Origin of the sequence: uncultured Roseobacter sp. (assembly GCF_947491795.1) — a bacterium.
GTDB lineage: Bacteria > Pseudomonadota > Alphaproteobacteria > Rhodobacterales > Rhodobacteraceae > Roseobacter.
Genome location: NZ_CANLKW010000012.1, coordinates 1 through 44,769 on the forward strand (window position 1 = coordinate 1; position 44,769 = coordinate 44,769).

The 44,769-nt window shown below is 60.0% G+C and carries 35 protein-coding genes and 7 pseudogenes; 26 read left to right on the top strand and 16 right to left on the bottom strand.

The features are described 5' to 3' along the window. The 3 genes and pseudogenes from Q1A34_RS21135 to Q1A34_RS21145 form a co-directional block, all read left to right on the top strand. Nucleotides 1–863 (top strand): annotated as a pseudogene (locus tag Q1A34_RS21135) (endonuclease); the annotation flags it as partial. A gap of 195 nt (nt 864–1,058) precedes the next feature. Next, on the top strand, nt 1,059–1,313 hold the full coding sequence (locus Q1A34_RS21140; RefSeq protein WP_300039422.1) for a transposase: 255 nt from the start codon (nt 1,059–1,061) through the stop codon (nt 1,311–1,313). After that, a complete protein-coding gene (locus Q1A34_RS21145; RefSeq protein ID WP_300039334.1) occupies nt 1,310–1,519 on the top strand; it encodes a transposase domain-containing protein in 210 nt (69 codons plus the stop codon). The genes Q1A34_RS21140 and Q1A34_RS21145 overlap by 4 nt, the downstream gene beginning before the upstream one ends. A 229-nt stretch (nt 1,520–1,748) precedes the next feature. Here Q1A34_RS21145 and Q1A34_RS22075 read toward each other — a convergent pair whose 3' ends face one another. Continuing rightward, the gene (locus tag Q1A34_RS22075) at nt 1,749–2,021 is read right to left on the bottom strand and encodes a GNAT family N-acetyltransferase (protein WP_366942876.1); all 273 of its coding nucleotides are present in this window, start codon (nt 2,019–2,021) and stop codon (nt 1,749–1,751) included. A gap of 294 nt (nt 2,022–2,315) precedes the next feature. Here Q1A34_RS22075 and Q1A34_RS21150 point away from each other — a divergent pair. Beyond that, a pseudogene (locus tag Q1A34_RS21150) lies at nt 2,316–3,037 on the top strand (IS630 family transposase). After that, nucleotides 3,001–3,090, top strand: a pseudogene (locus tag Q1A34_RS21155) (helix-turn-helix domain-containing protein); the annotation flags it as partial. The pseudogenes Q1A34_RS21150 and Q1A34_RS21155, both read left to right, overlap by 37 nt. A 68-nt stretch (nt 3,091–3,158) precedes the next feature. Here the strand turns inward: Q1A34_RS21155 and Q1A34_RS21160 are convergent. After that, a complete protein-coding gene (locus Q1A34_RS21160; protein ID WP_300039336.1) occupies nt 3,159–3,830 on the bottom strand; it encodes a VPLPA-CTERM sorting domain-containing protein in 672 nt (223 codons plus the stop codon). Between the two features lie 282 nt (nt 3,831–4,112). On the opposite strand from Q1A34_RS21160, the pseudogene Q1A34_RS21165 reads away from it, so the two are divergent. Next, nucleotides 4,113–4,867, top strand: a pseudogene (locus tag Q1A34_RS21165) (IS5 family transposase). A gap of 286 nt (nt 4,868–5,153) precedes the next feature. Here Q1A34_RS21165 and Q1A34_RS21170 read toward each other — a convergent pair. Genes Q1A34_RS21170 through Q1A34_RS21180 form a run of 3 tightly spaced genes read right to left on the bottom strand, consistent with a single transcriptional unit; the run spans nt 5,154 to nt 8,469 of the window. After that, complete coding sequence (locus tag Q1A34_RS21170; RefSeq protein WP_300039338.1) at nt 5,154–5,993, bottom strand: CpsD/CapB family tyrosine-protein kinase; 840 nt, start codon at nt 5,991–5,993, stop codon at nt 5,154–5,156. A gap of 59 nt (nt 5,994–6,052) precedes the next feature. Further along, a complete protein-coding gene (locus tag Q1A34_RS21175) occupies nt 6,053–7,573 on the bottom strand; it encodes a Wzz/FepE/Etk N-terminal domain-containing protein (RefSeq protein ID WP_300039341.1) in 1,521 nt (506 codons plus the stop codon). Beyond that, the gene (locus Q1A34_RS21180) at nt 7,570–8,469 is read right to left on the bottom strand and encodes an AAA family ATPase (RefSeq protein ID WP_300039343.1); all 900 of its coding nucleotides are present in this window, start codon (nt 8,467–8,469) and stop codon (nt 7,570–7,572) included. Before Q1A34_RS21180 ends, Q1A34_RS21175 begins: the two co-directional genes overlap by 4 nt. 517 nt (nt 8,470–8,986) lie before the next feature. Between Q1A34_RS21180 and Q1A34_RS21185 the strand changes: the two genes are divergently transcribed. From Q1A34_RS21185 to Q1A34_RS21205, 5 genes are all read left to right on the top strand, one after another. Next, nucleotides 8,987–9,673, top strand: a complete 687-nt coding sequence (locus Q1A34_RS21185) for a sugar transferase (RefSeq protein ID WP_300039345.1) — start codon at nt 8,987–8,989, stop codon at nt 9,671–9,673. 128 nt (nt 9,674–9,801) lie between these two features. Continuing rightward, nucleotides 9,802–12,246, top strand: coding sequence for a tetratricopeptide repeat protein (locus tag Q1A34_RS21190; RefSeq protein ID WP_300039347.1), 2,445 nt, complete (start codon nt 9,802–9,804; stop codon nt 12,244–12,246). A gap of 134 nt (nt 12,247–12,380) precedes the next feature. After that, nucleotides 12,381–13,001 carry a polysaccharide biosynthesis/export family protein gene (locus Q1A34_RS21195; protein WP_300039350.1) on the top strand — a complete coding sequence of 207 codons (621 nt, stop codon included), beginning with the start codon at nt 12,381–12,383 and terminating at the stop codon, nt 12,999–13,001. Between the two features lie 47 nt (nt 13,002–13,048). After that, nucleotides 13,049–14,389, top strand: coding sequence for a hypothetical protein (locus tag Q1A34_RS21200; protein ID WP_300039352.1), 1,341 nt, complete (start codon nt 13,049–13,051; stop codon nt 14,387–14,389). A 67-nt stretch (nt 14,390–14,456) separates the two neighbouring features. After that, complete coding sequence (locus Q1A34_RS21205; RefSeq protein WP_300039355.1) at nt 14,457–15,125, top strand: rhomboid family intramembrane serine protease; 669 nt, start codon at nt 14,457–14,459, stop codon at nt 15,123–15,125. 28 nt (nt 15,126–15,153) lie between these two features. On the opposite strand, the gene Q1A34_RS21210 is transcribed toward Q1A34_RS21205, so the two are convergent. The 6 genes and pseudogenes from Q1A34_RS21210 to Q1A34_RS21235 all read right to left on the bottom strand — a co-directional run bounded on the left by Q1A34_RS21210 (nt 15,154) and on the right by Q1A34_RS21235 (nt 21,409). Continuing rightward, nucleotides 15,154–16,110 (bottom strand): glycosyltransferase, encoded by a 957-nt coding sequence (locus Q1A34_RS21210; RefSeq protein ID WP_300039357.1) that lies wholly within the window; start codon nt 16,108–16,110, stop codon nt 15,154–15,156. Then, a complete protein-coding gene (locus Q1A34_RS21215) occupies nt 16,107–16,952 on the bottom strand; it encodes a sulfotransferase (protein WP_300039359.1) in 846 nt (281 codons plus the stop codon). The genes Q1A34_RS21210 and Q1A34_RS21215 overlap by 4 nt, the downstream gene beginning before the upstream one ends. A gap of 1 nt (nt 16,953) precedes the next feature. Continuing rightward, nucleotides 16,954–17,925 carry a glycosyltransferase family 2 protein gene (locus Q1A34_RS21220; RefSeq protein ID WP_300039361.1) on the bottom strand — a complete coding sequence of 324 codons (972 nt, stop codon included), beginning with the start codon at nt 17,923–17,925 and terminating at the stop codon, nt 16,954–16,956. Continuing rightward, entirely contained in the window at nt 17,922–19,412 is a 1,491-nt protein-coding gene (locus Q1A34_RS21225; protein WP_300039363.1) for a hypothetical protein, read from the bottom strand. Before Q1A34_RS21225 ends, Q1A34_RS21220 begins: the two co-directional genes overlap by 4 nt. Then, entirely contained in the window at nt 19,409–20,419 is a 1,011-nt protein-coding gene (locus tag Q1A34_RS21230) for a WecB/TagA/CpsF family glycosyltransferase (protein WP_366942875.1), read from the bottom strand. The genes Q1A34_RS21225 and Q1A34_RS21230 overlap by 4 nt, the downstream gene beginning before the upstream one ends. Before the next feature lie 19 nt (nt 20,420–20,438). After that, nucleotides 20,439–21,409, bottom strand: a pseudogene (locus Q1A34_RS21235) (IS3 family transposase). A gap of 249 nt (nt 21,410–21,658) precedes the next feature. Here Q1A34_RS21235 and Q1A34_RS21240 point away from each other — a divergent pair. Next, nucleotides 21,659–22,894 (top strand): glycosyltransferase family 4 protein, encoded by a 1,236-nt coding sequence (locus Q1A34_RS21240; protein WP_366942877.1) that lies wholly within the window; start codon nt 21,659–21,661, stop codon nt 22,892–22,894. A gap of 199 nt (nt 22,895–23,093) precedes the next feature. Here the strand turns inward: Q1A34_RS21240 and Q1A34_RS21245 are convergent. Then, a pseudogene (locus Q1A34_RS21245) lies at nt 23,094–24,103 on the bottom strand (IS3 family transposase). 424 nt (nt 24,104–24,527) lie between these two features. Between Q1A34_RS21245 and Q1A34_RS21250 the strand changes: the two are divergent. The 3 genes and pseudogenes from Q1A34_RS21250 to Q1A34_RS21260 all read left to right on the top strand — a co-directional run. Further along, a complete protein-coding gene (locus tag Q1A34_RS21250) occupies nt 24,528–25,451 on the top strand; it encodes a glycosyltransferase family 4 protein (protein WP_300039366.1) in 924 nt (307 codons plus the stop codon). Beyond that, nucleotides 25,448–26,662: a glycosyltransferase gene (locus Q1A34_RS21255; RefSeq protein ID WP_300039368.1), complete on the top strand. Its 1,215-nt coding sequence runs from the start codon at nt 25,448–25,450 to the stop codon at nt 26,660–26,662. Before Q1A34_RS21250 ends, Q1A34_RS21255 begins: the two co-directional genes overlap by 4 nt. Nucleotides 26,663–26,715: 53 nt before the next feature. Then, a pseudogene (locus tag Q1A34_RS21260) lies at nt 26,716–27,215 on the top strand (transposase); the annotation flags it as partial. Between the two features lie 525 nt (nt 27,216–27,740). Here the strand turns inward: Q1A34_RS21260 and Q1A34_RS21265 are convergent. After that, nucleotides 27,741–28,655 carry a glycosyltransferase gene (locus Q1A34_RS21265; protein WP_300039370.1) on the bottom strand — a complete coding sequence of 305 codons (915 nt, stop codon included), beginning with the start codon at nt 28,653–28,655 and terminating at the stop codon, nt 27,741–27,743. Nucleotides 28,656–28,872: 217 nt separating this feature from the next. On the opposite strand from Q1A34_RS21265, the gene Q1A34_RS21270 reads away from it, so the two are divergent. From Q1A34_RS21270 to Q1A34_RS21310, 9 genes are all read left to right on the top strand, one after another. Beyond that, entirely contained in the window at nt 28,873–30,192 is a 1,320-nt protein-coding gene (locus tag Q1A34_RS21270; protein ID WP_300039372.1) for a nucleotide sugar dehydrogenase, read from the top strand. Between the two features lie 287 nt (nt 30,193–30,479). After that, nucleotides 30,480–32,084: a VPLPA-CTERM-specific exosortase XrtD gene (xrtD, locus tag Q1A34_RS21275; protein ID WP_300039396.1), complete on the top strand. Its 1,605-nt coding sequence runs from the start codon at nt 30,480–30,482 to the stop codon at nt 32,082–32,084. Between the two features lie 150 nt (nt 32,085–32,234). Then, complete coding sequence (locus Q1A34_RS21280; protein ID WP_300039398.1) at nt 32,235–33,593, top strand: oligosaccharide flippase family protein; 1,359 nt, start codon at nt 32,235–32,237, stop codon at nt 33,591–33,593. Further along, the gene (locus tag Q1A34_RS21285; protein WP_300039400.1) at nt 33,590–34,432 is read left to right on the top strand and encodes a sulfotransferase; all 843 of its coding nucleotides are present in this window, start codon (nt 33,590–33,592) and stop codon (nt 34,430–34,432) included. Before Q1A34_RS21280 ends, Q1A34_RS21285 begins: the two co-directional genes overlap by 4 nt. Then, complete coding sequence (locus Q1A34_RS21290) at nt 34,410–35,369, top strand: glycosyltransferase (protein ID WP_300039402.1); 960 nt, start codon at nt 34,410–34,412, stop codon at nt 35,367–35,369. The genes Q1A34_RS21285 and Q1A34_RS21290 overlap by 23 nt, the downstream gene beginning before the upstream one ends. Further along, nucleotides 35,369–36,307, top strand: coding sequence for a glycosyltransferase (locus Q1A34_RS21295; protein WP_300039404.1), 939 nt, complete (start codon nt 35,369–35,371; stop codon nt 36,305–36,307). Before Q1A34_RS21290 ends, Q1A34_RS21295 begins: the two co-directional genes overlap by 1 nt. Beyond that, a complete protein-coding gene (locus tag Q1A34_RS21300; RefSeq protein WP_300039406.1) occupies nt 36,307–37,245 on the top strand; it encodes a glycosyltransferase in 939 nt (312 codons plus the stop codon). The genes Q1A34_RS21295 and Q1A34_RS21300 overlap by 1 nt, the downstream gene beginning before the upstream one ends. Then, a complete protein-coding gene (locus tag Q1A34_RS21305; RefSeq protein WP_300039408.1) occupies nt 37,242–38,192 on the top strand; it encodes a glycosyltransferase in 951 nt (316 codons plus the stop codon). The genes Q1A34_RS21300 and Q1A34_RS21305 overlap by 4 nt, the downstream gene beginning before the upstream one ends. Continuing rightward, on the top strand, nt 38,185–39,096 hold the full coding sequence (locus tag Q1A34_RS21310) for a glycosyltransferase (RefSeq protein ID WP_300039410.1): 912 nt from the start codon (nt 38,185–38,187) through the stop codon (nt 39,094–39,096). Before Q1A34_RS21305 ends, Q1A34_RS21310 begins: the two co-directional genes overlap by 8 nt. Here the strand turns inward: Q1A34_RS21310 and Q1A34_RS21315 are convergent. From Q1A34_RS21315 to Q1A34_RS21325, 3 genes are all read right to left on the bottom strand, one after another. Further along, entirely contained in the window at nt 39,093–39,542 is a 450-nt protein-coding gene (locus Q1A34_RS21315; protein WP_300039412.1) for a serine O-acetyltransferase, read from the bottom strand. The two genes, Q1A34_RS21310 and Q1A34_RS21315, sit on opposite strands and share 4 nt — an antisense overlap. A gap of 8 nt (nt 39,543–39,550) precedes the next feature. After that, entirely contained in the window at nt 39,551–40,468 is a 918-nt protein-coding gene (locus tag Q1A34_RS21320; protein WP_300039414.1) for a DUF535 family protein, read from the bottom strand. 122 nt (nt 40,469–40,590) lie between these two features. Then, nucleotides 40,591–41,580, bottom strand: a complete 990-nt coding sequence (locus Q1A34_RS21325) for a replication initiator protein A (RefSeq protein ID WP_300039416.1) — start codon at nt 41,578–41,580, stop codon at nt 40,591–40,593. Nucleotides 41,581–42,062: 482 nt separating this feature from the next. Here Q1A34_RS21325 and Q1A34_RS21330 point away from each other — a divergent pair, with 482 nt between their 5' ends. Together Q1A34_RS21330 and Q1A34_RS21335 are read left to right on the top strand one after the other, a co-directional pair. Next, nucleotides 42,063–43,520 carry an AAA family ATPase gene (locus Q1A34_RS21330; RefSeq protein WP_300039418.1) on the top strand — a complete coding sequence of 486 codons (1,458 nt, stop codon included), beginning with the start codon at nt 42,063–42,065 and terminating at the stop codon, nt 43,518–43,520. Nucleotides 43,521–43,531: 11 nt separating this feature from the next. Beyond that, entirely contained in the window at nt 43,532–44,512 is a 981-nt protein-coding gene (locus Q1A34_RS21335; RefSeq protein ID WP_300039420.1) for a ParB N-terminal domain-containing protein, read from the top strand. The last annotated feature ends 257 nt before the right edge of the window (nt 44,513–44,769 follow it).

Consider the following 44,769-nt stretch of genomic DNA (forward strand, 5'->3'; position numbering starts at 1 on the left):
GCGACATTCTCAATGACGTGCACGTCGAACTTGGCACGCTGTTGGAGCGTGAGAACGTGTTGCGCCGGGATGGGGTCATTGAGGAGGCCCGCGAGCTGCGGGCGCATCTGACGGAAGACCGGATTGCGGCAACGTCCAACGAATTGCGTATCCGCACACCACCTGCCCTTCGTGAGGAAGCTGGGACTGAGACCCGCGCCGTGGAGCGGCTCGAGGACGAGCAACGCGCCTATCTGAGGGATCACCCGGAACTGATCCAAAGCCCGACTGATGTCATCCGCATGGACGAGGAAGGCCGGACGCAGATTGTCGACCGTACTCTGGCCGGCCGGATTACCCGGGAGGTTGAGGCCGCGCGCATGGCGGCGCATAGCCAGACACCGATCTCCGTAGCTGTCGCGCGGGACCTGCAGGTTCGCTACCCGGATATGCCCGGGCACCTGGCCGAGGGTCTGGGTGAGACCTACGTGCGTGTCAGTGAGGCCCGTCAGATGGAGAGGGAGGCGCGTCCTGTTGAGACACCCGAACTGGATCGTGTTCTGGCCCTTGAGCGCGCAGGGCAGCTGACCGGGCCCTTTGAGACGGAAGCTGACCGCACGGCATTCCGTGCGGAGATCGCGAGGGTGATCGATGAGAAGCAGTCAGCCCGGCTTACCTCTGGCGATGCCGACGCGCTGGAGCAGGTTCTCGAAGACCGCCTCGACCGGCTCTACGCCACCAGGGCTTATCTGCAGTCTGACGCCGCAACGGCCAACTCCGAAGCCCTGCGACAGGTAGCCGATGAACTCGCCGAAACCGAATACGAAAAACACCAAACCGCAGATGTCCACAGAGAAACTGAACGCCAGATGACACATGGGTAGGGTGCGCATTGCCGTCGGCGTGCTGATGGTAACGATGGTCGCCGCCGCCATGGGCTAAACCATCGCCTCAGCTGTGCTGACCTTCAAAGACCTTGGATTCGGCGCAGAAATCGACTTCGCCTATATCGCGCAGCGCTATCCCGGCATACGAGACCACAGGCCGCATGATTTCCAGCTGATGAGGCCATTAAGCGCATCGGGCAACTCCATGCGGTAGAGAAAGAGGCACGCGGGTCGCCGCCAGGTCGACGCGTCGATCTCAGACAAGCACAGGCAAGGCCGATCTTCGATGATCTGGAAATGTGGCTCCACGCTCAACTGCCCAGTATCTCGGGTAAATCACCACTTGCTGGCGCGATCCGCTATGCACTGACGCGTATGGCGCGACTGAGGCCATGTCTCGACCATGGCATCCTGGAATTGGATAAAATACCGCCGAAAGGGCCATGAGATCGGTAGCAATCAGGCGCAAAAACTACCTGTTTGTCGGATCGCAGACCGGTGGCCGCGCCGCCGCGATTGCCTACACTTTGCTCGAAACCGCCAAACTGAACGATATCTACCCGCAGGCTTGGTTTGCCGACACACTCGCCCGCATTCCAGACTACAAGATTAACCGCGTCGATGATCTACTGCCTTGGAAAACTAATCCATAGGGCAGTCAGGCCAGACGCTTACCGATGGGTCAAATCCTCTGCCGGTGTTTCGCATTTTAGAGCTCTATCGGTCACTCTTTGAGCAGTCTGGCAACTGCGGTTCGTGCCTTTCTTCTGCTTCCTATAAGTTGCTATTAGAGCGACTTTCTCATCAGGACGAACGGCCCTTCCGGGTATGATTGCAACTCTATAAATTCATAGCCAAGAGCCGAGTAAAACTCTCGCGCAGTTAGCGAGGAATGAACCATGACTTCTGGTATCGCTTTTTTCGCGCTTCCTCTTCAATTCTTGCAACCAGCACTTTGCCAAACCCTCGCCCTTGATACGCCGGCTCCACCAACATCGAACGCAGATAGTCACCTCTCAGCCCCACTGTTCCAACAAGGTTGGCACCTGCGAAGCACAAAAGAACAAACTCGTTTTCAATTCGTCCGGCAACTGGCTCCGGTTCAAAAACCGTGCACAGCCTGTCGATAGATTTTTGATCGTAGCCTTTGGAAATTGAAACGCGACGATTGCTTCACCGCAAATCCGCCGCATAATCAAAACAACAAGATGTGCCAGATCCTCTCTTAGCTCAGGCCACCATTTGTCCCAAAAACCCTGACGACGGATATATAAAATTTACCATAATTTACATTATCCTAACATTATGTTTGTAGCGGTACGCGCTACTTTGAAGTGCGACTCCTGTTAGAAAACAATGAGTTATCTAAAGCATCCGGCCAAAAACCTGAATCGTGAGGGATTCCCATAAGAGCTGATCTGTGATTCTCCCTGTTTGGGAGGATGGATCATGTCAGCACCTTTGCCAGACGCGCTGCGGGCGTGGTTTCAGAGATTGATTGAAGAAGGGTTAAGCGGGCGTGCTGCGGCGTTGCGTTTGAAGCTTTCACCCGCCACCGGCGCGCGTTGGGGACTTGCGATCCGGCGAACTGGGAAGGCCATAGCCGCGCCTCAAGGGCGCCCGGATCGCGTAGTCTTCATTGACGAAACCTCTGTCAAAACCAACCTGACCCGCCAGCGTGGGTGGTCACAGCGCGGCAAGCGACTGGTCATGGATGCGCCCTTTGGATCATGGGGCACACAGACCCTCATCGCAGGTCTCAGCGCCGATGCGTTGATCGCCCCATGGGTCATTAAGGGGGCGATGGATGGCGAAGCCTTTGTAGCCTATGTCGAGCAGGTGCTGGTGCCGTCGTCATCCTGGACAACCTTGCTACGCACAAGAATGCCGCTGCGGCCAAAGCCATGCGCAAAGCCGGATGCTGGTTCTTGTTCTTGCCGCCGTACAGCCCAGACCTGAACCCGATTGAAATGGCATTCTCGAAACTCAAGGCGCACCTGCGCAGGATCGGCGCTCGAACCTTCACCGATATGTTCCAAGCGCTTTCCGATATCTGTGACCTCTACTCCCAGGACGAATGCTGGAACTACTTCAAGGCTGCCGGATATGTCGCAGGATCGAAGATTGGTGGCTCGCAAAGGTCCCTGTCGCCGAAATGGCACGCGTTCTGAAGCGCCACAAATCGACGATCTTCAGAGAGATCAAACGCAACTTCTGGGCCGATGGCGTGTTCCCAAAAAAGTACGCGGGACACTTCGGCACACCCCTAAATTTCGGGGGATTACCGCCCCGTTAAAGCGTTTTTCGCTTGTGAGCAAGAACACCGAGGCCAAACATTCCTAATATCATCATGGGGAGACTTGCGGGTAGTGGGACGGGTGTGGGTTCATAATCCACATTCAGTACTGATGGATTCCCGTTGGTCGCGACGTAAAGTATTTCCAGTGAGCCTCCTGAAAAACCTGAGATATCCGTTGTGATTTCACTAGTGGGCCCTCTGGACTCTCCAAATGGTTCAGTACTTCCGTTTTGAAAAAAAGCTATCCCATCATCATGACGGACAACAAATTCTCCGGAATCGAGAGGGAAAGTAGCCGAAAACAAAAAGAAAGTCGTCGTGGCTGTAGAGTTACCGATGCTATCGGTGCTTAGCTGAAGATCGCCGATATCGAGACCAGTTACCGTGCCGCCACCTGTGCTAAGCCAGCCTGCGATAGTTGTGCTGTCATCTCCATTGAATGTTCCAAAGTTTAGTTCTCCTTCATATTGAAAGGTATCTATTGATCCAGGCGCAGCCGTTCCTGCCTCGCGTATCAGGTTTTCAAGTGTGGCTTGAGAATCTGCCGAATTCATATTTGTCGTGTGTACGACGCCAACCTCAAACAGGCCGGATAATGTCGCAGCCTGCGTTGCACCAGCGAGTGACCATATCAGTAGTATTGTGGAAAATAGCGTTTTCTTCATTGTAATAACCCTGTGACACCCCAATTGGTTGTTTCATTAAGCGCATATGCCCTCATGGGGAGTCAAATGTTATATTTGTCGCTTGCTCAGCAGAGGGGCGGTCGAAAATCTGAGTATCTGAGCTTGGTGGAATTCCAGCTTTTGACCTCGCGATGTTGACAGTATGAAGACGTGAAAACAGCACGGTGATCGAGAAGAATTACAGCGCTGCATTTTAGGGTCAGGATGCATTGATTTTCTGCGCGCTGCATGATTCACGGCTCCTCAAAACGGAGGGGTGACATGTCTGATCTTTACTGGCTGAGCGACGCGCAGATAGCGAAGCTTGAACCTTTCTTTCCCAAGTCCCACGGAAAGCCTCGGGTCGACGATAAACGTGTGTTGTCCGGTATTATCTTCATCAATCGCAACGGTTTACGGTGGCGGGATGCGCCTGCTGAATACGGGCCACCCAAGACGCTTTACAGTCGTTGGAAGCGCTGGAGCGAGAAAGGAATCTTCGCCCGGATGCTTCTGGAACTTGCGGATCAAGGTGGCGAAACGGACACGCTGATGATCGACGCCACCCATTTGAAGACGCACCGCACTGCGACCAGCATGCAGTTGAAAAGGGGGGCGTGGCCGCCTGATCGGGCGGACCAAGGGCGGGATGAACTCGAAGCTTCATGCCGTCACGGACGCTCTTGGTCGGCCTTTGCGGATGTTTCTGACCGCCGGTCAGCGCAGCGATTACATTGGTGCGAAGGCTTTGCTGAGCGACTTGCCTGAGGCCAAACACATGCTCGCGGATCGTCGCTATGATGCGGATTGGTATCGCGAAGCCCTTGAAGACAAGGGGGTCACGCCATGCATCCCGTCGCGCAAGAGCCGCAAAGTCCCAATCCCGCACGACGAAACCCGTTACAAAAGCGACACAAAATCGAGAACAGCTTTGCCCGCCTCAAGGACTGGCGGCGCGTGGCCACACGCTACGACAGATGCCCAAAATCTTCCTCTCAGCCTGCGCATTGGCCGCCGTCATTATGTTCTGGTTATGAATCCTGACCCTAGGCAGCAGCCGTCTTTGTGGTGATTGAATTAGACCAGACTACTGGGTCAGTTTGACGGCGACAGAAGGCACCCATAAAACATAACGAACGCAATCAGAAAGTCTTCTGAATAGGATGTTTTCAGCGGATTGTTAAAGGATCAGAGGCGGGTGTACTCGTGTTTGTAAAAGAGATGACCGCGTTTCCCAAAGGACTGAACTCTGGCCGTGCTTAGAGCTGCGAGGGCTGTACCAATGATTGTTTTGCGCGCTTAAATAGCTCTTCCACAAAAGTTTTATTCGTAGCCGTATCCACCATAGGACATTTCGTCGTCACCGACTGCGCCGCTGCCGTTGAGGACCACGCCCAACACGTTGGTGTGTTCGGCGATTTCGTGTTCGGCGGCGTCGAACTGGCCATAGCGGGTCTGGTTGGCCCGGGCCACGATCAGCGCGCAGTCAACGTTGTTGAGAAAGGCGCGGGTGTCATCGCTGACCAGCACAGGCGGCAGGTCAAAGATCATCAGGTCCGGTTTGTAGCGGTCCTGGATCTCGTCCAGCCTGGCCTGGGTTTCGTCGCCCAGCAGAATGGTCGTGGGGTCACTGGCCGCCTGGTTGGTCAGCGACAGGATCACATTGGAGCCGACACGCATGGCCTGCTCCTCAAAGGAGACCCCGCCCGTCAGCACATCGCTCAGATTGTGCGGGTTGTTCAGCCCCAGGGTTCGGCTGGCATGGGGCCGGCGCAGATCGAGATCAAAGAGCATGGCGCGCAGGTCTTTCTGACGCCCCAAACCAAGCGCCAGGTTACAGGCGATGGTGGTCTTGCCACTGCCCGGTGTGGCTGAGGTGATGGCCAGGCGCGTCCAGTTGTTCTGGCGCATCTGCAGCAGGATCTTGGTGCGCAGGATGTCAAAGGGCGTTGCCGCCTTGCCCGCCTTCAGCGTCACGATGCGGTTCTTTTCCAGCAGCGCCTCGGAGGGCTGGCAGAGCGGGATACTGTCCCACAGGCTGTCGGGCGCGCTGCCGCCGCCGGCCGGTTTGCGCGCGGCCGGACGGGGGGTGGCCGGTTCCTGCTCTTTGCTGCCCGCCCGTTTCTGACGGGCTTTTTCGATGGCGGTCTGTAATTTTTCCATACTTCAGTCCTGCGCTGGAATATAGGTGCGGAGCGGATGATACACGAAAGGGGTTACCATCAGGAAAAGCCCAGTTTGCCGACAATTTTGGAGGCAAGAAGCTCCAGCGGCATATACTGGCTGTCGATGATCCACAGCGCCAGGGGCACCCCGACCAGCACCGCGACAAAGGCGGTGATCAGCGCGCCGCGCCGGACCCAGCGGTGGGTCTGGGATTCCATGAAGGGGATGGTGGCCAGCGGGGTCACGCCAAAGCGGCTGACGATCTCTGCGGGGCGGCGGATGGAACGGTTCAGCAGCTCCAGCAGCACAAAGAACCCGACCGCAAGGCCCAGCCCTGCCCCGACCCCGGCTGCGATCAGCTTGGTGCGGTTCGGCCCCGAGGGCCGGTTCGGCACATTGGCCCCCTCGAGCACAGAGACACGCTGGCCCTTGGAGGTGACCTCGATCCGCTCGCCCATCTGGGCCTCGCTCAGGTTGCGCACAGCCGCGTTATAGAGCGACTGGATGTTCTGGTAGTCCCGGTTCAGCGCGCCGAGCGCGATGCTGTTGGAGGGGGTGGCCTCGATCGACAGGCGCAGCCTCTCAAGCTCGCCGCTTGTCTCGCTGATGGAGCGGGACAGGTCGGCCATTCGTGCGTCTATCTCAGCGAGATTTATGTCCAGAATCGAGGCCCCACCTGCGTCGCCGCCGCTCAGCTGTCCGGCGACAACACTTTCCAGCTGTCCGATCCGGCTCTGCAGCAGGCGCACCCGTGGGTGGGTTTCCGAATAGACCGCCAGGGCCTGGTCCAGATCGCGGCGCAGCCGGTTGAGCTGCTGGACCTCGGAGGACTGGTTGGCACCATTGTCGATCCGGCCGGTGGTCTCAAAGAGGGTGGTCATCTGCTGTCGGCGCTCAGAGAGCGAGGAGAACTCGCGTTCCAGCCGGGACAGGCGCTCCTGCAGCAGGGACTGCCGGTTCTGCCGGTAGCCGAGGTCATCCGGCAGGGCGTTCTTGTTCTGGTTCTTGAAGGAGACTATTTTTGCACTCTGCGCGTCCAGCTCGATGCCCAGACGCTCGACCTCCTGTTCAAAGAAATCCAGTGTGCCCTGGGTTCGGTCGAGGCGGAAGCGCGCGCTGGCATCCAGGATCAGGGTCACATATTCGTTGACCACGGCCGCCGCGACGCGTGGGTTTTCATTCTCAAAAGTTATGCTCATCAGCAGGGCCTGATCGCGCCCACCGGTCCGGCGAATCCGCGTGGCCGAGCGCATGCCGGCGACCACATCGTCGGGCCGCATCTGGCGGATATTCGGGAAAACGCTGAATTCATTTGCGATGTCGATGAGGTTGGCGCGGGTCAGCAGCTGCTGCTGGATCACCGAGAGCTGTTCGCGGGCCCCGGCCTGGATCGTGGAGGAGGCCATGGAATCGGGGATCTGCGGGCTTTCCACCAGCAGCCGGGCAGAGGCGGAATAGACATCCGGCAGCCGCATGGCCACCGCCGCGCCGATGCCGGCACAGATGAGAAAGAGCGCGGTCATCACCGGCAGGCGCCGGATCAGAAGTTTAAAATAGAACCAGAGATCGATGTTCATTCTGCTGCCTTACCGGGAAACTGATGGTTACCTACAAGATAGTCACGGTCCAGAAACAGCGGCGGGTTCTTGACCGGGTTAAAAAAGATGCCGTCGCGGATCAGCTCGCTGATCAGGGGGCTGCCGACACGTTCACGTTCCGCGCCCGCCGCATAGACCAGTGCCAGATCGCACAGTTTGTTCACCAGCCGCGGGACGCCGCCCGTTTCCGCGTAGATGCGGCTGAGCGCGGGCCGGGTAAACTCCTCTCCGGAGCCACCGGCGTGAACAAGCCGGTGTGTAATGTATTTTATGGTCGTGGCCCGGTCCATCGGGTCGAGGTGATAGGCCGCCGCCACCCGCTGGGCAAACTGCCGCAGCTCGGGGCGTTCGATCATATGGCGCAGCTCGGGCTGACCCACAAGGATCAGCTGCATCAGCTCGTCCTTGTTGGAATTGATGTTTGTCAGCAGCCGCAGCTCCTCGAGCGCCTCGATGCTGAGGTTCTGTGCCTCGTCGATGACGAGCACCACATGGCGCCCTTCGGCATATTCGCTGATCGCGAAATCCTGCAGCGTCTGGTGCAGGTCGACATAGTCGGCCCGGGCATCATGCGGGATGTTCAGCGCATTGAGTACCCAGCGCAGCAGATCGCCCCGCCCGCCCTGGGCATTGGAGATCAGCCCGATGACCGTGTCCGCGTCCAGCGAGCTGAGCAGTTTCTGGATCAGGGTGGTTTTGCCGGCCCCCACAGCCCCGGTGATGACCGTCAGCGGCGAGCGGGTCAGAACACCGTATTCCAGCACGGAGTAGGCACGCCTGTGCGCCGGGGACCAGAACAGAAAGTCCGGGTCCGGCAGCAGCGTGAAAGGCCGCTCTCTCATGCCGTAGTGGGTGGTATAAAGATCCATACTCATACAGTGTTCAGTTTTTTCCCTTACCAGGGGGCTGTCCGGACGTGTCGTCTGCCCGGTTTATATAGGTGTCGCAGGCGCGTTGTGCACCGTAACTGTGGCCGCGATGGGGCATGACCGTCACCTCCGGAGGACAGATGCCGGAATGCAACAGTGTTCCGGCGGGTTTGATTCGCAGTCTCATTGTGAATGCGATGGTTTTGTTGCCAGATTAAGGACAAACCATGAAAAAGAGAGGATTTTGTCGATGTGCTCCCCGGTAAACACATCTCACAGTTGAATTTTTTTGCACATGCAGAATTTTGCCAGAGACCAGGTTTCAGCGAAAACGCTTCTTTTTCGGTCAGTTATCCTGAGAAATCACAAAAAAACCTTTTTACCTCCCCAGATTCAGTTACCCAATTCATGCAAAATTATATATAAGTTTAGACAATGTTGTAACGCATGGTGCTGCTTTTATTTTTTGCGCGACGACAAAGTGAACTGTTAAAGATTGCCCGCTCGGATTGGATATTCATTCATGACATTGCATTTAACGAACCTTTCAGGGGACGCTGAGCTTGATGGACAGATCGTTCATCCTGCACGTCCCGTCAAAGGATCGGCGTACCGCAATACCTTCAAACGCCTTCTTGATACGCTCGTGATCCTGGCCGCCGCACCCGTTGTGCTGCCGGTGGTGCTGATCATCGCGATGCTGATCGCTCTGGATGGCCGTTCGCCCTTTTATGCCCAGCAGCGTATCGGCCGGGATGGCCGCGTTTTCCGGATGTGGAAACTGCGCACCATGGTGCCGGACGCGCATCAGATGCTGGAAGAATATCTTCTGAGCAACGCCGAGGCGCGCATCGAGTGGAACACCACTCAGAAGCTCAAGAAAGATCCGCGCATCACCCGGATCGGGGCGCTGCTGCGCAAAACCTCTGTCGATGAGCTGCCGCAGCTGTGGAATGTGCTCTGGGGGGACATGTCGCTTGTCGGTCCCCGCCCGATGATGGTCGAACAGCGCGACCTTTATGACGGCAAGGGCTACTTCCGGGTCCGTCCCGGCATCACCGGCCTGTGGCAGGTGTCTGACCGCAATGACTGCCATTTCGCGGACCGGGTGCATTACGACGACAGGTATGCCGCCGAACTCAGCTTTATGACCGATCTGCGCATTATGCTGCGCACGGTTGGCGTGATGCTGCGCGGCACCGGATACTGACCGGCGCGCGGCGTCTCTTCTGCCTTGAAACAGTCGTATTCTTTTGATCCTCTGTTCATTTGTAATATGGTACGGGAACATTCCATTCGGATGATCCTGTCCCGGTGCGTTATTAAATGAGGTCCCCTGTGTCCCCTGCCCTGCTTCGCCGGCCCTTTGTGGCCCTCGCTCTTGTTGCCGCTCTCGCTGCCTGCGATTCCCCCGAGGAACGTGCCGAGGAATATTATGAAAGCGCGCTTGCCCTGCTGGAGGACGGCGATACCGACCGGGCGCTGATCGAGCTGCGCAACGTTTTTGAGCTGGTCCCCGGTCACCGCGAAGCCCGCACGACCTATGCGCGCGCTGTCATGCGCGAGGGCCGCACCAATGAGGCCTACCGCCAGTATCTGCGCCTGGTGGAGCAGTATCCCGATGATCTGGAAGGCCGCCGCATCCTGACGGAAATCGCCTTCCTGCGGGCGGACTGGCAGGAAGTGGACCGGCATGGTGCCGTGGTCATCGAAAAGGCCATGGATGACCCGCGGGTCCAGGCAATTGATATCGGCCGCCGCTACCGTGATACGGTGCTGGCCGAGGATGCAGAGGCGCGCCGCGCTGTGGTGGTCGAGGCCCAGGCGCTGCTGGATCAGCTGCCCGAGAGCCAGATCCTGCGCCGGGTGCTGATCGACGGCTACCGGCTGGATGCAGAATACGGCCGGGTGCTGGAACTGATCGACTCGCTGATTGCCGAAGACCCGGATGAGCAGGACCTCTACAACCAGCGTCTCGCCATTCTGGCCAGCATGGCCGATGAGCCCGGGATCGAACGGCAGCTGCTGGAGATGGTCGAACGCTTCCCCAAAGACGACAACATCAAATCCACGCTGATCCGCTTTTATGTCTCCCGCGATGAGCGGGACAAGGCAGAGGCCTTCCTGCGCGATATTTCCGATCCGGCCGATGATGAGAGCACCCATTTCCTGTCGCTGGTGCAGTTCATTGCCCAGACCCGGGGCACGGATGCGGCCCGCGCCGAACTGCAGCGCGGCATTGAGATCAACCCCGGTTCGGTGACCTATCCGATGGTTCTGGCGGGCTATGACTTTGCCGAGGGCAACCGGGATGAGGCCGTTGCGGCCATGCGCGCGCTGATCGACGGCGCCGCGGAATCCTCTGATCAGATCCGCCAGGCCAAGATTGCCCTGGCGCGCATGCTGGTCAGCACCGGCAATGAAGTGGGCGCGCGGCGTCTGGTCGAGGAAGTCCTGGAAGAGGACGCCACCAATGTGGCCGGTCTCAAGATGCAGGCGGCCTGGCTGATCGATGCCGATGATACCGACGGCGCTGTGAACAGCCTGCGGGCAGCCCTTGATGAAGAGCCCGAGGATGCCCAGGCGATGACGCTGATGGCCCAGGCCTATACCCGTGCGGGCAGCCATGAGCTGGCGCGCGATTTCCTGGCCCTGGCGGTGGATGCCTCCGGCAATGCGCCGGCTGAATCCATCCGCTATGCCACGCAGCTCATCGAGGAAGAGCGGTTTCTGCCGGCAGAGGACATCCTGATCCCGGCCCTGCGTCTGGCGCCGGGCAATGTGGATCTGCTGTCGCTGCTGGGTCAGCTTTATCTGCGCATGGAGGACGAGCCGCGTGCCACCCAGGTGATTGGCACCCTGCGCCGTCTGGATACGGACCGCGCCCGCGGCGAGGCCAATGAGATCGAGGCGAACCTGCTCAACCAGCAGGATGGTATCGGGGCAGCTTCGCAGTTCCTGGAAAGCCTGGCCGAGGGCGAGGATGCGAATGTCGCCGCCCAGCTGGCCGTTCTGCAGGCCCGTCTGGCCAGCGGCGAGGTGGAGTCTGCGCGCAGCTATATCGACGAGCTGGTTGAGGGCGATCCGGAAAACCCGGTTCTGCGCTATGCGGCGGCCTCGACCCGTGCGGCGACGGGCGATCTGGACGCGGCCATCTCGGGCTACCGGGCGCTGCTGTCAGAGAACTCTGCCCGTCCGGTGGTCTGGCTGGAACTGGCGCGCGTGCTGCGCGCAGCCGGTCAGCCGGAGGCGGCCGCGGCGGCGGTTGACGATGGTCTGGCCTCCCAGCCGGAGTCCCCGCGTCTGCTCTGGGCCAAAGCCACCCTGCTGGAGCGCGGACAGGATATCGAGGGTGCGATCAGCATCTACGAGGGGCTGTATGAGCGTCTGTCCAATTCATCGGTTGTGGCCAACAACCTGGCCAGCCTGCTGGCGACCTACCGGGCGGATGACGAAAGCCTCGAGCGCGCCTGGCGTGTGGCCCGGCGTCTGCGCGATTCCGATCTGCCCCCTTTCCAGGATACCTATGGCTGGATTGCCTTCCGCAAGGGCGACCCCGAGGAGGCGCTGCGCTATATGGAGCCTGCCGCGCGCGGTCTGCCCGAGGATCCGATCGTACAGTACCATCTGGCACGGGTTTATCAGGAACTGGGACAGAACGCAGAGGCCCTGGCCCAGTATCAGCGCGCCATCGAGGTTGCCGGTCCGGGGGACACACGCGACCAGATCAGCGATGCCCGGGCGCGTATTCAGGCGCTCAGAGAGGCCGCATCAGACCAGTAATCCCCGAAAAAAGCCGGTGCACGCCGTTGCACCGGCACAACATTCCGCTGGTTTAGCCTCTCAGGATGCCTTTCTGCTTTCGCTGCGCGCCCTGAACGATCACTATAGCGACAGCGCAAGCATGAAGGTACAGCATGATGCATATTTTTCGGGTTTTCAGCCTGCTCGTGGCAGCACTTTTTCTGACGGTGCCTGCCGGTGCGCAGGAGAATTATCGTATCCAGCCGGGAGACACCCTGAACATTGAGGTCCTTGAGGACCCGCAGCTGAACCGTCAGGTTCTGGTGCTGCCCGACGGGCGGTTCAGTTTTCCCTATGCGGGAACCGTCCTGGCCGGTGGCCGGACACTGGGCCAGGTCGAGCGGGCCGTGACAACCGGCATCGCCTCTAACTTTGCGATCCCGCCGAACGTCTTTGTGGCTGTTCAGCGCCGCTCGCAGCAGGCAGAGGGGCTGGCCGGCAGCGAAGGTCTGCTGGAGCCGATCCAGATCTATTTCATCGGCGAGGTCAGCAGCCCCGGACGCCGCACCGTTGCCGAGGGCACCACGCTGCTCCAGGCACTGGCGCAGTCGGGCGGGTTCACACGGTTTGCCGCGCAAAAGCGCATCCAGCTGCGCCGGACAAATCCGACCACGGGGGTGCAGAGCCTCTTTCGTATCAACTATAAAGCACTGGCCAACGGGGCCGAGGCGCAGAACATCCGCCTGCAGGACGGCGATGTGATACTTGCGCCGGAACGGCGCCTCTTCGAGTAGAAAAACATAAGGGCGGGGGCCTTGGCAGTTTGAGAAACCGGGCACTGATGACGGCGCTTCTGTGCAGCTGTGCAGCGATGGCAGGCGCACAGCAGGGAGGCCTTCAGGCAACGCTTGATGTCTCGCAGTCGCTGGACTGGGACGACAATCCGGATCTTGTTGCCACCGGGGGCGAGGGCGAGCTGATTGCGCGCACCGGCCTGACCTTTGGCCTGTCCAGTGTCACGGCCCGCGACCGGCTGCGTCTGAGCCTGGGCACGCAGCTGGAGTTCGGCGACCGCGACGCGCTGGACAACAATACCGGGCTGAACGATCCCAATCTGGGGCTGTTCTATGACCGCTCGGCGCGCAATGCAGCGTTTGATTTCGGACTGACCTACCGCGAGAGCGAGGTTTCGGATTCCATCATTCAGGATGAGCTGACGGATCAGGATCTGATCATCGACAATGGCACCCGCGCCGATACCCGGCTGAATTTCGGGCTCGACCTGGGCACGGATGCACCCTTTGGGATCAGCCTGTCAGGCTTTGTGCGCAACCGCGAATTCTCCAACACCACCAACCCGGATCTGTTTGATGTGGATGATCAGGGCGCCGAGGTGACCGCCAGGTTCCGGATCGATCCGCGGATCACCGCAACCCTGGGCGCGAACTGGCGTGATTTCGACGCCGAGGGCGAGCAGACAGACCGGCTGACCACCGGGTTTGATGCCGGGCTGCAGCTGGCCGTCAACCGGCGGCTGGATGTGGGCATCACCCTGGGCAGCGACCGCGTGGAGATCGACGAATTTGTCTCAGGCGTGCCGGTGCGGCGGGTGGAAAGCGGGACCTCGCTGGGTCTGTCGGCGGATCTGGACATGACCAACGGTGCGCTCACAGCGGATCTGCAGTCAGACATTGAGGAAAACGGCCGCCGCACGACCCTGCGGTTTGGCCGCAGCATTGCGCTGCCCGGCGGGGACCTGAGCCTGTCTGCCGGTCTGGTGGAGTCAGAAAGCCAGGATCTCGCACCGCTTTTCGGGGTGAATTATTCGCATGAGCTGCCGCGCGGCTCGCTGGCCCTGGCCTTTCGTCAGGACCCGGGCACCAGCACCGACAGCGAGGAAGTCGTCAACACCCGGCTCTCTGTGAACTATTCGGAGACCATCAACAGTGTCTCCAGCTGGAACGCCGGGCTGAGCCTGCGCGATGTGAATTTCCTCAATGACGCTCTGTCCGAGGACAGCCGCCGGATTGACCTGAATGCCACCTACCGGCGCGATCTGACCCGGGACTGGGACATCGTCAGCGGTGTCCGGCATTCACGTGTTATTTCTGATGACGAAGCGGACCGCTCGTCAAATTCCCTCTTCGTCAGCATTGAGAGACGGTTCTCTTTCCGGCCATAACTGTCCGGGAGGAACCCATGCGCACAGAACCCCAACATACCCCTGCCTCCGGGGCGGCCCCGGCGCCATGACTGACGATACCGGAACCCCGGAGCCGCGCCGCTGGCGGCCCGAAGGCGCACAATGGCTGCCGGTTGTTCTGATAGTGCTGTGCTGCATCGCCGAGGCCCTGCTGCTGCTGGGGGATGCCGGGCTTGCAGGCTCAGGCCGGCTGCGCACCACCATCTACGAATACGGCGGGTTCTGGCCCGGGCTGTTGCGTGGCTGGGAGCCGAACTACGCCTGGCAGCCCTGGACGATGTTTGTCACCTACGGGTTTCTGCACGGTGGCGTAGTTCACATGGTGGTCAATATGATCACCATGTGGTCGCTGGGGCGCGGGGTGATCGACCGTGTGGGCGGGCGTGGTTTTCTGGCGGTCTACGGGGCGTCGCTGCTGGGGGGGGCGGGGTTTTACGGGCTCTTGTCCTCGTCGCTGCAGCCCATGGTCGGGGCCTCGGGCGCGCTCTTTGGTCTGGCGGGCGGTCTGCTGGCCTGGGCCTATATCGACCGGTTCTCCCAGCGGGCCGGCCTTTGGCCGGTGGCCCGGATGGTGGCGGTTCTCGTGGTGCTGAACGTAGTGATGTGGTGGGCACTGAACGGGCAGCTTGCCTGGGAAACACACCTCGGTGGATTTGTGGCCGGCTGGGTCATGGCCTCGCTAATTGATCCGCGGGCCATACCTCCATCAGAATAGACACAGTCTGAAACACTCTAATGCACTTCTACTTATACTCTATTAGCACGCGCCGCCGTCCAGTCAGTCGGCTGAACCAGTATTCCAGCACACCAAGCATCTCAGGGATTTTTGCCAGGGTCAGGAAGAATGCCCGGTGCCAGGGCATGCCGCTGCGGCGCAGTCTGAGCACCTGCGCAGGCCAGGCCAGCAGGACCGCCAGGGCTGCCGGATGCACCAGCAGCGCACCCGCGAGCGCGACCAGCGGCACCCCGGCCCCCCAGAGCAGCGCGCGCCGGGTCTGGGCCACGTTATGGCGTTCGGGCGGTGCGCCGTGCAGTGCTGCCCCCTCGGCATAGGCATGTCCGCCCCGGCGGCTGCGCGTCCACCACTGGCCAAAGCGGGTAAGGTTTGCGTCATGCAGGGTCATCTCGGCATCAATGCGCCAGATCTGCCAGCCGGCCTGACGCAGGCGCACACAGAGCTCGGGCTCCTCGCCCGCGATCAGGCCGGGGTTAAAGCCGCCCACCTGCCCCAGCGCCTCTGCGCGCATCAGCGCATCGCCGCCACAGGCGCGGGCCTGGCCGACAGGCGTGTCCCATTCTGCATCAATCAGACGGTTATAGACCGAAGCCCCGGGCGCACGTTCCCGCCGACGGCCGCAGACAACAGCGCGCTGCGGGTCTGCTTCCAGGGCGGCACGGGCGGTGGCGATCCAGCCGGGCTGCACCGTGCAGTCGCCATCGACAAACTGGACAAAGCGGGGCGGCGTCTCTGCCTCTAGCGCCCGGTCCAGCCCTGCGTTGCGTGCACGCGCCGCGGTAAAGGCCTGGTCGGTGTCGAGCAGGACAACCACAGCGCCTGCGGCTCCGGCGGCTGCGACGCTGCCATCGGTGGAGCCTGAATCCACATAAACAATCTGGTCGGTCTGATCCTGCAGCGAGGCCAGACAGGCGATCAGACGCGCGCCTTCATTGCGGCCAATGACAACAGCGGCAACGGTCATGGGGCGGCAAAGGGATAGCACAGGTCAAGGGCCGGATGGTCCGGGAAGACCTGCGCGAGTGCGGCGCGGTCCTCTTTATAGATACCCTCGAGTTTCAGGCACAGCGCGTCGGGCAGTTCGGGGCGTTTGCCGATGGTGCGCGCCTGGCGGATCCGGTCGCGCAGGCTCTGGGGGATCAGACGGCGGCGCAGAAAGATTGCAGGCGCGCTGTCAACGAGCAGCCCGTGCAGCGGAAACCGCCGGATGCGCGCGGCAGAGACATTCTGCTGTGCCTGGTCGGGCTGCCAGACCGGTGTGCCGTCAAAACCGATGAAATCAGCGATACGCGCCAGTTCGGCATCCGGATCTGCGGTCAGCTGCTCCAGCGAGGTGAGCATCAGCGCGTCACGCCCGAAGGTCTCCGCAAAGGGGGCGATCTGCATGCCATAGCGGCCATAGGCTGTCAGCGGCTCATGCTGTGCAAAGGCCTCTGTCATGTCGCCCTGCAGCACGCCGGTGCTCCATTCGTGGATGAAATGCGACACGGCCCGGGTCACCGGATTGCGGATCATATAGATCAGTTTCGGCGCCGGGATCATTGCCGACAGGCGCGGCACAGTTTCGGGCCAGGTGGGCAGTTTGGTATAATGGGTGCTGGCCTCGCCTTTGAGATCACCGGGGGCGGCATCTGCGTAGAGTGCCTCGTACCAGTCTCTGCCCCGAGCAAAGACCGGATCATCCGAGAAGAAGTTCGGCTCTTTGGGGGTGGTCATGAAGATGCCCGGCTGGGCGGCCAGCTGCACCTGCAGGGTCGAGGTGCCGCATTTCATCGCACCGATGATGATAAAATCTGCCAGGGCCATCTCAGCTCTCCCATGGGGCGTGGCGGGGGCCCAGGGGCCGGGTCGCGTTGATCCAGATGTCGCGCCCTTCGGCGATGGCCACGGGCGGTGCGCGGCGTCCCAGAAGCCGGCGGGCATTGGCGATGCCCCGGCCCAGGTACCAGGCCAGGTTGGCGGCCATCAGTCCCGCCCGGCCATGGGCCTGATAGAGAAACCGTGTGCGCGAGCTATAGAAATAGGCCGGCAGGCGTTTGCGCGCGGCCGCCAGCGCCTTGACAGGCCCGGAGCCGCCGCGGAAATGCACCGCCACCGCTTCGCCCGCCCGCAGTACTTTCCACCCGGCGCGATGGGCGCGCAGACAGTATTCGGCGTCCTCGAAATAGAGAAAGTATCCCTCATCCATTGGACCAACCTGCTGCACCATTTCATGTCGCAGCAGAATGCAGGCAAAGCTCGCCCATTCGATGGCCTGCTCGTCTGGGTCCGGGCCCAGAGAGACTTCGCGTCCTTTCAGTGCCCTGGTCACCAGACCGGTATGGGCACTGCGTATGAGCTCGCTGGCAGGGCCGGGAAAACGGAAACAGTTGGGCTGGACGACACCGTCCTCGCCCTCAAGGCGGGGCACCACAAGACCCGCGTCGCTCCGGTTCTGCACCGGGCGCAGAATCTCCTCAAAAAAGCCGGGGCGCAGTAGCGCATCCGAGTTCAGCACCAGATACCAATCGGCAGCCCGGGCCGCGATGCCCTGGTTATGCCCGCCGGAAAAGCCGCTGTTGGCAGAAGAACGAACCAGCTCTACCGGAACCGGCGGAGAGACCGCTGTAATCCAGTCGGCAATGATGTCTGCTGAGCCGTCACCTGATGCATTGTCGACGACAACCACATGTCCGTCGATCCCGGTGGCATCCTGCAGGACATCTAGGACAGACCGGACGCACTGCAGGGTCAGATCCGCTGTACGGTAGTTGATGATCGAGATGGCAATACGGGTCACGGTTTCTTCCTGGTGGTAGTCCTAGTCTGTGGCCGGGTCCTGGCGTGCGGTGTTTTCTGGCGGGTATAGACCGGCCGGGCGTTCCGGGGGCCGGTGTCTGCGCGCTGATACCGCCGTCGTCCGGTGTCTTCGCTCTCATCCGTGTCATCAGCCTCGTCAGTGATTTTCCCCAGCTCAAGCCGCCCTGCGAGCGCGCCGGCAATCAGCCAGGTCACGGGCGTCAGACCGGAATTGGGGATGAGGTCAACCATATTGGCCGCAAGCATGATACAGAGCCCTGAAGTAGCTTGGGTCAACTGCCAAGAAGTAGATCGCCTGAAAAGCAAGACTACCGGCAGGACCAGCAGACCGAACCGCCCCAAGTATCCAACCCAGCCATTTGCAGTGATCAGGATTATCCAAGTCCCGTCAATGGTAGTTTGACGACCCGTCGCCTCGTCCACCACTCGATTCCGCCCGTAGCTTCCCCAACCAAAAACTGGGCGGCTATTAACTCTCTCCAGAAACTGCTCTTCTCGGACAAGCCGGAACTCTAGTGATGACGCTCTGGTTGGGTTTATCTGTTCAGCAATGTTAGTTAACCGTTCAGTCGGAATTACCCCTCCCCCACGTAAGACCGGATAGGTCAGGATAGTCAGGACGATAATAAGTGAGGCCAACATCTGCAGCCGAACACTGAGCAGCAGCACAACAGGCAGCAGTACAATGCAGATCAGAAACGCGCCCAGTGTCTTGCTCAGAAAGAGTGTCATGAAAAGCCAGCCGATCATGCCGATGAGCTGTGTCTTCAACTGGCCAGTGGCCTGACGCATCCAGGCTGCAGCACCCAGTACAGCGCAGCACAGGAAAATACCAAGAAAGAGGCCATGTTCGAGGAAAACCAGCGGGCGCCAGCCGCCGGCGCGATAGTGCTGTGCCCAAGAATGCGGGAAAAAGCCGTACACCATGCGGTTAATCTGCGGCGACATCCGCACCTCGTAAAGCGCCAGTAGCGAATACCCCAGGGCAGCCAGGCAGAGAATTTTCAGCAGCGTCAAATGCTGGTCGGGATGCGCCAGAAAGCGGCGACCCAGCAGAAAGGGGATCAGCGCAATGGCTACCGCCAGCAGGTTGGAGAAGGCATCATAGGGCCGCATGGCCTGATAGCGGTTTGCCCCATAGCGCAGGGTATCCCCGTTGGTTATCACGGTCATGAAGATCCCGACAAAGACCGCGATAAAGGCAATTTTGAGCAGCGGATGCGCCGGCAGCCAGCCGGGGCGGACGCCCTGCCCCTGTCCGGCGCTTATGGCCACGGCCAGGGCGGCGAGGGCCGCGGCAGATGTCTTGTTGTACTCGGGGATCAGGGGAGGATCGATCCCGATGGTTTCCGGCAGCAGCAGATATCCCGCAATCACGGTCAGCGCGATGGCGATGGTGTCGCTGTATTTTCGGAACATGGTGAGCGCGAGCACCGGCCATGCAAGAAGGGCAATATAGCCTGTCATGGCTGTTTCCGCCGCCCTGCGCGCCGCAGCTGTCTGGCAGTCATGAAGAGCCCGGGAAGGATTGCGATACAGGCTGCATAACGCCCTGCAAGGCGCCGCGGGTTCCCCAGCATCCGCCAGAGCCATTCAGCAGCCACCGCCCGCACAAGGGCAGGCGCGCGTTTCTGCGTTCCGGCGATAAAGTCGAGGCCTGCCCCGATCGACAGGAACCCCATATGGGGCAGTCGGGCAAAAGCGCGCTCTGCAAAGATTTCCTGTTTGGGCGCGCCAAGAGCCAGAAAACAGACACGCGCGCCCGAAGTTCGGAGCTCTTCGATGTAGGCGTCTGCTACGGCACCTTCGGGATCAAAGTCCATTGCGGGAGCAATCTGTGCGGCAATCTTTAAGGTGGGAAACTGTGTGACTAGGGCTCGAGCAGCTTTCTCTAATGTTTCGTTTGTAGTCCCTAGCAGCGCCACTGGTGCTTCCAAACATGCTGCCATTTCTGTCGCAGGGATGATCAGTTCAGAGCCTGGCACTAGCTCAACGGACTGACCAGAAAATCGCAATAGCCAAACGACCGGGCGGCCATCAGCGGTGACATGGGTATGTCGAGCGTAGGCTGCTTGAAATCTGGGCTGCTGACGCAATTTCACCACATGGTCCAAGTTTAGCGTGGCCACAGAAAATCCATCTCCGTTTCCGAGACGAGTTTGCATCTCCTGCAGAAGCACATGTGCAGACGGGACCGTCACACGAATTTCACTGCCTTCTTTCAAGTTATTGGTTCTAGCCCAGTCCATCTTTAACTCTCTCTGCAGGCCAGCCGACATCTGTTCGAAGCCGACATATATCCCATTCACACAGTATATTGTTTTTTGACCAAAAAAAGATGGCGAAAGCGTGGATATCACGCGTTTATCTGTTGTTGAACTTTTACAAGATATTCTAGAGTTGTTACCAACTATGGCTACTAGTATGCGGTTTAGAAGTGGTTCGGTTTGTCTGAACAGTTCGAGCCGTTCCATAAGTGGATTTTCCGCTCGCTTATGCCGCCACCGGGATTGGTAGCGACGGGTTGAGATTGCCTGATTGGGCGTCTGCCCGTCCAGCGATGAGTGTGGTCTCCTGCCGTTGTAGAATGCCAGATACCGTTCTAGGCTTTCGCGTGCGACTGAGACGCTGTCATAAGCGCGCAGGTAGACTTCCTCGTATTTGATCGTCTGTCAGAGCAGCTCAACGAATACGTTGTCGCGCCACGCCCCTTTGCCGTCCATGCTGATCTGGATATCGGCATCCTTCAGGACCTTGATGAAATCTATGGATGTGAACTGGTTGCCCTGATCGGCATTCATGATCCCTGGTTTACCTTGGCGGCGCATCGCCTCTTTCAAAGTTTCGACACACGGTTCAGCTTCCAGCGTCGTTGACAGTCGCCAAGCCAGAACTTTCCGGCTGAACCAGTCCAGCACGGCAACGAGATAGACGAAGCCGCGCGCCATAGGGATGTAGGTAATGTCCATTGCCCAAACCCGATTGGGTCGTGTCACAGTCAGCTTTCTCAGCAGATAGGGATAAACCTTGTGGCCCGGCGCCAGTTTCGACGTGTTCGGCCTTCGGTACAAGGCCTGGATGCCCATCCGCTTCATGCAGGTGGCCACATGCAGCCGCCCGTCGGTGAGGCCCTCCCGAAGCAAAAGACCCTTCATCATCCGGCTGTCCGCAAACGGATAGTCCATGTGAAGCTCATCGATCCGACGCATCAGCCTGAGGTCATCTTCGCAGACCGGACGCGGCTCATAGTACAGACTACCCCGGCTGATCCCGAACAGATCGGCCTTGGCGAGTGCTTCTCCCAAAAAAACGTTTTCCAGCGTCAGTTGGCCGATCTTCGCGTGCAATGATTCGACATCGCTCTAGGGCTCTTTCGACGATTTCGGTTTGTCGCCCTTCAATGCAGCCAATGCGACTTTCGCCTTGAATGCAGGGCTGTGGTTCCGTCTTGGTCGTCTTGCCATCTTCGCTCCTTCGTCCCGGCACGCTGCCGGATCAGGAGCGGAAAATCCACCTAGCTCAACTATTCAGATTCGTCGGGCCACCTCTACAGAAAGAAACAAGAACGGATTCTACACCTGAGCGGCCCGGATAATGGGACTGAGTCAAGCACTTGATCGCACAAGGGCATCTTTACTCATGAGAAGGTAGTAGGCATAGAAGTGGGGGCAGATTTAGCCAAGATTCAAAAATGGGAGGTTTTCTTGCACATTGTGTATCTGACTGGAGAATACCCCGCCATCTCTCATACTTTTATTCAGCGTGAAGTTGTAGAATTGCGAGCGCAAGGATTTAAGGTTTCCACCTGTTCCATCCGCTGTACAGGACCCGAGCACCGCCGGGGCGCCGAAGAACAGGATGCTGCAGCCACAACATTCTATGTGCTTGAGGCTGCCCGTCGCCCTAGCATACTGTTTCCGGCACTTTTCGGAGTATTTCGGCGACCGAAGGCGCTTTGGCACGCTGTCAGCCTTGCTTGGTCTATCAGGCCACCAGGGCTAAGAGCCCTGTTCTACCAGCTTTTCTATCTGGTTGAGGCAATAGTGTTAGCATACCATCTGCGCCATGTTGGTGCTACACATCTGCACAACCATTTCGGCAATTCCAGTTGCAGTGTGGCAATGCTGACAAGTGCGATTTCAAACGTACCATTCAGCTACACGATGCATGGACCAGCAATCTTCTTTGAACCCCTGAAATGGCGAATAGATAAAAAGATCGCGCGCGCGCAATTCGTAGCTTGCATAAGTCATTTCTGCCGCAGTCAAGGCATGATCTTTTCAGATCCGATACACTGGACTAAGCTCCGCATTGTGCATTGTGCCGTAACGCTGGACCGATATGACAAGGAAACTGCAGCACCAGCGCGAAAACGGATTATCTTTGTAGGCCGTCTAGCCGCCGTCAAAGGAGTACGCGTGCTGCTCGAAGCATTTGCACTGGCCCAGCGAGCCCATCCAGATGCAGAACTGATCTTAGTGGGCGATGGGGTAGAACGGCATGATATCGAGGCTCATTCTAAAGCGCTTGGTTGTGACGGAGCTGTACGCTTTACCGGATACCTATCGCAGCCTGAAGTTACTGCCGAGCTGGCACAGGCGGATATCTTTGCGCTACCCAGTTTTGCCGAAGGCGTCCCTGTAGTTCTGATGGAGGCTATGGCCAGTCGTCTTCCAGTAATTGCTACGCGCGTTGCTGGGATACCAGAGCTGGTTATCGACGGCCAAAACGGTTACGTGGTTCCCCCTGGAGATGTCGGGGCCTTCAGTGCTGCCCTGATCACCTTGCTAGACGATCCAAAAAAGTGTGAATATATGGGACAGTCAGGCCGATCACATATAGAGGCAGAGTACAACCTGTCAAAAGAGGTTGCTTGGCTGGCTAGCCTGTTCGACGGTACCGCACCTGCCGGCGCCATACGCCCCAATGATGATATAACTACAACATAAAAATTGGTTTTCTTCTCTATGAATACCAAGACCAGATGTGTTTGGCATTTTAGCGGAACATTTTCGCATCGAAACTTTCTACTGTGCTGAATTTTGGTTGCAGCGCACGATCTAATGCACCGCTCACACAGCACAATTAAAGAGGTCCCACGTTTTCGGACAGTTTTGCAGCGTTTCTACGGTGTATCGGGTTTAGGTTTCATGCTGCCGTCTGCTTTTCTGAGCCCGCCCAATATGCGTCGTCCGGCGTTCGCCGATCAAGCGCGGAATGAAGCCGCTCGGTGTTGTAGAATGCCATCCAGTTTTTGACGACCTTTGGCGCCTGGAAGCCGTCGTCGATCTCTTCGAGGTAGATCGCTTTCTGTTTCAAAGATAGCCACAGACGTTCGATAAAGATATTGTCGAGGTAGCGGCCTCGACCGTCCATCGAGATGCGCACGCCTGCTTCGGTCAGCGTGGTGATCTAGGCCGAACCGGTGAACTGGCTGCATTGATCCGCATTCATTATCTCGGGTGGCCCATGTCTGGCGATGGCTTCATTCGCCGCATCGACACAGAAGTCAGCGTGCATTGTATTCGATAGCCGCCAACTCAGGACCTTACGGGAGGCCCAGTCCATGATCGCGATGAGATACAGGAAGCCGTTCCTGACCGGCACGAAGGTGATGTCGGCGCACCAAACCTGGTTTTGCCGGTCGATATGCATCTTCCTCAGTAGATACGGGTAGACCGGGTTCCGCGGGTGAGGCCGGCTCGTTCTGGGACGTCTGTAGATCGCTTCCAAGCCCATCTTGGCCATCAGGCGCCTGACCCGGTGCCGTCCGATGGCCGTCCCTTTCCGGCGCAAATAGGCCGCGATCTGACGTGACCCAAAGAACGGATATTTGGTGAACACACGGTCGATCTCTTTCATCATCGCCAGCGTGTCCGCGTCGATCCCGACCGGCGTGTAGTAGAACGCCGACCGCGACAGCCGCACCAATTTGCATTGCTGGCAGATACTCAAATCGGGGTGATTTCGCTGGATCGTGGCGCGTTTCTTTGCCGGACTCACCTTTTGAGCCCGTCCGACAAAAATCGTTCTCGACCGCCAGCCTCCCGATCTTGGCGTGCAATTCCTTGATCTCCGCCTCAGTCGGCCCCTCAGGCTTGCCACCGCGGGAGAACACGTCCGCCATGCGTTCCACAGCCTAGCGCTTCCAGCGCCACCTTCGCCTTAAACTAGTCTGTAAACTTCCGGCGTTTCGCTATTCTCGTATCCCTTCAAAGGTTTGGGATACACCTTAGCCGACTGTCCAGTTTTCTGGGACCACTTCAGTGCAATCCTTGCAGAGATATCAGAATAATTATAGGAGAGGATATGATAACTAAAACATCAGATAGGTTATTTACACCGAGTTGATTGCAAGTTTTCTGATCACAGCGCCCATGTGATCGTCAGAACGCTTGAGTTTTTCTGTAAAGTAAAAATGTCCTGAACATGCGCATCACCTTTCTCCTACCGCAGGTTAATATGTCGGGTGGCATCCGTGTTATTGCCCTCTACGCTCAAGCTATGGCCGCTCGGGGCCATAAAGTGAGACTGATATCAGTTAAAACCGCCCAACCGACATGGCACCAGCAGGTCAGGTCTGTGATCAAAGGTACAGGATGGATCACCAGGCTTGATCATATTCCGTCACATATCGACGGCACGGGCCTGGATCATCAGGTGCTGGATGTACCGGTTATTGAGAACCGCCATGTCCCGCCTGCCGATGTTGTTGTGGCCACCTGGTGGGAAACAGCACTCTGGGCCCGGACCTTCACCCCTGACAAAGGCAAACAGGCGTATTTCATGCAGGACTACGGGGCTGCAGGTCAGGAGATTGAGAAAATCTCAGAAACTTGGGCGCTTCCCTTTCATTTTATCACACTGACCCAGGCCCTGAGCCGGATGATCCGCGACTGTAATGCAGAGGCCGTGATCAATATTGTGCCGAATTCTGTTGATACTGATCTGTTCCACGCAAAACCGCGCCAGCAGCAGGATCCGCCTGCGGTCGGGCTGCTGTACCGCGATGTGCATTCCAAGGGCATGGATATCGCCTTTGACGCGATCAGACTAGCCCGCACCATACTGCCTGACCTGAAAGTACGTGCTTATGGTTTCTGGAAACCCGAAAACAACCTGCTGACAGGCCCGGGCGCAGAGTTCTCGTTCCGCCCCGAAGACGGCAGACTGGCAGAGGTCTACAGCAGCTGTGACGCCTGGCTGTTTCCCAGCCGGATCGAAGGGTTCGGCCTACCGATCCTAGAGGCCATGGCCTGCCGTACCCCCGTCATTTCAACACCTGTCGGCGCTGCCCCGGAACTGGTCACCCCGGCGCGTGGCCGCCTTGTACCACATGAGGATGCCAAGGCCATGGCCGCAGCCATTACAGAGATTGCCACCATGGATGGCAGCGCATGGCAGCAAATGTCTCAGGCCTGCGAGGACTTTGCTCTGTCCTATTCATGGTCTGACGCGGCAGACCGGTTTGAAGCCGCCCTCATCCAAGCCGCCCGGGCCCCATGATTGCCGGGACCTATACACTTTTCACCCGCATCCCGCTCTATTCCGGACCGGGTGGGACCTGTTATGCGGGCGATCTGTGGGAAAAGGATCTCTCTGAACATCTGAGCTATATTCCAGGCTTCCGGATCTGCTGCCCGGTGCTGCCGGCAGAGGCCGCCCCCGGGAATATCAGGCCCGTGTCAGGTCTGGACAGCAAAGACGTCATCGCCCTTGCACCGGACGGTGGCTGGGGATCTGTGCTGCGCAACCTACTGCCTAACTTCCGGCGCGTTCTGCACGCGGTGCGCAGTACAGAAATCGTACATTCAGGGGGGGCAGGATGGGCCTTTCCGCTGTCCTACTACATTGTTCTGTTGCGCCCTTTTCTATCTTTCAAATGGATTATGGTGATTGAATCATCCTTCTGGATGAAGGCAGAAAACCAGCGCCCGTCCCTACGCCAATGGGCGTCACACCACTTCAATATGGCGATGGTCCGGCACTGCCTGCGACATGCAGATGCCCATATATTCACCCAGAAATGGTACCAAGACGTGCTTTCCGACAGGGATCGCGGCACCCCTGTGCATATCGCCCCCGCGGTCTGGGTCAGTGACGTCGACATTCTTGATCCCCGCGCCCATGCAAACATGCAACCGAAACGTCAGGGCCCTGCCCGGTTGTTTTTTCCGGCCCGGCTTGTGGCGGACAAAGGTGTAGATACGGTTCTGGAGGCGATCCGGATATTTTCATGCGCACAGCCGGCTGGGTCCGTGCCACAGCTTGAGATCACCGTCATGGGGACAGGCGACATGGCCGGGACATGCCGCGCCTTTGCACAAGACCCCCATTCTGGTGTGACGGTCAGATTTCTGCCGCCCGTGGATTATGGCGCGCCCTTTCTGAGCGCCTTGCGCGGATATGAAGCCGTTATCATTGCCAACCGAAAACCAGAGCAGCCACGCATCGTCTTTGACGCTTTCAGCCAAGGCGTTCCCTGTATTGCCAGCAAAACCCCCGGGATAGAGACACTTGTTTCAGAACAGGAAACAGGCTGGTTGTTTGAAAAAGATGACGCCCGGGCACTGGCAGATCTGTTTCAGAAGGCTGTTGACGCACAGCAGACCCTGGAGGATATGGGGGTGCAGGCGCTGGCGGCTGCAAAAAATTGGACTCATACGAGAATGCACGAAGACCGCGCAGCGTTTCTTAAAGAAGTGCTCGAACTCTGATCCTCCCCCACTGAGTTGATCCGCCCGTATATTTAAGAAACGGAGGATCGAATATGGGAATCAAGCGACACAAGCCGGAAGAGATTGTCACAAAGTTACGGCAGGTTGAGGTGCTGTACGGCTAGGGAATGCCACGCGTTGATGCAATCCGGCAAGTGCAGATAACGGAACAGACCTTCTATCGCTAGCGCAAGCAATATGGCGGTATGGGAACCGACCAACTGAAGGAACTCAAACGGCTTCAGAAGAAGAATGAACGGCAGAGAAGAGCCGTGTCGGACCTGACGTTGGACAAGCTCATACTGTCAAAAGCTGCACGGGGAAACTACTGAGCCCTTCGCGTCGCCGTGCCTGCATTTAGCATGTGCGAAGCCGGTTCCACATCTCAGAGCGTCGGGCGTGCCGTGTCTTGGGGCAGCATCGTTCAACCCAGAGGCATTTGCCGGTTGGGCGGGCTGACGAAGGTCGCCTAGTGGCCGATATGATCGAACTAACGTACCAGTATGGGCGCTACGGTTATCGTCGGATCGCCGCTTTGCTAAAAGAGGCAGGCAGGGGTTTGTCATCGGGTCGGGCTATGTCAAAGGTGGCTCCACGGATGACGATTGGGTTTTTTTTCTGCTGGCTCAACAGCCGTATTGCCACGCTTCTGGCTGCACCCTAACTTCCGCCAGCGACCCAATGTCAGGCTTTTTTGCGTTGCGTAGAGCAAGCTGACTCTGAAAGAACAGTGAACTATCTCAACACATTGGGCGGCTCTACTGAGCTACTCCCCAATCCTTGGACAGTTTCTGGTGTGATTTAAGCTACTCTTGACCTGCTCCCCTGAAATGTCCGGCGTTTATGGTTAGCCTGTTCTCCAATGCTATGCTACCGGAAGTGTCCCTGCTCGGGGCTAGATCGAGGCAAAGTCGGCAAATGCAATAAGTAGCAACGTTCGACAAAGTTCTTAGGCTTTCTGAAAAAACTCGTCAGTATTCTGCTGGGACGGCCAGAGGTGTACCTAGCAATAGCCAACTCTGCGACCAAAAAATACGCCAAAGGTAAAGGTAATAAACAGAACATCACTTCGCAGTAACTAGGTCTGACCATATTTTGCTTCTATTTCGGCTACGGCACGCGCTTTGCCGACCAATAGTGCCCGGCGCTGGTAGGCACGGATGAAGGTGCGCAGTTCCGGATCATCATGCTGTTTGTCCCCGCGCAGCATCGCCCCGAAGAACCCCTGCAGCGTTGCCAGACCGCCCAGCACATAAGGAGGGTGGCGCATCTTGTTGATGGCCGTGGCAATGAAATAGAGCGGATCAGAGCCCATGAAATACTGCCCCGCCCCGTGACGGCGGCGGCCCGTATAGATGCTGACCTGGCTGGACCCCATGGGCCGCAGATGCTCGAACTGCAGCTCTTCGTCATTCCAGCTCACCGCGATCCAGCCCAGCTGGCGCACCTTGTGACAGTCGATCCCGTCCCACATCACCTCGCGGACAAAGCCGCCGATGTCCTCAAAACAGGCTCTGCGAAAGAACTTTGAGGCCCCCACCGACATCTCGTCGCCGATCTTCTCGCTGACCCGGCGGCCTGCAGCGTCGATGAAATAGGCTTTGCCCGAACAGGTGCCAACGCGGGGGTCAGCCTCCATCCGGTCCATCAGCCCGGCGAAATATCCCGCAGGCAGATCCAGATCGAGATCCAGTTTGCACAGATAGGTGAAATCACTCAGGGCCACCGTATCGAGCCCGAAATAGAAGGCTTCGATCACACCGGGGCCCACTGCGCGGTGGCCGCGGTCGGGTTTGTCGAGCACACGGATCCAGTCGTGCTCGGCCGCATATTCCACCAGAATATCGCCCGTTGCATCCGTAGAGCCGTCATTGACGATGACCCAGAGCGTGGGCCGTTCGGTCTGGGCGACCATGCTGTCCAGAGTGCGGCGCATGAAATCGGCCTCGTTCCGGCAGGGCGAAATGACAACAAAGGTACGGGGGTCAGACATAATAAAAGACTTTCAGGTAACCGGATACCGGGGCTTTGTGCAGAGGGCACATCTTTTTTGCAAGGGTGGCCTGCGTGCAGGCCTGAATCTGTTCATCATTCGGACATAGTCTTGCTAAATGATGTGATTATTGCCAAACGAACATCCTGACCGGGGCTTTCAGGGCTGCCTGGCATGTATTTTTCAGTGAGTCCCACAGGTATTAAAGGACAATCCGATGTCTCTGATGAACGCCATAAAGAACCAGACAGCCCGTGTGGGCGTGATCGGTCTGGGCTATGTGGGCCTGCCGCTGGCCATCACCGCTGCCACACGCGGGTTTCCAGTGACGGGGTTCGATGTGGACCCGGGCAAGATGGAACAGCTGTCTGCCGGTAAAAGCTATATCGGCGCGGTGAGCGACAGTTCTCTGGCCTCGGCCGTCGGGGCCGGCCGCTTTGACTGGACCACGGATTTCTCTGAACTGTCCAGCTGTGACGTGATCATCATCTGCGTGCCGACCCCGCTGACGGCCCAGAAAGAGCCTGATCTGTCTTATGTAGAGACGACAACACGCACAATCGCGGCGCATATGACACCAAGGACGCTTGTGGTGCTGGAATCCACAACCTTTCCCGGCACCACCGATGATGTGCTGACACCCCTGCTGGCGGCCAGCGGTCTGAAGATGGGCGAAGAGGTCTTTGTCGGCTTCTCGCCCGAGCGTGAGGATCCGGGCAATACGTCCTTCAACACCGCCACCATCCCGAAAATCGTGGCCGGGGACGGCGCGGAGGCCGGAAATCTGGTCGCTGCCTTTTACGAACGGGTTGTCGACAAGGTCGTGCGTGTCAGCTCCACCCGCACCGCCGAGGCGGTGAAAATCACCGAGAACGTCTTTCGCGCGGTCAATATCGCCATGGTCAACGAGCTCAAGCTGGTCTTTGACGAGATGGATATCGACGTCTGGGAAGTGATCGACGGGGCGGCCACCAAACCCTTTGGCTTTATGCCCTTTTACCCGGGGCCCGGTCTGGGCGGACACTGCATTCCGATCGACCCGTTCTATCTGTCCTGGAAAGCCCGCGAATATGAGGTGCCCACGCGCTTTATCGAGCTTGCAGGCGAGATCAACACCGCCATGCCGCACCATGTGATCGACCGCACCCGCGCGGTGCTCGACCGGGCCTGCGGCAAGGGCCTGAGCCGGTCGCGTATCCTGCTGGTGGGCGTGGCCTACAAGAAAAACGTCTCTGATATGCGCGAAAGCCCCTCGATGAAGCTGATGCAGCTGCTCGATGAGGCCGGCGCCGAAGTGGCCTATCTCGACCCGCATGTGCCGGAAATTCCGCCGATGCGCGAATACCGGCAGTTCACCTCCCGGACGGCCCTGCCCGCCGAAGCGGTCCCGCAGACGGATTTTGATGCGGTGCTGATCGCCACGGATCATGACGCCATTGATTATGCCACCCTGCTGGAGCTGGGCTGTCCCGTGATCGATACCCGCAATGCCATCGCGCGGCGCGGCCTCTCCATGGAGCGCGTTTCCAAGGTTTAACCCTGTCACGGTTTAACAGACAAATTTTCGACAAATATGTGCAATAAGACCCGCTGAACCCCACGGACCGATCCTGTCAGAGAGTATTTATGCAGACCACAGCCCGCCCGGATGCCCCGCCATCTGCCACAGGACCCGGCTCAGACGGTGGCATTCTGAGGGCTTCGGGCATAAAGTTTTCGTCAGGATGCACGGTTACCGTAGCGAAATCCGCCGGTTTCCGGCATAGTTCCGCGATAAGGTAAGGCTACGGTTTCAGTTTATGAGTTTTCAGAAAGGACATTACGATGTCTTCCATTGACAGCAGCGCCCGGCAACCGCTTTTCATCGGGCAGTTTATGACCTGGGGCATGTTCTGGTTTCTGGTCGCGACTGCAGGTGCCTGCCTGTTCTTTATCGATGGCCTGGATGCGCTGCTCGAAGCCTGGCAGCTGCCTGAATACAGCCACGGCCCGCTCATTCCTGTTCTGTCCGGCCTGCTCTTTCTGCGCCAGCTCAAGGAAGTGCCCGTCAATCCCGGCCCCATCCGCGACCGCTGGGTCGGGGTCACTGTCCTGCTGGCCGCGCTGGCCTTTGGCACGCTGGGCCGGATGTCCAACATCAACGATATCGTTGCCTATGCCACGATCCTCTGGGTCGGGGGCATCCTGCTGATCAGCTTTGGCTGGAAGACGGGCAAACATTTCTGGCCGCCGGTGCTGCACCTTGTCTACATGCTGCCGCTGCCGGGTGTACTCTATTACAAGATGTCCACGGTGCTGCAGTTCATCTCGTCCGAGCTGGGAGTGTGGTTTCTGAAACTGCTCTCTGTTCCGGTGTTTCTGGACGGCAACATCATTGATCTGGGGGTGCTGAAACTGCACGTGGCCGAGGCCTGTTCGGGTTTGCGCTATCTCTTCCCGATCCTCAGCTTCTCCTACATCTTTGCGGTGCTCTATAAGGGCCCGATGTGGCACAAGGCGGTGCTGCTGCTGGCCGCAGCCCCGATCACCGTGCTGATGAACTCTGTCCGGATCGCCATTGCCGGCCTGCTGGCAGACCGCTTCGGCGTCGGCTGGCTTGAGGGCTTCACCCACTTCTTCGAAGGCTGGGTCATCTTTATCGCCTGTATCATCCTGCTGTTCCTGCTGGCGCGCATCATGCTGTTCTTCCAGCCCAAAAAGATGTCTGTGGTCGACGCGCTTGATCTGGACACCGACGGGCTGGGCACCCAGGCCATGCGGATCAGGTACCTGCAGCCCTCTGCGGCAATGATCACCGCAGCCGTGCTCACCCTGGCAGCTGTTTTTGCCTATCAGGCCATGCCGGAACGCGGTCAGGGTGAGATTGACCGCGACAGTTTCGTGCTCTTCCCGCGCCAGCTCGGCGACTGGCGCCAGGCCGGTCCGGCACAGAAGCTGTCGGCCGGTGTCGAGGCCAGCCTTGCCGCCGATGATTATCATCAGGTCACCCTGGCCAGCGAGAACGACCCCCATACGGTCGGCCTGTTCATGGCCTGGTATGCCGATCAGAGCAAAGGCGGGGTGCATTCGCCTGAAATCTGCCTGCCCGGCGCCGGCTGGGAGATTGCCTGGCTGGAGCGGACGGACATCACCGAAAGGCTGCAGGCGGACACCCCCTATGAGATCAACCAGGCCATCATCCAGAAGGGTCAGACCCGCATGATGGTGTTCTACTGGTTTGAACAGAAGGGCCGCCGGATCGCCTGGGATTTCGCCGCCAAGTTCTGGCTGATGATGGACGGGATCACCACCGGACGCACCGATGGCGCCCTGGTGCGCCTGACCACGGTGATCGGGGCCGACGAGAATGACGCCGATGCCGAGGCACGTCTCTTTGGGGTGCTGGAGGAACTGCGCCCGCCCCTGTCCAGGTTTATCCCTGAAAACTGATCCTGAGCCGTCTCAGACCCCCCGTTGCACATACGGTCCCGCGCGCCTGAATTGTCTTGATTAAGGCGCGCGTTTCCTGCCATAGCTCAGCCGGGGATTTTGGACGACTTTCGAGGAACCGGAGCAGGCGACGCCTGACTGAGAGATAAAGTGCCTTTACCCTCCCTTTCTGCCCTGCGCGCGAACTTTTCCGGAAGCGGCCTGAAGGCCATGGTGCTGCGCGGCTCGGCCATCACCGTGCTGGGTTTTGGCTTCCAGAAATCACTGCGGCTGGTCTCGAACCTGATCCTGACGCGCCTGCTGGCGCCCGAGATCTTTGGCCTGCTGACACTGGCACAGCTGGTTACGGGGACGCTGCTCATTCTGTCGGACGTGGGCACCCAGGCCTCGGTCATCCGCAGCGACCGCGGCGAGGACAGGGAATTTCTGCAGACCGCCTGGACCATCCAGGTGCTGCGCGGCCTTGGCATTGCCTTTTTCGCCTGCCTGCTGTCCTGGCCTGTTTCGCAGCTTTATGACCAGCCGGTGCTCTTTCCGCTGATCTGTGTACTGGGCCTTGGCGTGGCGATCCGCAGCTGCAAATCCATCTCGATCGCCACCATGAACCGCAAGCTGTTTCTGGGGCGGCTGACGATTGTAGAGACTGTGGTGCAGGTCATCGCCATCGTGACCACCGCGGTGATGGCCTGGCTGCTGCAGTCGGTCTGGGCGATTGCCATCGGCACGATCGTCTCGGCGATCCTCAACGTGATCCTGAGTTTCAAACTCTTTCCGCCCTTCCCGCACCGGTTCCGGCTGGAGAAGAACTCGGTGGGCGAGATGCTGGGCTTCGGGCGCTGGATTCTGCTGGGCACACTCTTTCACCACCTCGGCGGGCGCGGCATCACTGCGGTGCAGGGCCTGCTGCTGCCCATTGAGACCATCGGTTTTCTGTCCCTGTCGAACCTGCTGGCCTGGGCCCCAGGCGAGATCATCGCACGGGTGCTGTCCAGCGCCGGATTTCCGGCCCTGTCACAGGTCGGACGTGACCGGCCCCAGGACATGGCACGCGCCCTGCGCAAAATCCGGATCGGGCTGGTATGCATGGTCCTGCCGGTCTTTGTGCCACTTTCCTTGCTGGGGCAGTTCATCGTCGATCTGCTTTATGACCCTCGCTATGCCCAGGCCGGGGTGTTCCTGTCGCTGATGGCCATCAACAGCGCCATCGCCACCCTCAGCATGCCCTATCAGAATGCGCTGCTGGCCGTCGGTGACAGCCGCAGCCATGCGGCGGTGATGACCAGCTCTGCCGCGCTGCGGATCTTCTTTGTGATGTCGGGATACCTCGTTGGTGATGTGATCGGCATGATTGTCGGCATCGGTGTCGCCAATCTCTTTGTGCACTGTATTTCGGCATTCCTGGCCTGGAAACGCGGCCATGCGGGTCTGCGCCTTGATGCCGCCGTCCTGGGCTTTCTGGGACTGTTCTATGTCTATACGCTGAATGTTGTTACACCGGGTTTCCTATGACCGCTCTTTGCACGCCTTCGGGCTCTGATCCGCAGATCTGTTTTATTGTCGGCGCCCCGCGCAGCGGCACCACCTGGGTGCAGCGCCTTTTGCAGTCGCATGACCTGATCTGCGGCGGCGAGGAGAGCCACTTTTTCGGCAACTATTCCGGCACCCGCTGGGAAGCTCAGAAACAGCTCGACAGCCCCCGGGGTCTGGGCCCGCTGACCTATATGGATCAGCAGGCCTTTGACGATATGTACCGCGGCATGTGGCGCACGATCTTTGCCGGGCTCTATGCCGAAAACCCCCAAGCCCTGGTGCATCTGGAAAAGACCCCCAGCAACGCGCTGTTTCTGAATGAGATTCACAACCTCTTTCCCGATGCACGCTATATCTTCCTGACCCGCGACAGCCGTGCGGTGACGTCTTCGCTGATCCACGCGGGCAACACCTGGGGGGACCACTGGGCCCCGACTGACCCGCGCCTGGCGGCCCTGATGTGGCGCAAACATAATCTGGCCATGCGCACTTGGCGTGCGCAGCACCCGTATCTGCCGGTGCTTGAGCTGAAGTACGAGGACGCTGTCGCCGACACCGAAGCCGCGCTGGCCCGCATGATCTCCTTTCTGATCCCTGACGAGAGCCGGCAGCAGATCAGCGCGACCCTGCAGGCCTATGAGGCCGGGCAGACCGGCAAGACCGAACAGACCCGCAAAAAGGACCCCAGCGGGTTTGCCCGGGTCCGCGGGGCCACCGGCTGGCAAAAGGACATGACGCTCTGGCAGAAGTTCATCACCTGGCGGTTCACACGCAAACTGATGAGGGAGCTCGGCTATGACATCTCACTCCTCTCCTGAACAGCCGCGCATTTCGGTTGTAATGTCTGTGTTCAACGCCGCCCCCTGGCTGGCGGAGGCGGTGCAGAGCATCCTAGATCAGACCTTCACTGACTTTGAATTTCTCGCCCACGATGACGGCTCGACCGACGGCTCATTGGCGGTACTGCAGGATTTTGCTGCGCGCGACGGGCGGATGATCGTGACATCAGGCCCTAATCAGGGGGTTGGGGTGGTGCCGAACCGGCTGATCGCAAAGGCCCGCGGTGAATTCATTGCCCGGATGGATGCCGATGACATCAGCCTTCCCGACCGTTTTGCGCGCCAGGTTGCTTTTTTCGATGCGCACCCCGATCACGTGCTGATCAGTGGCTGGACTCTGGCAATGGACGGGGACGGCCGGATCATCGGGCCCAACAAGGTACCCATCACCCATGAAGACATTGATGCGCGCCATATGAAGGGGCTGCTGGTGCTGCCACAGCCCTGTGCCATGATGCGCAAGAGCGCTGTTGACGCCGCCGGCGGGTATGACCCGGCCCTGCGCAACGCCGAGGATCTGGATCTGTGGCTGCGCATGGCCGAAGCCGGACGGATCGCCAATATCCCGCATGTGCTGCTGAAGTACCGGATGCATGACAAGAGCCTCAGCGCACAGACCCAGACCGAACAGGCCGATCTGTGCCGTCAGGTGGTCGAGGCCGCATGGACCCGCCGTGGCGTTACGGCCAGCTTTGACTATCAGGACTGGCGGATGACGGAGGACCGGGCCTCGCGGCGGGACTTTTACCTCAAATACGGCTGGGACGCCTGGAACTGGGGCTACCGAGACACCTGGCGGCACTATGCGCTCAAGGCGGTCACCACCGATCCGCTCTCGCTCAACGCCTGGAAACTGCTGGTCTTTGGCGCCATCCGCCGCCCGCCCCCCGGCAAATACGTGCTGGAGGAGCAGTAATGGCCCCGCGCGTTTCCGTCCTGCTGCCTGTCTGTAATGCAGAGACCTGGCTCGGCGTAGCCATGGACAGCATCCTGGCGCAGAGCTTTACCGATTTTGAGCTGCTGGTGCATGACGACGGCTCGACCGACGGCTCGCTGGCCATTCTGCAGGACTATGCTGCGCGGGACAGGCGTGTGGTGCTCACATCAGAGCCTAACAAAGGGCTTATCGCGACCCTGAACCAGCTGATCGACGCCGCGCAGGGCGATCTGATCGCCCGCATGGACGCCGATGACATCGCCCTGCCGGAGCGTTTCGCCAAACAGGTCGCATGGCTCGACCAGAACCCCGATTATGTGCTCCTGGGCGGGGCGATCATCTTTATCGATGAGGCCGGGCGCCATATTGCCCCTGAATTTCCGCCCCGGGATCACGAGACCCTGGATGACTACAGCCTGCGTGGTACCGGCGCGATCTGCCATCCGGCGGTGATGATGCGCACCGAAACGGTGCGCCAGGTCGGCGGCTATGACATGCGCCGCGACACCGCCGAGGATCTGGACCTGTGGCTGCGCATGGCCGAAGCGGGCCGCCTCGCCAGCCTGCCGGACATCGTGCTGAAATACCGCCTGCATGATCAGAGCATCAGCGGTAAAAACAACGACCGGCAGCGTGAATGCATCCGCGAGATCTGCGCCGATGCCTGCGCGCGGCGTGGTGTAACGGCCAGCTTTGACTATCAGGACTGGCGGATGACGGAGGACCGGGCCTCGCGGCGGGACTTTTACCTCAAATACGGCTGGGACGCCTGGAACTGGGGCTACCGAGACACCTGGCGGCACTATGCGCTCAAGGCGGTCACCACCGATCCGCTCTCGCTCAACGCCTGGAAACTGCTGGTCTTTGGCGCCATCCGCCGCCCGCCCCCCGGCAAATACGTGCTGGAGGAGCAGTAATGGCCCCGCGCGTTTCCGTCCTGCTGCCTGTCTACAACGCAGAGACCTGGCTCGGCGTAGCCATGGACAGCATCCTGGCGCAGAGCTTTACCGATTTTGAGCTGCTGGTGCATGACGACGGCTCGACCGACGGCTCGCTGGCCATTCTGCAGGACTATGCTGCGCGGGACAGGCGTGTGGTGCTCACATCAGAGCCTAACAAAGGGCTTATCGCGACCCTGAACCAGCTGATCGACGCCGCGCAGGGCGATCTGATCGCCCGCATGGACGCCGATGACATCGCCCTGCCGGAGCGTTTCGCCAAACAGGTCGCATGGCTCGACCAGAACCCCGATTATGTGCTCCTGGGCACCTCCACGCTGATGATCGACGCCGCAGGACGGCCCATCGCGGTCAATACCGCTCCTCAGGGGCATGACAGCATCGATGACAATAACCTGCGCGGCGTGACCGCCCTGGAACATCCCAGTGTGATGATGCGCAGGGCCGCACTGGAGACTGTGGGCGGATATCATGACAGCTGTCCCCATGCAGAGGATATTGATCTGTGGCTGCGCATGGCCGAGGTCGGGCGGATCGAAAATCTGGGGGACGTGCTGCTGAAATACCGGGTGCATGATCAGAGCGTCAGCGCCCTGAAACAGGAAGAACAGAGCGCCTCCTGCCGGCGCGCCTGTGAAGATGCCTGGGCCCGCCGCGGGGTGAATGCCTCTTTTGACCACAAACCCTGGCGGCTGGAGCCGACCCGCGCGTCGCGCAGCGCCTATTACGTGAAATACGGCTGGAAGGCCTGGCATTTCGGGTTCCGGGATACCTGGCGGCATTATGCGCTGCGCGCTGTACAGACCAACCCAACCTCGGTACAGGCATGGAAGTTGCTGGTGCTGGGTGCACTGCGCCGCCCGCCCCGGCCCGCCTTTACAGGAGAAATCGGATGACCGCTGCCACTCCTCGCGTCTCTGTTGTCATGAGCGCCTATAACAGTGCGGATTTCCTAGCACTCGCACTCGACAGTATCCTAGCGCAGACATTTACCGATTTCGAATGCCTCGTGCACGATGACGGCAGTACGGACGGAACATGGAACATTTTGCAGGAATATGCGGCCCGTGACCCGCGTATCATCCCGACAACAGGCCCTAATCAAGGGATTGTGCCCTGCATAAACCAGCTGATTGCTTCAGCCCGCGGCGCATTCATCGCGCGGATGGACGCTGATGATATCTGTCTGCCCGAGCGGTTCGCAAAACAGGTGGCCTTCATGGACGCACGTCCTGATCACGTTCTGCTCGGTGCCAACTGGCTGGCCATTGATGGCGGTGGGCGGGCCATTTTTCCATCAGACCTGCCGCTGGATCACGACGAAATCGACCAGCTTAACATCCGTGGTCTCACCTCGCTGCTGCAGCCGGTTGCGATGGTGCGGACACAGGCCCTGCGCGATCTGGGCGGCTATGATCCGGAATTCCGCCGCAGCCAGGATTTGGACATGTGGCTACGGCTGGCAGAGGTCGGGCAGATCGCCAATCTACCGGACATTCTGCTGCGCTACCGGATCCATGACCAGAGCGTCAGTACCGCGACCCAAGGCCTGCAAGGCCAGCTGGCGCGCCTCGCCTGCGAGAATGCCTGGGCGCGGCGCGGGGTGACCGGCAGCTATGATCACATCCCCTACCGCCCCGACGGCTCCCGCGCTTCCCGGCGGGCCTATTACATCCGCTATGGCTGGGATGGCTGGCGCTGGGGCTTTCGCGACACCTGGCGGCATTATGCGGTAAAGGCGGTGCAGACCGATCCCCTGTCCGCTGATGCTTGGAAACTGCTGGTCTTTGGCGCCATCCGCCGCCCGCCGCCCGGCAAATACGTGCTGCCCGGTAATGTCTGACGCGCCACGCCTCTCTGTGCTGATCCCAGCCTGCAATGCAGAGCGCTGGCTGAGGCCCGCGCTCGACAGCGTACTGGCCCAGAGCTTTACCGGTTTTGAGCTGCTAGTGCATGACGACGGCTCCACCGACGGCACGCTTGCAATCCTGCAGGACTATGCCGCGCGGGATGCCCGCCTGCGCGTCACATCAGAGCCTAACAAAGGGATTGTTCGGACCCTGAACGGCCTGCTGGCCGCGGCCCGGGGCGATCTGGTCGCGCGGATGGATGCCGATGACATCTGTCTGCCCGAGCGGTTTGCAAAACAGGTGGCTTTTCTGGATGCGCACCCACGGGTCGGTGTGCTGGGCAGTTTTGTGGACGGGATCGATGCTGACGACCGGCCCCTGATGTCTTTCAGTCCGCCGACAGATCACGCAGGGCTGGAGGCCTTTCATCTGCAAACCGGGGGTCCGGGCCTCTGGCATCCTGCGGTGATGATGCGCGCAGAGCCCCTGCGCAGCGCGGGCGGTTACCGCGAGGATTACCCCTATTGCGAGGATTATGACCTGTGGCTGCGGCTGGGAGAAGTCACGGAACTGGCGAACCTGGCGGAGGTGCTGGTACAATACCGCCTGCACCTGCAGAGCCTGAGCGTGGTAAAGCGTGACCAGCAGATCACCTCGGCCCGGGGCGCACTGCAGGCGGCCTGTGCCCGCCGTGGCCTGCCGGAACCGCCCGCCCCTGATACGCCCCCTGCCCCACCCACAGAGCTGGATGTGATGCGCAAATGGGCCTGGTGGGCGCTCGGCGCCGGGCATGTGGACACCGCCCGGACCTATGCGCGCAAAAGTCTGGCGCGCGCGCCGCTGTCACCGGCGTCCTGGAAGCTCTGGGCCGTGGTGCTGCGCAACAGCCTGCGTTAGCGCTTTCTTATCACCGCCGGCACGCCCACGGCTGTGGTGCCCGGGGGCACATCCTGCAGCACCACCGCATTGGCGCCGATGCGCGCACCGGCCCCGATCGTAATGGGGCCCAGCACTTTGGCCCCGGCACCGATATAGACACCTTCCTCCAGCACCGGCGCGCCGTTTTCCGCGCCCTGGCCCAGGGTGACCTGCTGCATGATCAGACACTCGCGCCCCACCACCGCATCGCGGTGAATGACCACGCCGGTCAGATGCGGAAAGCGCGCGCTGGCGTGGATGCGGGCATCGCGGTGGATGTCCGAGGCGCTGATCACTGTCCAGAACATATACCGCAGACGGGCGGGCACAGAGGCCAGGCGGGCCAGCAGCCCGCCCCTGTCACGGCTGCGCTGAACCGCGTGGATCGCGGCAATCAGTTTCTGGTCCTGGCGGGTCAGCAGCATAAAAAGCCTCAGGTATCGGTGAAACGGGTAGGGGTGGCGGCGGCCAGATCTGCGGCCAGCCGGTCCTCCAGCATGTCCAGAAAGGCAAAGCGGCGGCGGTAGAGCGAGCGTTTTTTCGGCTTTACCGTGGCCAGGTCCCGGATTTCGGGGTCTACGGGCAGGCTGTAAAAAGACGCGTCCAGCGGCGCGCCGCCCCGGTCATCCCAGATCGCATCGTAATCCGGGGTCAGGTCCTTTTCGCCGAAATAGGGATGCTGGTGGTGCCGCGCGGCCTGGGTGACGGCCAGGATTTCCTGCACCTCCCAGGCGCGGCAGAGCATGCGGAAGGCCTCGAGCAGGAAATCCCGCGGCCTGAGCCCTGCAAGGGCCTTTGTCAGATCGCGGTAAAGCGCCAGGGCGTCTTCGGCGTTGCGCCCCTGCAGCCCGCCGATCACCGCCTGCAGCCGCCCGTCCGCACCGCGCCCCAGCGAAAAGGCCAGCGAAAAGGCCCGGAAATCACCCACAAACATGTTCAGCACCAGCCCGCCCTCGCGCATGAACCAGCGCGGCTGGTCCACCACCAGACGCAGGCCCGGGTGGTATTCATCCAGATCGGTGACCACGAGCTTTTCATCCGCCTCAAAGATCAGCGGCGCGCCGAGGCGGTCGATCTCGGTGTAATGGGCGGCCATGCGCTCCAGCCGGGCAGGGGCCTCCCAGTGTGCGGACTGATAGGGCCAGACCAGGATCCCCGGCAGTTCGGGCCGGCCCTGCAGGACCCGCGCCAGGGCAGAGCCGGGTGCAGGGTCCACAAAAGGGGCTGTCAGGCCGGGGTTGCGCAGGCCCGCCAGAATGAGCCGGCCGCGCAGGCGCAGCGTGCCGGGTGTCAGACCCGGAAAACAGGCCCGGGCAATTCCGTTAAGGGCAGAAGCGGTCCGCAGGGGCATAGGGGCTGTGGTGTCCTTCACTCGGGCAGGGGCATCGCCGGGCTATGACCGGCTTTTGTGACCTTTCTTAGGCCAGTGGGCGCGCAGGTGCAAAAGCTGTCTCTTTCGCATGCGAAACAGGCTTAACGGCGCGCCAGCCAGCCCAGAAACGCGCGGTCCGGATTGCGCAGGGGTTTGCGGCCCGTATCGGCCCAGAAGCCCTGCCATTCGGCCACCAGGGCGTATACGTCATACCCGGGCATGGTGCGGCGGGCCTCCTCCAGGGTCTCCGGTGCCAGCAGCGGCGCATCGGCGGCATCGATGACCGCATGGCGCGGGGTAAAGGAGATGATGTCCCCGGGTTCCTCCACCAGCTGATAGTCGGGGATGGTATCGGCGCGGATGATCTCGCGCAGCATGGCGCGGAACACCCGGCGCGGGCTGGCCGAGCCGGATTTCTTCAGCAGCACCTCAACCGAGGCCCGCCATTCCGGCTGGCGGCCACAGTGTTTGCGCGCCAGCTCATAGATCCGCCGCTCCAGCGGTTTGCGCAGAGAGAAATAGTCTCTGTTCAGGGTCAGAACCGATTTCGACAGCACCGCCCGGTAGAGCCATTCCGACAGGGTCACGCTGACACTGACCATCCGGCCTGCGCGGGTGCGGCGCACAATCTCCCAGCTCTCGATGAGGCCGAAACCTGTGGTGGTCTCGATGAGGTCGTCCTTTGGCCCGGTGGTGATATTGGTGGTGATGCGGGTACCGGCAAGCCGCTCGAAAGCCTCGCGCAGGCGGCGGTAACTGTCGCCCGAGGTCTCGCGGCCTGTCGCGCGCAGCAGATCGTGCGCCGTCAGGGTCAGGGTCCGCGCCACAGGCCGGCCCGCGTTCAGCGCCGCCATCAGCTGCGAGATACAGAAGATCAGAATATCCGCATCAAAGATCGTCGCCCGCCCCTTTACGCTGGGGGTCACGGTGATCTCATGGCCGTTATGAGCATAGCTCAGGATGCGCCGGTCAGGCCGGGTGGAGAGCGAAAACAGCGGATGCTCCATGCTCGCCAGATCATGTTTCGGGCTCACGGCCAGAAAATCGCAGACAAAGAAATCTGCCGTGCCCGCTGTCACGCCCGTGCTCATGGGCCCGTCCTGCGGGGCCACGCCCACGCCGCGAAAAATGTGATCATTGCCTGTCTCTGCCCGTGTGCTGCCCGTCCCGCGCGGCCCTTTGCGGGCTCTGATGCAGGTTCGTCGTTTCAGTGACACCCACGCTAGGCGAGCCGCCTGATTCCGTCCAGCCACCTGTGGATAATTATCGGGGGATCGGAATCGCTGCTTCGGGGGATCAGAGTCGTTTTATCGTGGGTTCAGAGTCAGCTCAGCTGTCAGAAAGCCCGGAAAGCCTTTTGATTTCAGCAGGTTTGACTTGGGTACACAGACCTGTAACGTCTTATAACCCATATATAACAGACCCCTGTTGCAGGCACACCGCACCGGCACCCGCGAAGGATCTGAAAAGACGGGTATTTTCCTTAGAAAAGAGACAGGAAGTAATCATTTCCTTGGCGTGTAACACCTTTTGTGGTATCTGAGGGAAAACATATAACATCGGAGCGCGGTTCATGAGCAGTACCGGACTTCCCCCTTATTTCAACATCTCGCCGGATGCGGCTTTGTCGTCGCTGGGCGCACCTTCGGGCACCGGTCAGTTCAGCGCGATCGCGGCGGCCTGTCTGAACGGGCGCACCGATCTGGCCAGCCGGGGCATGGATGAGACAGGCCAGAAATCCCTGCGCCTTTTCTCCACCTGGGAGATTACCAGATATCTCATTCCTGTGGCCCCCGCCCATTTCCGGCGGGTGCTGCGCAACAATCCCGATCTGCCACAGGGCCGGGCCGAAACCGACGGCGGGGCCAAATGGTTCACCCTGGATGAGGTGCTGCGGCTGCGGGCGCATTTCGGAGCCGAGGGGTCCAGGGCCAAGGAATACCTGCCCTACCGTCCCGAAGGCGCGCCGGCAAAGATTGTCGCGGTGGCCAACTTCAAGGGCGGCGTGGGCAAGACCTCCACCTGTGCCCATCTGGCCATGTCTGCAGCACTTGATGGCTATAAGGTGCTGGTGATCGATCTGGACAGCCAGGGCTCCATGTCGTCGATTTTCGGGGCCCAGGTACAGGATGAATGGCAGACGGTCTTTCCGCTGCTGGCGCGCCACTATGCGCAGCATGTAAGAGCCGACAACCAGCGCCGGGCAGACCGGGGCGAGGCACCGCAGCCGCTCGATGAGACGCTCTCAGAGGCACTGAAGGTCAGCACGGGCGATGTCATTCAGAAAACCCACTGGCCCAATATCGATATCATCGGCGCGCAGCTGAACCTCTACTGGTCGGAATTCCAGATCCCCGTCTGGCGGATGGCAGCGCGCGGCTGGAAGCTCTGGGACGCGCTCACAGATGTGCTGGAGGCCGATGGGGTGCTGGATGACTATGACCTCATCTTCCTCGATACCCCCCCTGCCCTTGGCTATCTGACGATCAACGGGCTGGCGGCGGCAGATATCCTGCTGGTGCCGCTGGGGGCGTCTTTTGTGGAGTTTGACAGTACGGGGCGGTTTTTCGACATGCTGCATGCGACGTTTTCCTCGATTGAGGAGAGCGAGAACCTGGCGGCCCGCGCGCTGGGGCGCGAGGGGCTGCGGTTTGAATGGGATGCGGTGCGCACGGTGATCACCCGGTATGACGGCGCGCAGCAGGCCGAGATGGCCGCCCTGATGCAGGCCTATATGGGGCCGGTGCTGTCACCCTACCGCCAGGATTTCACGGCGCTCATCGGGCAGGCCGGCGAGAGCGTGAATGGCATCTACGAGGCGGATTACCGCGATTTCAACCGCGAGACCTATGTGCGGGGGCGTGCCACATTCGACGAGACCTATGCAGGGTTCAAGCAGCTGCTGCTGGGGGCCTGGCGTCGCGATGAAATCGCGCAGGCAAAAGAGTCTGATGAGATCGCGCAGAGGGAGAAATCTGACGGTATTGCAGAAAACCCCGGGGCCGTCCCCCCCACAGCGGCTGCGGAATAAGGAGAGGGCCAATGGCAAAACGCAAACGGCTGAGCCCGCCGGATCCGGCTCAAACCCCCGTCACAGGCTCACATATGGGAGCCGGCGGTATGATGGGGATGCGCCGCCCCCCTGCCCCGATCGCGGATATGGCGGGTGCAGCCTCGGCTACGGCCGCACTGGAGGATCTGGCACAGGAGATGCAGGACGCGCGCGCGCAGGGTCGGATGATTATCCGGGTGCTGCTGGATCAGGTGGCCGAGGACTATCTGGTGCGCGACCGCACCGCGATGGATGCCGGGGAGCTGCAGGCGCTGGTCACCAGCCTTGAGGCGCGGGGCCAGCAAGCCCCCATCGAGGTCGTCTTGCTGGGCCCGGACCGCTACGGGCTGATTTCGGGCTGGCGGCGTCTGACGGCGCTGAAGCAGCTGCGGGACAGCACCGGCGAGGACCGTTTTGCCCGTGTGGCCTGTCTGCTCCGTACGCCTGAGGCAGCGGCCGGGGCCTATGTGGCCATGGTCGAGGAAAACGAGATCCGGGCGGATCTGAGCTTTTACGAGCGGGCCCATATCGCGGCGCGTGCCGCAGAGCAGGGCGCGTTTGACAACGCCCGGGACGCCGTCAAAGCCCTTTTTGCGGCGGTCAGCCCGTCCAAACGCTCCAAGATCCACAGTTTTGGTGTGGTCTTCGCGCATCTCGATGATGTGCTGCGGTTTGCGCGCGACATCCCCGAGCATCTGGGCCTGCGTCTGGCCAAAGCACTTGAGACAGAGGACGGCTTTGCCGCCCGTCTGAGCGCAGACCTGCGCCGCAGTGCGGCGCAGAGCGCTGCAGAGGAGCGTCAGCTGCTGGAGGCCGCCCTGAGCGGCGGGAGAGCGCCGGCAGAGGCCGCTCAGCCGCCTGTTGCACCCGGTGTCTGGCTGAAGGCCGGCAAGGGGCGTCTGACGCTGTCGGGCGCGGGGGTGGATGCCGCCCTGCAGGAAGACCTGCGCGCCTGGCTGGCTGCGCGGTAGATTCTGATATCAGGTTCTGCACAGGTCAAAACGTAAAAAGGCCCCGGTTTTCGCATGCGAAAAAACCGGGGCCTTTTGTCTTTCAGGGATCAGGCAACCTGATCAAGATCGAAAAGTTCTTCGCTTGTTGTTTCTATCAAAGGCATAACGTCTTCATTATAAGGGGTATGGCCGTTTGTGAGCGCAGCCCAGAGATCTGCGGCGGCCTTTGCGTTATCGGCGTCACCGATGGCGTCATAGCTGACATCACCACTGCC

Excerpts from the sequence above, each read along its gene's own strand:
- Q1A34_RS21210 (WP_300039357.1), bottom strand. The coding sequence starts at position 16,110 with ATGACCGTTGCCGCTGTTGTCATTGGCCGCAATGAAGGCGCGCGTCTG.
- Q1A34_RS21300 (WP_300039406.1), top strand. The coding sequence starts at position 36,307 with ATGGCCCCGCGCGTTTCCGTCCTGCTGCCTGTCTACAACGCAGAGACC.
- Q1A34_RS21270 (WP_300039372.1), top strand. The coding sequence starts at position 28,873 with ATGTCTCTGATGAACGCCATAAAGAACCAGACAGCCCGTGTGGGCGTG.
- Q1A34_RS21310 (WP_300039410.1), top strand. The coding sequence starts at position 38,185 with ATGTCTGACGCGCCACGCCTCTCTGTGCTGATCCCAGCCTGCAATGCA.
- Q1A34_RS21305 (WP_300039408.1), top strand. The coding sequence starts at position 37,242 with ATGACCGCTGCCACTCCTCGCGTCTCTGTTGTCATGAGCGCCTATAAC.
- Q1A34_RS21230 (WP_366942875.1), bottom strand. The coding sequence starts at position 20,419 with ATGGAACGGCTCGAACTGTTCAGACAAACCGAACCACTTCTAAACCGC.
- Q1A34_RS21285 (WP_300039400.1), top strand. The coding sequence starts at position 33,590 with ATGACCGCTCTTTGCACGCCTTCGGGCTCTGATCCGCAGATCTGTTTT.
- Q1A34_RS21185 (WP_300039345.1), top strand. The coding sequence starts at position 8,987 with ATGACATTGCATTTAACGAACCTTTCAGGGGACGCTGAGCTTGATGGA.
- Q1A34_RS21215 (WP_300039359.1), bottom strand. The coding sequence starts at position 16,952 with ATGGCCCTGGCAGATTTTATCATCATCGGTGCGATGAAATGCGGCACC.
- Q1A34_RS21295 (WP_300039404.1), top strand. The coding sequence starts at position 35,369 with ATGGCCCCGCGCGTTTCCGTCCTGCTGCCTGTCTGTAATGCAGAGACC.
- Q1A34_RS21325 (WP_300039416.1), bottom strand. The coding sequence starts at position 41,580 with ATGAGCACGGGCGTGACAGCGGGCACGGCAGATTTCTTTGTCTGCGAT.
- Q1A34_RS21225 (WP_300039363.1), bottom strand. The coding sequence starts at position 19,412 with ATGACAGGCTATATTGCCCTTCTTGCATGGCCGGTGCTCGCGCTCACC.
- Q1A34_RS21265 (WP_300039370.1), bottom strand. The coding sequence starts at position 28,655 with ATGTCTGACCCCCGTACCTTTGTTGTCATTTCGCCCTGCCGGAACGAG.
- Q1A34_RS21320 (WP_300039414.1), bottom strand. The coding sequence starts at position 40,468 with ATGCCCCTGCGGACCGCTTCTGCCCTTAACGGAATTGCCCGGGCCTGT.
- Q1A34_RS21175 (WP_300039341.1), bottom strand. The coding sequence starts at position 7,573 with ATGAACATCGATCTCTGGTTCTATTTTAAACTTCTGATCCGGCGCCTG.
- Q1A34_RS21315 (WP_300039412.1), bottom strand. The coding sequence starts at position 39,542 with ATGCTGCTGACCCGCCAGGACCAGAAACTGATTGCCGCGATCCACGCG.
- Q1A34_RS21205 (WP_300039355.1), top strand. The coding sequence starts at position 14,457 with ATGACTGACGATACCGGAACCCCGGAGCCGCGCCGCTGGCGGCCCGAA.
- Q1A34_RS21335 (WP_300039420.1), top strand. The coding sequence starts at position 43,532 with ATGGCAAAACGCAAACGGCTGAGCCCGCCGGATCCGGCTCAAACCCCC.
- Q1A34_RS21160 (WP_300039336.1), bottom strand. The coding sequence starts at position 3,830 with ATGAAGAAAACGCTATTTTCCACAATACTACTGATATGGTCACTCGCT.
- Q1A34_RS21200 (WP_300039352.1), top strand. The coding sequence starts at position 13,049 with ATGACGGCGCTTCTGTGCAGCTGTGCAGCGATGGCAGGCGCACAGCAG.
- Q1A34_RS21290 (WP_300039402.1), top strand. The coding sequence starts at position 34,410 with ATGACATCTCACTCCTCTCCTGAACAGCCGCGCATTTCGGTTGTAATG.
- xrtD (WP_300039396.1), top strand. The coding sequence starts at position 30,480 with ATGTCTTCCATTGACAGCAGCGCCCGGCAACCGCTTTTCATCGGGCAG.
- Q1A34_RS21195 (WP_300039350.1), top strand. The coding sequence starts at position 12,381 with ATGATGCATATTTTTCGGGTTTTCAGCCTGCTCGTGGCAGCACTTTTT.
- Q1A34_RS21170 (WP_300039338.1), bottom strand. The coding sequence starts at position 5,993 with ATGGAAAAATTACAGACCGCCATCGAAAAAGCCCGTCAGAAACGGGCG.
- Q1A34_RS21255 (WP_300039368.1), top strand. The coding sequence starts at position 25,448 with ATGATTGCCGGGACCTATACACTTTTCACCCGCATCCCGCTCTATTCC.
- Q1A34_RS21145 (WP_300039334.1), top strand. The coding sequence starts at position 1,310 with ATGAGATCGGTAGCAATCAGGCGCAAAAACTACCTGTTTGTCGGATCG.
- Q1A34_RS21180 (WP_300039343.1), bottom strand. The coding sequence starts at position 8,469 with ATGAGTATGGATCTTTATACCACCCACTACGGCATGAGAGAGCGGCCT.
- Q1A34_RS21330 (WP_300039418.1), top strand. The coding sequence starts at position 42,063 with ATGAGCAGTACCGGACTTCCCCCTTATTTCAACATCTCGCCGGATGCG.